This is a genomic window from Maribacter aquimarinus, from assembly GCF_047345505.1.
Lineage (GTDB): Bacteria > Bacteroidota > Bacteroidia > Flavobacteriales > Flavobacteriaceae > Maribacter.
This window is the reverse complement of the sequence record NZ_JBLFEO010000011.1, coordinates 57,672-114,823: the sequence shown is the minus strand read 5'-3', so window position 1 is coordinate 114,823 and position 57,152 is coordinate 57,672. Positions and strand designations below refer to the sequence as shown.

Genomic DNA, 57,152 nt, shown 5'->3' with positions numbered 1-57,152 from the left:
CATTCCCTATCTGCAAAAACTGCAGAAAGAAGGGGAAAGTGGCAGGAAGACCATTAATCAGATCACCCGTTGGCTCACCATTGGTATCTGTATTGTGCAAGCGCCTGCCTACCTCTATGGCCTGGGTGCCTTTGGGGTTCCGGACACCGCCTTCATTTTGGGAAAAGGGCTGGACTTTATGGTGCCCGCCGTAATCATTTTGGTCACGGGCTGTGTGTTTGCCATGTGGTTGGGAGAGAAGATTACCGATAAGGGCATTGGCAACGGTATATCCTTGCTCATCATGATCGGGATCATTGCCACCATGCCCCAATCCTTTGTACAGGAGTTCATCTCCAGGACCACCAACAACACCGGTGGTCTAATGTTCATGTTGATAGAGCTCATTCTGTGGTTTTTGGTCATCTTGGCCAGTGTGCTCTTGGTCATGGCCATGCGCCAGGTACCCGTGCAGTATGCCCGCAGAACGGCATCTGGCGGTTATGAAAAGAACGTGATGGGGTCAAGGCAGTACATTCCCTTAAAGCTCAATGCCTCTGGGGTAATGCCGATCATCTTTGCCCAGGCCATCATGTTCGTTCCCGGGCTAATTGGCCAGGGGCTCAATGACACTGCCGTGGGCCAGTGGATGGAAGTTCAGTTTGCCGATATATTCGGTTGGGCGTACAACATACTTTTCGGTTTGTTGATCATCATATTCACCTATTTCTACACGGCGATCACCGTCCCCACCAATAAAATGGCAGACGATTTGAAACGCAGTGGTGGTTTTATTCCCGGCATACGACCAGGAAAGGAAACGGGGGATTTCTTGGACAAGATCATGTCTCTCATTACCTTGCCCGGCTCCATATTCTTGGCGCTGTTGGCAGTACTGCCGGCAGTGGTGGTAAAACTGATGGACGTACAGGCGGGTTGGGCCCTGTTCTACGGTGGTACCTCCCTTTTGATCATGGTGGGCGTGGCCATTGATACCGTACAGCAGGTGAACGCCTATCTGCTAAACAGGCATTATGACGGGCTTATGAAAACGGGTAAGAACAGAAAAGTAGCATAAAGGAGGGGTTGATCCACGGTACGGTGCCGGCGCAGCGTCCAAGATCAGCCCAAAAGGAAAGTAAACAAGATGGCTAAACAAGCAGCAATAGAGCAAGACGGGTCCATTATCGAGGCCCTTTCCAACGCGATGTTCCGTGTGGAACTGGAGAACGGACATGTGGTAACGGCGCATATCTCTGGCAAGATGCGCATGCACTATATTAAATTGTTGCCGGGAGACAAGGTGAAGTTGGAAATGAGTCCCTATGACCTCAGCAAAGCAAGAATTACTTATAGATACTAAATTAAGATGAAAGTAAGAGCATCAATTAAAAAGAGAAGTGTCGACTGCAAGATTGTGCGCAGAAAGGGCAGATTGTACGTGATCAACAAGAAAAATCCTAGATTTAAACAAAGACAAGGGTAGTTATGGCGAGAATTGCAGGTATAGATATACCAAAACAGAAAAGGGGCGTGATCGCCCTGACCTATATTTTTGGAATCGGAAAGAGTAGGGCAAAGGAAATTTTGGGGACGGCCCAGGTAAGTGAGGACACAAAGGTTTCTGATTGGAACGATGATGAGATTGGTCGTATCAGGGATGCCGTGTCCGGTTATACCATAGAAGGAGAGCTCCGTTCCGAGACCCAATTGAACATTAAGCGATTAATGGACATTGGCTGTTATAGGGGAATTCGCCATAGATCTGGATTGCCATTGCGGGGACAGCGCACCAAGAACAACTCCAGGACAAGAAAAGGTAAGCGTAAAACAGTGGCCAACAAGAAGAAAGCCACTAAATAATTAGAATAGGAATGGCAAAGGCAAACACAAAAGTTACCAAGAAGCGCAAAGTGATCGTAGATGCGGTGGGCGAAGCCCATATCAGCGCTTCCTTTAACAATATCATCATTTCCCTTACCAATAAGAAGGGAGATGTCATCTCTTGGTCATCTGCCGGTAAGCTTGGTTTCAGGGGTTCTAAAAAGAACACCCCCTATGCGGCCCAGGTCGCTGCCGAAGACTGTGCCAAAGTGGCCCACGAAGCTGGTTTACGAAAGGTAAAGGTTTATGTAAAGGGCCCCGGAAACGGTAGGGAAAGTGCCATCAGGGCGCTTCACAATTCCGGAGTGGAGGTCACGGAGATCATAGATGTTACCCCAATGCCGCACAACGGCTGTAGGCCCCCAAAAAGGAGAAGGGTATAACCAACAATATTTATTAATTCACGGAAGGTGTCGTTACGATTATCGAAGGATAAGCCTTAATTCATAATCGCACTTTCAAACAAGAAGAAGATGGCAAGATATACAGGACCAAAATCAAAGATCGCAAGAAAATTCGGAGAAGCGATTTTCGGGGACGACAAGTCTTTTGAAAAGAAAAACTACCCTCCCGGGCAACACGGGAACAACAGGAGAAGGGGCAAGAAATCCGAATATTCCATCCAGTTGATGGAGAAACAAAAAGCCAAGTACACCTACGGGATATTGGAAAAGCAGTTCAGGAACCTCTTTGCCAGGGCCAAGAGAAAAGAGGGCGTGGCCGGTGAGGTGCTGCTCCAGCTTTGCGAGTCCAGGTTGGACAATGTGGTGTACAGAATGGGCATTGCCCCCACCAGGAGCGGGGCCCGGCAATTGGTGGGCCATAGGCACATTACCGTGAACGGGGAGTTGGTGAACATTCCTTCCTATTCCCTGAAGCCGGGAGATGTTGTCGGGGTTCGCGAAAAATCCAAGTCCCTGACGGCCATCCAAGACTCCTTGGCGGCAAACAGCGCTGTGTACGAATGGCTCACCTGGAACAATGACAAAAAGGAGGGCACGTTCGTATCCGTTCCGGAAAGACTTCAAATTCCAGAGAACATCAAAGAACAATTAATCGTCGAGTTATACTCTAAATAAACACAGCAATCCAGTTATGGCATTATTTAATTTTCAGAAGCCCGATAAAGTAATAATGATCGATTCCTCGGATTTCGAAGGTAAGTTCGAATTCCGTCCTTTGGAACCTGGTTATGGATTAACCGTTGGTAATGCATTGAGAAGGGTATTGTTGTCTTCGCTTGAAGGGCACGCCATTACCTCTGTTAGGATTGATAAGGTAGAGCACGAGTTTTCCATGATACCGGGCGTGGTCGAGGATGTTACCGAAATTATCCTCAACCTAAAGCAAGTGCGTTTTAAGAAGCAGATCGAGGATTCCGAAGCCGAACTGGTATCCATCTCGGTCAGCGGCAAAGAGCAGTTGACGGCCGGCGATTTCCAAAAGTTCATTTCCGGCTACCAAGTCTTGAACCCGGACCTGGTGATCTGCAACATGGACACCAAAGTGGCCTTTAACATGGAAGTGACCATTGACAAGGGCAGGGGCTACGTACCGGCAGATGAGAACAAGAAATCCGGCTCCCCTCTGGGAACCATCGCGGTAGATTCCATCTTTACGCCCATTAAGAACGTAAAATACAGCATTGAGAACTTTCGTGTGGAGCAGAAGACCGATTATGAGAAGTTGGTTTTTGAGATTTCCACGGACGGTTCCATTCACCCCAAGGACGCCCTCACGGAGGCCGCAAAGGTACTCATACACCATTTCATGCTCTTTTCGGACGAGCGCATCACCCTGGAGGCAGATGAGATCGCACAGACCGAGACCTATGATGAAGAGTCCCTGCACATGAGACAGTTGTTAAAGACAAAATTGGTGGATATGGATCTGTCCGTACGCGCCCTGAACTGTCTCAAGGCTGCCGAGGTGGATACCCTGGGCGATTTGGTTTCCTTCAACAAAAACGACCTGATGAAGTTCAGGAACTTTGGCAAGAAATCGCTCACCGAATTGGAGGAGCTGGTGATCAACAAAGGCCTTAGCTTTGGCATGGACCTTACAAAGTACAAATTGGATAAAGATTAATCTTATTTCTTACAGGAAGGGATACACCCTCAGTTGGAGAAATAGTTAGCACAATAAAATGAGACACGGTAAAAAAGTAAACCATTTGGGGCGTAAAGCGGCCCACAGAAAGGCCATGTTGGCCAATATGGCCTGCTCCCTCATAGAGCACAAGAGGATCAATACCACAGTGGCCAAGGCCAAGGCCTTGAAGCAATTTGTGGAGCCCTTGATCACCAAGTCAAAGGCAGAGAACAACCTTACAGCGGAAAAGGGCACCCACAACAGGCGCATCGTTTTCAAGAACCTGCGGGACAAATATGCCGTTACCGAGCTATTTGGCGTGGTCTCGGAAAAGGTGGGCGATAGGCCCGGCGGCTACACGCGCATCATTAAGTTGGGCAACCGTTTGGGAGATAACGCCGATATGGCCATGATAGAGCTTGTGGATTTCAACGAACTCTACAATGCCGGCAAGCCCAAGAAAAAATCCACCAGAAGAAGCAGAAGGGGCGGAGGCTCCGGAGCTGCCGCGGCAGCGGGAGCGGTGGCCGCAACCGCAGCCAGCGCAGTGGCACAAACCGACAGTGAGGCCAAAGCGGATGATTCTGAAGAGTAACATACCGGGTATGGACAACAAAACAAAAAAGGGTAGGCTTAACGGTCTATCCTTTTTTTTATAATATTGGCGAACCAAAACGTTTAGCAGCAGATGAAGTATCAATCAAGGAAAAAAGCCATCATTCTATTGGCAGATGGCACCGTTTTTCACGGAAAATCAGTTGGGGACAAGGAGGGCACGGCATTTGGCGAGGTCTGTTTCAACACGGGAATGACCGGCTACCAGGAAATATTCACAGATCCCTCTTACTTTGGGCAGCTCATGGTAACCACCAATGCCCACATTGGCAATTATGGCACCCAGGCCCAGGAGGTGGAGTCGGACTCCGTAAAGATAGCAGGGCTCATCTGCAAGAATTTCAGTTATGATTATTCCAGGGCCATAGCAGATAAGAGTTTGGAGGCCTTCCTGGAAGACCACGCGCTCTTCGCCATCTCTGATGTGGATACCCGCGCCCTGGTGAGCTACATTAGGGACCACGGTGCCATGAACGCCGTCATTTCCACGGATGTGGAAAATCTGGAAGACCTAAAGCGGCGTTTGGCCCAAGTGCCCAGTATGGAAGGGCTGGAACTCGCCTCAAAAGTATCGGTGCAAAATCCCTACTCCGTGGGGGAGGAAGGCGCCGCGATAAAGATCGCCGCACTGGACATTGGCATCAAAAAGAACATTCTAAGAAATTTGGAAAAGCGTGGGGCGCACATCAAGGTGTTTCCCTACAACGCCCATTTCAAGGATATGGAGGCCTGGAACCCTGATGCTTATTTCATTTCCAATGGCCCCGGGGACCCAGAGCCGCTCTTCGATGCCATCAATGCCGCCAAGGAGATGATAGCCAGTGGCAAGCCGGTGTTTGGCATTTGTTTGGGACATCAGGTCATTGCCTTGGCCAATGGGGTGGGCACCTACAAAATGCACCACGGGCACCGGGGCATAAACCATCCGGTGCTCAATCTGCTCACGGGCAAAGGGGAAATTACCTCCCAAAACCACGGGTTTGCGGTGAAAAGGGAAGAAGCCGAGAGCCACCCGGACCTGGAGGTGACCCACATACATTTGAACGACGGTACCTTGGCCGGTATGAAAATGAAGAACAGGGACGTGTTCTCGGTGCAGTACCACCCAGAGGCCAGTCCCGGACCCCATGATGCCGACTATCTTTTTGATGACTTCTTTAAGATGATCGAGAAAAACAAGGCGGGGGCGGTACCCGTTTAAACCAAGGTGAAACAAGAGTGAAATACAGCGGTTGGAGCCGCTCGTGGGGCCAAGGTTTTGTATCTTTGCCAACAATAGGAAACAACAATTTAAAGCAATAAATATGAGTATTATTTTAGGCGTTCACGCCAGACAGATTTTGGACTCAAGGGGCAACCCAACGGTAGAAGTGGATGTGATCACGGAAAATGGCGTAATGGGACGGGCGGCCGTTCCCTCCGGTGCATCCACCGGGGAACATGAGGCCGTGGAGCTGCGCGATGGCGGTCCCGCCTTGATGGGCAAGGGCGTTTCCAAGGCCGTGGAGAACGTGAACACCATCATTGCCGATGAAATTTTGGGCATGTCCGTTTTTGACCAAAACCTGTTGGACAAGACCATGATCGATCTGGATGGCACGCCCAACAAGTCCAAATTGGGGGCCAATGCCATTTTGGGCGTAAGTTTGGCCGCCGCAAAGGCCGCCGCCAATGAACTGGGCCAGCCACTTTACAAATACGTGGGGGGCGTAAGCGCCAATACCTTGCCCGTGCCCATGATGAACATCATCAACGGTGGATCCCACTCGGATGCGCCCATTGCCTTCCAGGAGTTCATGGTGATGCCGGTAAAGGCCAATAGCTTTACCCACGCCATGCAAATGGGCACGGAGATCTTCCACCATCTTAAAAAAGTGCTTCACGATCGCGGCCTGAGCACCGCAGTTGGCGATGAGGGCGGTTTTGCGCCCAATCTACCGGGCGGCACCGAAGATGCACTGGACACCATTGCCAAGGCGGTGGAGAAAGCGGGCTACAAGCTGGGCGATGACGTCATGATCGCACTGGACTGTGCCGCGGCGGAGTTCTACGAAAACGGCAAGTACGACTATACCAAATTTGAGGGGGACAAGGGCGTGGTGAGAACTTCGGCCGAACAAGCGCAGTACTTGGCCGATCTTTCGGCAAAATACCCCATCATCAGCATAGAGGACGGTATGGACGAAAATGATTGGGACGGTTGGAAAACATTGACCGAAAAAATAGGGGACAAGGTACAATTGGTAGGTGACGATCTTTTTGTGACCAATGTGGAACGGCTCTCCACCGGTATTGAAAAGGGCATTGCCAATTCCATATTGATCAAGGTGAACCAAATAGGTACCCTCACGGAAACCATAGATGCCGTGAACATGGCCAAAAATGCCGGATACACCTCCGTCATGTCGCACCGATCCGGGGAAACGGAGGACAACACCATAGCAGACCTGGCCGTGGCGTTGAACACCGGACAGATAAAGACGGGCTCTGCCTCACGATCGGACCGTATGGCCAAGTACAACCAGTTGCTCCGGATCGAGGAAGAACTGGGCGATGTGGCCTACTATCCAAAGGAAAAAGCGTTCAAGGTTCATTTTTGACCAAGCCAAAAGCCTTTCGGACCACGGAAGGCTTTTTTTTTGGTTGCCGATGAAAAGATGGTTATCTTATTCCTTACTTATTTTTAAAGCTCGCCATAATGAACAACTTTCTATTTGTTGCCGCTGAGAACGATGCCATACCCAATTGTAAGGCCGGGGGCATGGGCGATGTGGTACGGGATGTGCCACGCGAAATCTCCAATCGAGGCGACCGCGCCCATGTGGTGGTGCCCTCCTATGGCAGGTTGCACCAAAACGGCACGTTCAAGAGGCAACTAACCTTTCCGCTTCGCGGTACCACCTATGTGGCAGAGCTCTATGAGGTTCCCGGAAAGAAGGAAGACAAGAACATTGTGCACTACGTGGTTCACCATCCGGAGATTGAGGCGGGGGGCATTGCCCACATTTACCATGACGATCCGGAAGAGCCCTTTTTTACAGACGCCATAAAATATTTCATTTTTTGTGCCGCCGTTGCCGAGGCCATCAAAATGGGCGCCTTTGGCACCTTGAGCATTGTGCACATGCACGACTGGCACGCCAGTACGGTACTTTTTCTCAAGACCTATCACCCCAGATATAAGGAGCTCAACAAAATACGGCACGTGTACAGCATCCATAACTTGGCCATTCAGGGCATCCGGCCTTTTTATGACAACCATGCCTCCCTGCACAACTGGTTCCCGGAGGTGCCCTTGGACCACGGGGCCCTGAAGGACCCACGGTACCAAGATTGCGTGAACCTTATGGCCGTGGGCATTCGCCTGGCCGATGCCGTGCATACCGTGTCCCCATCCTATAAGGAAGATGTCTTGAAGCCAAGCCGGCCGCCGGAATTCATTGGTGGGGAAGGATTGGAGAAAGACTTGCAGAAGGCAGATGATGAAGGCCGTCTGTTCGGTATTTTAAATGCTTCCAATTATGGGAACACCAGAAAGGCGGAGAAAGGCCTTTTGTATCGCAATACGGTGAAGGCCATCTTTCAATGGCTGCAGGACGAATCCAAAAAATACAAAGCCGATTTCTTGGCCCACACCGGAGAAAAAATCATGCAGTACGTGGGCAACAGGCCCCAGTTCATTGTTTCCAGCGTGGCGCGATTGACCGAACAGAAGTTCTACTTTTTAAGGAGATCCCCCGAGGTTTTCGCCACCATTCTCCAAAAATTGGAAGAGGTCAATGGAATCTTCATGCTCTTGGGCACGGGAGACCCCGGTTATGAAGACCATTTCAGGGAGATGAGCCATAAGTACCGGAACTTTATCTTTACCAATGGGCAATCTGAAGATTTGATCGATTCCATCTACCTGGAAACGGACCTCTACTTCATGCCCAGTCTCTTTGAGCCCTGTGGCATAAGCCAAATGTTGGCCATGCGCAATGGCAACCCTTGCCTGGTGCACCATACGGGTGGGCTCAAGGATACCGTGGAGCACCTCAAGACCGGTTTTGTCTTTGATGGCGACACCTATGATGAAAAGATGGGGAACATGGTGGCCGCCCTGGACCTGGCCTTGGATATCTGGCAGAACAACAAGGCGCAATGGAACACCATAAAGGCCAATGCAAAAAAGGCGAGGTTCACTTGGGAAAAATCGGTCAACGCCTATTATAAATCGTTGTACCTGCTCAAGTAGGCCGGGACTGAACAAGGTGGTGGCAGGCCCCTTGTTAATTAATGTTTAAAGCCTTGGACAATATTGTTAAAGCAATGCGTTTTTGTTAATTTTAGGCCCACATTAATCACGTAAAATACTTAGATGACAGATAAAGCTACTTTAGAATACGGCGGACATAAATATGAGTTCCCGGTGATCAAGGGAACAGAGAACGAGCTGGCCATTGACATCAAATCCCTGAGGACTGCCACGGCGGGCATGATCACCATAGATCCGGGCTTTAAGAACACGGGATCTTGTGAAAGTGCCATTACCTTTTTGGACGGTGAAAAGGGAATTCTGAGATATCGGGGCTATTCCATTGAGGAACTGGCCGAAAAGGCCGATTTTCTGGAAGTGGCCTACCTGCTCATCTTTGGCGAGCTGCCCAACAAAGAGGAACTGGAAAAATTCCATGACGACATCAGGGAGGAGTCCCAAGTGGATGAGGAGATGAAGAAGATCTTGGACGGATTTCCAAAATCGGCACATCCCATGGGCGTTATCTCATCCCTTACCAGTGCCTTGATCGCCTTTAACCCGTCAACGGTGGATGTGAGCTCCGACAATGCCATGTACCACGCCATTGTGAGGATTTTGGCCAAATTCCCCGTACTGGTGGCCTGGACCCTGAGAAAGAAAAAAGGATTACCGCTGGATTATGGTGACGATACCCTGGGCTATGTGGAGAACATCCACAAAATGATGTTCAAACGCCCCAACCAGGAATACAAAAGGAACAAGGTGATCATAGATGCGCTGGACAAGCTGCTCATTCTGCACGCCGATCATGAACAAAACTGCTCCACCTCCACGGTGAGGATCGTGGGCTCTTCCCATGCGGGCCTGTTCGCGTCCCTCTCCGCGGGGATCTCTGCCCTATGGGGCCCCTTGCACGGCGGCGCCAACCAAGCCGTTCTGGAAATGTTGGAGGCCATTGAGGCCGATGGGGGAGACACCAAAAAGTACATGGCCAAGGCCAAGGATAAGAACGATCCGTTCAGGCTGATGGGATTTGGGCATAGGGTGTACAAGAATTTTGATCCACGGGCCAAGATCATAAAAAAGGCGGCAGATGAAGTCTTGGGCGATCTGGGCATCGAGGATCCTATTTTGGACATTGCCAAGGGCCTTGAAAAGGAGGCTTTGGAAGATCCCTACTTTGTGGATAGAAAACTCTATCCCAACGTGGACTTCTATTCCGGTATCATCTACCGGGCATTGGGCATACCCACTGAAATGTTCACCGTTATGTTCGCCTTGGGGCGTCTTCCGGGCTGGATCGCGCAGTGGAGGGAGATGCGTTTAAAGGGAGAGCCCATAGGAAGGCCAAGACAAGTGTACATCGGTGAGAACTTGAGACCCTTTGTTCCCCTGGACAAGCGGTAGATTGCTACCCATCAAAAAAAAAACAAAAGCCCTCTTTTCTAGGAAAGGGGGCTTTTTTTCTGAACATCAAAAGTATATTTTTTTCAAAACCCATTCCATGCTGCAATTGAACATTACGGACGAGATTTCGCCCTTGAAAGCGGTGGTATTGGGAACGGCCCAGAGTCCGGGGCCCGTTCCCACCCCGGAACAAGCCTATGACCCCAAGTCCCTGGAACATATCCTGGCGGGCACCTATCCCAAAGAAGCGGACATGGTGGCAGAGATGGAAGCATTTGCCCAAGTCTTTGCCAAGTACGGCGTACAGGTGTTCCGGCCAGAGGTGCTCCAAGATTGCAACCAGATTTTCTCAAGGGACATTGCCTTTGTCATAGAAGACAAACTGATCGTGGCCAATATCCTGCCCGATAGGGAAAAGGAGGTGCAGGCCATTTTGCATGTCCTGGACAGAATTGCCGAGGACAAAATCTTGAGGCCGCCCCAGGCCGTGCACGTGGAGGGCGGTGATGTCATGCCCTGGAACGACCATATATTTGTGGGCACCTACACCGCCCCGGATTACAAGGATTACATTACCGCCAGGACCAACAAAGAGGCGGTGGACTACCTTAGGCAGCAATTCCCAAAAAAGATCGTGAAGTCGTTTGAGCTTAGAAAGTCCAACACCAACGCCAAAGCCAATGCCCTGCACCTGGACTGCTGTTTCCAGCCCTTGGGCAAGGGGAAGGCCATTTTGCACCGGAACGGGTTCTTGGTGGAAGAGGAGTACCAATGGCTGGTGGATTTCTTTGGTAGAGCGCATATCTTTGAGATCAGCGCGGACGAGATGTACCAAATGTACAGCAACGTTTTTTCCATATCGCCCAATGTGGTGGTTTCCGAAAAGGGCTTTACGCGGCTCAACACCTGGCTCAGAAAGCAGGGTTTTACCGTGGAAGAGGTGCCCTATGCCGAAATTGCGAAACAGGAGGGGCTTTTGCGCTGCAGTACCCTGCCCCTGATACGGGAATAATACAAACAAGCCAATATGCAGATAACCAATACCATTTTAATGATACGGCCGGTGGCCTTCCGGATGAACGAGCAGACCGCCGTGAACAATTATTTTCAGGAAGATATGGATCTGGCCAATGCCACCATTAACCAACGGGCGCAAGCGGAGTTCGATGCCTTTGTCAAGGTGCTCCGTGACCACGGGGTCTCCGTGATCGTGGTGGACGATGTTAGGCAAGATACCCCGGACTCCATTTTTCCCAACAACTGGATCTCTTTCCACGAGAGCGGCACGGCCGTGATCTACCCCATGTTTGCCGCGAACAGGCGCTTGGAGCGGAGAAAGGACATTTTTGATATTTTGGAGGGGCAGGGGTTCAGGATAGATTCGGTCATGGACTATACGGCCGCGGAAGATGACGGTCTGTTTTTGGAGGGTACCGGCAGCATCCTCAAGGACCGTGTGAACCAAAAGGCATACTGCGCCCTATCTGAGCGGGCCAGTGAAGCCCTCTTCATTGAGTTCTGTGAGGATTTTGACTGTTTTCCCGTCATCTTCACCGCCAACCAGACCGTGGACGGGAAACGGCTGCCCATTTACCATACCAACGTGATGATGGCCATGGCAGAGGATTTTGCGGTGATCTGCCTGGATACCATAGACGACAAAAAGGAACGCAAGAACGTGGTGGACCATCTTACACGGGACGGCAAGGAGATCATTGCCATCACCGAGGCCCAGATGCACCACTTTGCGGGCAACATGCTACAGGTCATAGGGGCCAATGAAAAGCGGTATATGGTCATGAGCAGCGCGGCCTATCACAGTTTGCGTCCGGATCAGCTCAGCGCCATCCAGGCCCATTGCGATATCCTGCACAGTTCCCTTGAAACCATCGAGACCTGCGGTGGGGGCAGTGCCCGGTGCATGATGGCCGAGGTCTTTTTGCCCAAGGCCTAGACCCCAAGGGTTCCCTACGGGGTCAGCCTTTCTTTTTTTCTTGGGCCTGCCGCGGCCCTTCCCGGCCCACGATGTTGCGGATCATTCCGCCAAAGATAAAATAGTGCAGGGGAACAATGCTGTACCAGTAAAGGCGCCCCTTGAGACCTCTGGGCCTAAAGGTGGCCGTTTGGTGCAGCACATTGTTGTCATCTATGCGGAACTCCAGCCATGCCTCCCCGGGCAGTTTCATCTCGGCAAAGAGCAAGAGGCGCTTTCCCTTTTTGTCGGCCAGCAAAACCCTCCAAAAATCAAGGGCATCCCCGGGAAAAATCTTGTCCGGGTGCGTTCTTCCGCGCCTCAGGCCCACGCCGCCTATGAGTTTGTCCAAAAATCCCCGGAGCTTCCAGAGCCAGTTGCCGTAGTACCAGCCCGTCTCCCCGCCAATTTGCCAAATACGTTTCAATACCCTGTCCGGATCGCTTACGGGCATGGTCTGTTGGTCGCGCAATACCCCATACTTGGGCACTTGTATGTATTTTCCCAGGTTTTTCCTGAAACGGCCGCTCACCATGCTGTCTTTCCAACTGCTCATCACCAAGTTTTGCTCTATTTTCTTAAAGGCCATGTCAATGGCCTCGGCATAGGTGTGGGTTTCAATGTCCAATAGCTCCGCCAGCCTGTTGTCCTTGGCAACGACTTCAATTTTCATGCTGTCCACCAGGTTAAGGGCCAGTTTGTAGGAGGTAGAGGTCACAAAGTAGAGCCAATAGGAAGAAAGTTTTGGGGTCATGACGGGTACTGTAACGATCCAGTTCTTAAAACCACGTGCGGCCGCATACTGGTGCAACATCTCTTTGTAGGTGAGCACACTGGGCCCGGCAATGTCAAAAGAGTCGTTATAGGTGTCCTCCCGTCCCAAGGTCTTGGTCAAAAATGCAATGACGTCCCTAATGGCAATGGGCTGGGTTTTGGTGAGCACCCATTTGGGCGTGATCATAAAGGGCAGCTTCTCACAGAGATCCCGGATGATCTCAAAAGAAGAACTGCCGGAACCCACAATGATGCCCGCCTTGAGCACGGTGAGCGCAAAGGGCCCCTGGGCAAGGATTTCTTCCACGTTCTTCCGGGACCAGAGGTGCTTGGAGAGGTTCTCCTCATTGACAATGCCACTGAGGTAAATGACCTGCTTCACCCCGGTGTCCGTCATGTAACGGTTAAAGTTTTTTGCCGTGGTGGCCTCCATTTCGTCAAAATCCGTGGTGGAAGACGTCATGGAGTGGATCAGGAAATAGGCGGCGTCCAGATCCCTGGGCAGGATGTTTGGCCGTACCTCCTTTAAAAAGTCAATTTCCACCACCTCAATTCTGTCCCTAATGTCCACATCCACGGACAGGCGGCCCGCATCACGAACGGCACAGACCACATCGTGTCCCAGATCCAACAATTGGGGCAATAAACGCATGCCAATGTAACCATTGGCGCCAGTGAGCAATATTTTCATTCCTTGGGGAGCTTGAACATTTTAAAGGCAATGTAGAAGGGGTACAGGCAAAGCGTTACGGCGTAAATGGGAAGAAGGTACTGCAGTGCGTTGCCAATCTGGTAAAGGCTTTGCAGTGCCGTCTGAAAGGTCAAAAAAAACAAGAGCAGTACGGTTCCCAAGCTTATCACCACCATCATCCGCCTGGCCATGGCGTAAAGTTTGGGAGCGTTGGCATCGGTGACCTTCACGGGATAATTGTAGTGCCATGGTTTCATTTGGGTGCTCAGTTTAAGAAGGAAATAATAAAGCACCGCATTCAGCACCGGCAGCACCCATAGATTGGCTTTATGGCCAAAATTCGTTGGTTTGCCCTCCATATTGAAATGGGTGGGGACGGTTTCCGGTGCGGTGGCATAAAGAACGCCCGCAAGGACAAAATGGAAAAGAACCAACCACCATCCCAGTTTAACCAGGGCTTGGTCCATTGGGTTTTCCTCAATATCAATTTTGGGCTGTTTTCTGAACATCGGTAAAAAAAATCGGATGGTGCACAAGGTTGTGCCTACCTCCAAAAAAAGGGCTAAAGATCTTCAATGGCCGTTGGTGCATTGTCTGCCTTGTGATCCAACAATTTTTTGAAAAATTTTTGCACCGCTTTGGTATCCGCCTGCACCTTGATGAAATGGTTGTCCCGGTAAATGGAATAAATGGCCAGATCGCCCTTGTAAATGGTGAGTTTGTAGTAGGGAATGACCAGGGCAAAGGTTTCCAACAAGGACCTAAAGCGCACAATGATGCCCTTGGGCCGCATTTCCACATTGCAGCTGTTGCGGTTGTTGTCCAGCTGCAAAAGGTTCCGGATCTCTAGGCTGGTCTCGGTGATAATGAGCTTGGGCGAGCCAATGCCGTTCAACGCCCAGCGTTCCTTGATGGTAAAGGGCTTGCCCACGGCCTCGTCAATTTTCTGGGTAATTTTCTTATCGGTATAGGATACGTTCAATAGCATGTGTTTTTTTTTAAGGTTTTGATGCGCCTTTGTGGGCATCGGAAGAAAAGATCATGCGCCCTTGACCCGCGGAGGCTTTTTCAGGCACTATGCCCGTTGGGTTTGGAGGTAGCACTTCCCTTTTTTATCTAAAGTTAACCAAAACCGAACGGATAATGGCATTATGGAAGGGCAAAGCCCAAAAAATGGTTAATTTTGCCCGCTTAAAAGCCTGTTGGGATGAATGTACAAGAAATTATAGCAGACCAAGTAAAAGCTGCCGTGCGGGAAGGCTTTGGGGCCCAGTTGCCATCCGTGGAGTTTCAGCCCACCCGAAAGGATTTTGAGGGGGACATCACCGTGGTGGTCTTTCCCATGCTGCGCCATATCAAGGGCAACCCGGTACAGATCGGGGAGGCCATAGGCACCCATCTGCAGGACAAAGTGGCGGCCGTGGCCCGGTACAACGTGGTCAAGGGTTTTTTGAACCTGGTGGTCACGGATGCCTATTATCTGGACTTTTTCAATGGCATCAAGGACCTGGAGCATTATGGAAGTTTTCCCAAGGGGAAGGAGGCCGTGATGGTGGAGTACTCCTCGCCCAACACCAACAAACCGCTGCATCTGGGGCACATACGCAACAATTTGTTGGGCCATTCCGTGGCCAGCATCCTGGAAGCGGCGGGAAAAAAGGTGTACAAGACCCAGATCATCAATGACCGTGGCATACATATCTGTAAGAGCATGCTGGCATGGCTTCGCTTTGGCAATGGGGAGACCCCTGAAAGTACCGGCCTAAAAGGAGACAAGCTGGTGGGCAACTACTATGTGGCCTTTGATAAGGCCTATAAGGAAGAAGTGGCGCAAATGGTGGCCCAGGGCACCGATCCAAAAACGGCCGAGAAAGAGGCGCCGCTGTTGCTGGAAGCCCAACAGATGCTCCAGAAATGGGAGGCGGGAGACCCCGATACCGTTGCGCTTTGGAAGACCATGAACGGCTGGGTCTATGATGGCTTTGACATCACCTATAAAAATCTGGGGGTAGATTTTGATACCCTGTACTACGAGAGCGAGACCTATCTCCTGGGCAAGGAGTTTGTAAGGGAGGGCTTGGAAAAAGGCGTTTTCCATACCAAGGAAGATGGTTCTGTATGGTGCGACCTCACGGACGAGGGACTGGACGAAAAAATTGTTCTCCGTTCCGATGGCACAGCGGTGTACATGACCCAAGACATTGGCACGGCCATACAGCGGGTCAAGGACCATCCGGACATTGGCGGCATGGTCTATACCGTGGGCAATGAGCAGGACTATCACTTTAAGGTCCTCTTCCTCATCTTGAAAAAATTGGGCTTCGCCTGGGCCGATCGGCTCTTTCACCTGAGCTATGGGATGGTGGACCTGCCCAGCGGAAAGATGAAAAGTAGGGAGGGCACCGTGGTGGATGCCGATGACCTTATGGAGAGCATGACCCGTACGGCCGCGGAAATCTCGGAGGAGTTGGGAAAATTGGAAGAGTACTCCGAAAAAGAAAAACAGGACCTGTACAAGATCATTGGCCTTGGCGCCCTAAAGTACTATATCCTTAAGGTGGACCCGAAGAAGCGCATCTTGTTCAACCCGGAAGAGTCGGTGGATTTCCAGGGCAATACCGGGCCCTTTATCCAGTACACCTACGCCAGGATACAGTCCATCCTGCGCAAGGCCAACAAACAGGGAATGGACCGGCACCCCGAGGTTGGGAACCAGATGGCGCTTCACCCAAAAGAAAAGGAACTCATAAAACAACTGCAGCTGTTTCCGGAAACCGTACAATTGGCCGCGGAAAACTACAGTCCGGCACTCATTGCCAATTACACCTATGACCTGGTCAAGGAGTTCAATTCCTTTTACCAGCAAGTGTCCATTCTGGGCGAGGCCGAGGCCGATAAAAAATTGCTTCGCATACAACTGGCCCATAGCGTGGGGCAGGTCATTGCCAGGGCCTTTGGCCTCTTGGGCATTCAGGTGCCGGAACGGATGTAGGGCCGGTGACCGGCCCATGCCACCGGGCAGGGCCTCAACGTACGGGCAGAACAAAAAAAGACCGCCGTACAGCGGTCTTTTCTGGGAAAGTGTCAATGGTCTTGTAGCTACATCTGCACTTTTTTGGTAGAGGCCACGGCCGCGGCATAGACCACCAGGCCAAACCCTATTTTGTTGATCGCGTCCCCAATGTTGTAGATCACATCCATATTGAGGCCCCAGTTGGCGATCCCATCGTACCAGCCCTCGGTGCCGGCCATATAGCCCAAAGGATAAATGGCCCACCCCACCAGTACAAACCAGCATAGTGTTTTGTGGGCACTCAGAACGGCGCCACCAGCTTTTTCCGCCAATTTTTTGGCGCTGCCAAACCATATTTCGTACACAATGTAGAAATAGGCAATGCCGGAAACAAGGCCCCAGAAAGCGGGCCCGCTGCCCGTGGTGTAAATGGCCTCTCCGAAATACCCGGTGACCAACATGACCACGGAGGCCAAGATCAATTTCCACATCAGGGATTTTTGGGCGCCGGCCACCTTGAGGATAAGGTAGAACTCCACACACATCAAGGGAACGGTAAGCACCCAGTCCACGTACCTGAAAAATGTGGGAGATTCCCCAACCGTGGCCCAATAATCCCGCATGTACCAATAGTGTACCGCGGCAATAAAGGTAATGATGCCCGATACCAAGATCGAGGTCTTCCATTTTCTATCGAAGTCGTTCATCGATAGAAAGAAAAAGGCCGAAGCCGCCATCATGGCCATACACCCCACAAAAAAGGTGAAGCCAACATAATCATTCGTAGCCATTTTGGATACGAGCGGAAGGGTACTCATTAAAGTTTCCATAAGTCAATTGTTTTTTGTTTAAGTAAATTTACGTATCATTAAACAATTAACGTTTATTAATTTTGTTAAAAAATTAAACAAAATGAAGAAAAGTGCTATTGAGAGTGTCAGTTTGGGTGCATTTGTCCTCGTTTTTACCTTTTTCTCCCTTTGGTTGTCCGTTTTTATGGACCAGAAAGTGGAAACGGCCCTGGCCTTTGTGCTCATTCTTAGCTTTGGGGTGCTGCACGGTGCCAATGACATTAAGCTCATACAGGCGGCCAAGGAGCGCGAGGGACGGCATTTGGATTTTAAGACGGTACTGGTTTATTACTCGATCTTTATTTTTGCAAGCGCCGCCGTATTTGTCTTCCTGCCCAGTTTTGCCCTATTGATGTTTGTGCTCTTCAGTGGCTATCATTTTGGGGAACAGCATTGGGTGGACAAGGCAGTTGGGCACCAAAAATGGGCAAAGATCTTTTATTTGGTCTATGGGCTGCTCATCTTGTTCCTGCTCTTCAATGCCCACGCCGCTCAAGTGGCAGATGTTGTTCAGAGCATCTGTGGCCATTGGCTGCCGCAGGTGTTTTTTAAAAATGGTCTCTATCTTTTCGGTGCGCTTTCCCTTGGCCTGGGAGCCTTCCTCTTCATAAAAAAGGCATTGCTTTTTCACGTGCCCAAACAACTGTTCTTTGTTCTGGTGCTGTTTGTGCTTTTTGAGACGGCTTCCTTGTTGTGGGGCTTTGCCATTTACTTTGTTTTTTGGCATTCCCTGCCCTCCATGGTGGATCAGATTACTTTCCTGTACGGAGGGGTGCGTGCGGCCACCATAAGGAAGTATGTCTGGTCTTCCCTGCCCTACTGGTTGGCCTCCGTGATCGGTATGGGCGTTGTGCTGTATGTCTTTCGGGAGAATCTGGTGGAGGCGCTTGCTTTCTTCTTTGCATTTCTGGCCGCCATTACCTTTCCGCATGTGCTGGTCATTGGCGGGCTCAACAAGAAAAGGAAGGAACAGCCTTAGAACTTAAGCCGGAAAGTGGCATTGGGTGTAAGGCCCAGGGCACGGCGCTCAATGGTTTCCAGTTCATTGCTGTCGTTTAGGCGGTGGTAAATGTTTAGAATGTTCGTCCTATGGGTAAGATTTAAGACCGATGCGCCCACCGTGGCCCGCAGTTTGCCGTTTATGTTGAAACTGTAGCGGGCGGAGGCATCCACCCTGAGGTACTCGGGCAACCTGCTGCCGTTGGGGGTTGCATAGTTTAGGGTGTTGGGTACCACATCCCGGTTTACGGGAGCGTTGGCGTCCACCAGGGTATAAGGTCTGCCGGAACGGTAATTTATCCCAAGGCCCAGGCTAAAATCGTTGTAGTGGTAATTTCCCGCCAGGGTAAGGCTGTGCCGGATCTCCAGATTGTTGGGAAAGACCATGGGGGTCAAGGTATTGAAGCGGTATTGGTTGTCATTGTAGGTGTAGCTGAACCAGGCACTGTAGTTGGTGTTCTTTACATTGGCCAAAAACTCCAGGCCCCAAATATCATAGGCCCCGGTTTCATTGTTGAATTGGTCTTGATTCTGAAAGCCCTGCGTCCTGATGTTGATGCCCTGCACTTCTTTGTAAAATGCGGTAAGCCCCAAATACAGGGTGTTTTTGTCATAGTTTATGCCCAAGGAGCCCTGTTGGCTCTGGGTAATGGGCAGGTTCTCCCCGTCGGAGAGGATCCAACGTCGTCTCTCAATGCCCAGAAAATTCTGTTCCAGATCAATGATCTGGTTGGTGGCCTGGCTCTTGAACTCGCCCAGGGCCTCCATCCTCAAATGGGGTAGCACTTCATAGCTCAGGTTTGCCCGGGGTTCCACCAAGGTTTTCCTAAAGCTGTCCAGGTTCTCGTAATGGTTCATGCGCGCTCCAAGGCGCGCAAAGAACTTCTGGTCTTTGGACCGGTGCTCGGCCTCGGAATAAAGGGCGTGGATGCGCACCACGCCACGAACGGTACTTTCAAAAAAGGGTTGGTCCAGATTGGTGGTGTTTGTAATGCCCGTTTCGGTGAACTGATAGCCGTTGTGCCAGGAAAAGTTCGGTGCCGGTCGGTATTCGGTGTCCAGGCGCGCGCTGGTCTCTAGAACATCGTTCTTTTGCAGCAGGGTCTGCCTTCCGTTGGTGCGCGTTAGGGCATCCAGCCCATAGCGGGTGTAATAGGTGCTCGCCCGGCTGCGGAAGACATCGCTCCATTCACTGTCCCAGCTACCGCCAAAGGAGAGGTTGTTCTGGTCCAAAAGGCTTTGGTTGGCGCTTGCGGGGCCACTGTTTCCCTCCTGGTAATCCAAATTATTGGACATACGGACAAGGCTGCCCCTCAGTTGGTGTTTTGGGCTGATGTCGTACAGCAGCTTCGCGGTGAAATCGTAGAAATGGAAGTCACTGTCTGCGGCCACATCGCTATCTTGGAAAGCCCTTTCGGAAAAGGAGGTGTAGGTGGGCGTTTGGAGCACATCGGTATGGGATCGCCGGGCCGAAAATTGCAGGGCCACATCCTTTCCGAGCGGCACTTGGGCAAAGGCGTCCCCACTAATGAGGTTAAAGCCCGCCCCACCGCGGAGCGTGTTGCCCAGCTCGTTGCTGGTGCGCATGTCCAGGGTACCGCTCACCCCGTCCGAAAACCGGGCGCTGCTTCCGTTGTTGATCAGGGTCACCCGATCGGTCAAATAAGGGTTAAAGGCAGATATGAGCCCAAAAAAATGTCCCGACTGGTACATCTTTATGCCGTCCCAAAGCAAGAGGTTCTGGTCATTTGTGCCGCCCCGTATGTTGATGTCGGATACGGTTTCGTCCACGCTCTTAATGCCGGGAAGGGCCTGTACGGTCTGCAGCACATCCGGTTCCACCAGTCCGGGCAGAAGGTCAAACGCATCGGTTTCGAGCACAATGCTGGCATCGGTGAGCTTGCTAAGGCCCGTGGTCAGGAAATGGTGCAGCACCACCTCCTCCAGTTCTTGATAGGCCATGGCCATCGCCAGGGCGGGGCAGGGTTCGGCCAATAGGGACGATGCCGGGACAAAGAGGGGCTTAAAGCCCAAGTGGTTTATTTGCAGCATGGCCCTGCCGGGCACCTCTTCCAGTAGGAGTTTGCCCGTGGCATCGGTAACCCCTTGGATCTTGGTGCCCAGCACCTGTACGCTGGCCCCCGGGATGGTGTTCTGTTCAAAATTGTCCAATACCCTTAAGCAAAGGCTTAGGCTTTCCCTGGTGGTTACGCTGTAGTACCGGTCATTGAGGGGCTGAAACCGTAGGATGCTGCTGGCCGAGATTTCCTTGAGTATCACCTCCAGCACATTGGCCTCGCTCTGCGGAACCTGTATATTGCCCAGGGCTTCGTCCGCATAGGAAAACTTCACGTTAAAACGTTCTTCCAACAAGTTCAGATAGGTGGTTGCCGCCACTTTTGGCCGGGCCTCCCCTTGGGCGCCAAGGCCTTGGGCAAGCAGTAACATTGCCCCAATCAGGAACTGGATGTAGGTCTTGGGTCTAGGGGGTGCTTGGAGCATTTAAACGCACTTTGTTCCCTTCTAAGGTAAAACTAATTTTTAGGGGAACGGTAATGCTTTTCAGTGCCAGTTCCATATCCGTATGGGTAAAGGTGCCCGTAAACCGTTGCGAGGTATCCAAGGTCCCGGCATCCACGTGTACCTTGTACTGCCGCTCAAACTCCTGTAGCACATAGGTTAGGGGCATGCTGTCAAAACTGCTCTCGCTGTTTACCCATGCGGGTGCCCCGTTCTGGCTCACCTGCATCATTTTTTTGTCGCCCTTCAAATACCTGATGCCTTGGCCGGCTTCCAAGGTGGTGTCATTGCCATTCACGGAGACCGCCACACGACCCTCGTAACAGCTTACTTCAAAGTAATCCTTTCGTTGGGCCACATTGAACTGGGTGCCCAAGACCCTTACTTGGCCCTGTGCCGTGTTCACGGTAAAGGTTTCTCCCTTGGCCACCTTAAAAAAGGCTTCGCCGGAGAGGGTAACCCGCCTGGCCGTTTCCCAGTCCTTGGCATAGCTCAGTTCCGAGGCGGCGTTCAAGAGCACTTCAGAGGCATCTGGCAGTACCACTTCGGTCTGCTCTGCCAAGGAAGTGTTTATGCTGTGGTCCAGGCTGTTGAGGTACACATAGGCCCCGCCCATCAAAACGGCAATGGCCGCCGCTATTTTTAGGAAATTTCTAAAGGGGTGCAGGGAGAAGACCTTGGGCGTTTTCCCCTTTTGCCCTGCCTGCAACTGGGACCATGCCTTTTCCGCATCAAATTCGGGGGCCTGGTAGCGCTGGGAGGTTTGGGCAATTTTTTGGTATGTGGCAAACGCTTCGGATTGCTCAAACTCCCGTTTTTCCGCATCCGTCAGTTCCCCACTGAGCCATTTTGCCAAGTAATTCTCTTGCATTGTCCTTTACTTTATACAACTATAACAACCATCTTGTCCAAAACCCTACTTTTTTCCCGCAAGCTTTTTCCTGGGCATACTGTGGGCGTATTTGCCCGTGATCATTGGGCCGCCGCGCCAGAACATTGGGTTTCTTGCACTGGTGCCCCCGCTTTTTTCAGGGCGGCGAAACCCCCGGCCACATCCACTAGGTTGTGTATGCCCCTACTTTTTAGGATGGATGCGGCAATGACCGATCGGTAGCCTCCGGCGCAGTGCACAAAAAAAGTGTCCTGGTCCGGCAACCTGCCCAAGTGCGCATTGAGGTCTGTGAGCGGGGCGTGCAGCGCACCTTTTAGGTGGCCGCTCTTGTACTCTCCGGGTTTCCTAACGTCCAACACCGGTGCGGCATCCTTTTTAAGGGCCCTCACCACTTCCGTGGCGGGCATGGACAGCAATTGATCGGTTTTCTTTCGGGCGGACCGCCAAGCTTCCAGGCCGCCCTTGAGGTAGCCCAAGGTACCGTCAAAGCCCACACGGGAGAGCCTGGTAATGGCCTCTTCGGCCTGACCCTCTGGCACCACCAGCAGCAGGGGTTGCAGGGTGTCTGCCACCAAGGCGCCCACCCAAGGCGCAAAATCGCCATTGAGTCCAATGAAGATGGAACGCGGAATGTGGCCCGCGATAAAATCTTTCTGGTGCCTTACGTCCAACACCAAGGCTTCGGTCCCGTTGGCCATTGCCTCAAAGGCGTCCGGATCCAGGGCTCGGGTGCCGCGCTGCAGTACCTTGTCTATGTCCTCGTAGCCTTCCTTGTTCATTTTCACGTTCAAGGGAAAATATTTTGGGGGAGGTTGCAGCCCGTCCGTCACTTCCTGTACAAAGGTTTCCCGGTCCATATTGGCCCGTAGGGCATAATTCACCCTTTTTTGGTTGCCCAGGGTATCCACGGTTTCCTTCATCATGTTCTTTCCGCAGGCCGATCCCGCGCCGTGGGCCGGATATACTATAACGTCATCGGACAGGGGCATGATCTTGTTGCGCAGGCTGTCGTACAGGGTGCCGGCCAGTTCTTCCTGGGTAAGGTCCGCTGCCTTTTGCGCCAGGTCTGGCCGGCCCACATCGCCCAAAAAGAGGGTGTCCCCAGAGAAAATGGCGTGGTCCTTTCCGTTTTTGTCCTTGAGCAAATAGGTGGTGCTCTCCATGGTATGGCCCGGGGTGTGCAGTACTTTTAGGCGGCATTGTCCCAAGGGGAACTCCTGGCCATCTTCCGCGATGATGGCGTCAAAGGATGGGTCTGCCAGCGGTCCGTAGATGATCGGTGCCCCAGTGGCCTTGGAAAGGGTGATGTGGCCACTGACAAAATCGGCATGAAAGTGGGTCTCAAAGATATATTTTATGGTGGCTTTGGCATTCTTGGCCCGTTGCAGATAGGGGCCTATTTCCCGCAAGGGGTCAATGATGGCCACTTCGCCATCGCATTCTATGTAGTAGGCACCCTGGGCCAGGCAGCCGGTGTAAATCTGTTCTATCTTCATGGGCTCAATTTCTTCTAAATTAGGTAAAAATTTTCAATGGCCCATCCCCTTTAAGGATGGCGGGTTCTCGTTTGCCCCCACTTTTCTTCCGGTGCACAAGGGAGCGATCGGGCGGCCTCAGTTCTTTTTTTTGCTTTCATGGGCCACTTTGCTGCCCGCTTCGGAAACGTTCTTGGGGTCGTCAAAATAGGCAACGGCCTCATGGGTCTTCACAAAAAGGTGGTCGCGGTCCAGGGCTTGGCCAATGTCGCTGTTAAAGATGATGTCGCGTGCGGGGCCAATGGCACCGGCAATGTAAAAGCCAATGCCGCGCCGCTGTAGTTCCCCAATGATCTGTATGAGGGTTTCCGTTCCGGTGGCATCAATATAATTGATGGGCTCGGCGTTTAAAATGACCCCTTTTAGTTCGGCTCCTTTTTTTTGTACTTCCCGTAACAGGCCCTTTTTAAAGTAAGTGGCGTTGCCAAAGTACAGCTGGGCATCAAAACGGACAATGAGCAGATCTTTTCGTATGAGCACATCTTCCCCGAAACGTTCCACATTTTTGTAGTAATCCGTGTGCGCCACCTGGCCCAAGACGGCAAAATGGGGCCTTGAGGTCCTGTACACCAAAAGGAGCAGGGCAATGAGCGTTCCCAACAGGATACCCTCTGCAATGCCCACAAAGAGGGTCATGAGAAAGGTAATGACCAGCACCCAGAACTCGTCCCGGGCGCCTTCCCACAGGGAACGTGCGTAGGGCACGTTTATAAGGCCAAAGACGGAGACCATGATAATGCTGGCCAGGATGGCCTTGGGCAGGTAGGCAAAGACCGGGGTCAGGAACAATAGGGTGAACAGTACCAAGAGCACCGAGAAGATACTGCCCAAGTTGGTCTTGGTGCCCGCTTCATGGTTTATGGCCGATCGGGAAAAGCTTGCGGTTACCGGAAAGGCCTGCAAAAACGAGCCCACAATGTTGGCGCTTCCCAGCCCGATGAACTCCTGGTTGGGTCTTATGGTATCTTCGCCCGCCTTGTCCTGCAGGGCCTTACCTATGGAAATGGCTTCCAGATAGCCCACCAGGGCCAGGGCCAGGGCCATGGGCAACAAGAGCGCCAGGCTCTCCCAATCCCATTGGGGCATGGAGAGCCTGGGTAGGCCCTGGGCAATGTTGCCCACCAATTTTAATCCGTATTGCTCCAAGTTAAAAAAATAGGTGCCGGCAATGCCCAGTACCACGATCAATAGAATGGCCGGAAAATTTTTGCGCCACAACTTAAAGGCCACCAAAATGCCAATGCCCATAGCGCCCACGAGCAAATCGGCCGGGTTGGTCCGGGAAATGCCCTCCACGGCGTGCAGCACCAGCTCGTGGAATGTGCTGCTGCCCGGTAGGGACACGCCCAGAAGGTGTTTTAACTGACTCAGTATAATGATCAGGGCGGCGGCAGAGGTGAACCCACTGATCACCGGTCTGGACAAAAAATGTACCAAGAAGCCCATTTGCAGCACGCCAAGCACCAGCTGTATGGCACCCACCATGAGGGTGAGCAGGGCCAATAGGGCCAGGTAGTGCTCCATGCCCACAATGGTCAGGGTGCCCAGGCCGGCCGCGACCAAAAGGGAATCCATGGCCACTGGCCCCACGGCTATTTTCCGGGAGGTGCCCAAGAGCGCATAGGTAAGCACGGGGAAGAGGGATGCGTACAGCCCGTACACCGGGGGTAGGCCCGCGATCATGGCGTAGGCCATTCCTTGGGGCACCAGTACAATGCCCACGGTAAGGCCGCCAACGAGGTCCTTGGGCAGGTAGTCCCTTTTGTAGGTCGATGCCCATTCCAGAAAAGGTAAAAATCGGCGCACGTGCAAAGGTATCAATATTGTGGCAAAGACTTCAGGGCTTCGTTTTTGAAGTGGCCCTGGAATACTTGGTGGGGCGCCCAACCCTGCCCCACGGCCAGCCTGTCTCCGTTAGGACATCGGAACCAAGGGGAGGGCATCCTTCAAAACATCCATCCATCAAAAAAAAATAATCAATGTGCCGTAAGAAGCACGGAGTAGTGCCGCCGGTCTTTTCCCAGGGTTTGGAACCCTTGGTGAAGCTTTGCCTGGGGCACGGCATACGGATAAAAGGTAATGGGTTCCATACAGACCATGTTGGGCACCTCCGTCCACAGCATAAAATGCGGGAATCCCGTTGTTCTCACCTCAAGGGTTCTGGTGTCTTCCAAGAGGATGCTGTTTTGGTCCAAGATGGGCATGGCCCTGCTGCCCACGGCCATTACCTGGGCCAGGGTGAGCTGTTGGTTGTTGGTGCGGATGGTTGCCGAATCCGAGTGCACCTTAAAGGCCGGATGGTAGCCCAGCATAAAGGGCATCCCTTCCTCGCCCTGGATTTCAAATGAGATGGATAGGCCCTGATCCTTTAGGAGAAAGCGTTTTGTGAAGCTAAAGTCATAAGGCCATTGGAGTTGGGCTTCGGTAGATTTCCCGGGATACTTGGCGTTGGCCACAGGGGTGTTGGCGGCATATTCTTTTACAAACGCGGCGCAAAGGTCATTTTCCTCCACTTTTTGGTAGGGCATTTCAAGGAGCAGCCCGTGCTGGTCCTGCACTGCATGGCCCCTTGGCGTGGCCACCCTGAAATTGGCGGTATCGGTGGGGCCAATGATGGGAAACATCTCGGTGTCCGAACTGCGCCATCCCGGACTTCCCTTTTGGTGGATGAATTCGTGGCCGTCCACGGCGTATCCCACCAGTTCGCCCCCGTCAATCCGTACCGTTTGATCCTTGTGTTTCAGTATTGTCATCTTGCAAGTTTTGTTGCGCTATTATGGTAAACGTTGGTTTCCCCTGTTGCGATCACTCGAACCTAATGGCCTTTACCGGACTTACCTTGGTAATGATGTGCGAGGGGATCACCAGCATGAGCAGGCACAGCAGCAGAACGCCCAGGTTCAAGAGCAGAATGGTCGTGGCGGTGATGTGCACCGGAATGTGCTCAATGTAGTACTCCTCCGGGTTGGGGAACTTGAACAGTTTAAAGCGTTGTTGCAAGAACAGCATGCCCAGGCCAATGGCATTGCCCCATAGGAGCCCCTTGCCGATCAGGTAGGCGGCATTGTAAAGAAACACCTTCCTTATGGTCCAGTCGTTGGCGCCCAAGGCCTTGAGGACGCCGATCATGGGGGTGCGCTCCAGGATGAGCACCAAAAGGGCCGTGATCATGTTAATGCCCCCCACAATGATCATGATGCCAATGATCAGGGCTATGTTAAAATCGAACAGGCCGATCCATTCAAAAATCTTGTAGTATTTGTCCTTTAGGGTGCGGGTATCCAAATTGGCCAAGGTCTTTCCGTAGATTTCGGCGCTCTTTTCGTCTATGGCATCAAAGTCGGTCAGGAAAACCTCAAAGTTTCCCACTTCGTCCTCCTTCCATTGGTTCATGCGCTGTATGTGCCTTATGTCCGTAAAGATGTAAAGGGCATCTATTTCCTCAAAACCGCTGTCATAAATGCCGGTAACGGTAAAGTTGCGTTGGTTGGGCAAGCGTTCTGTGTCATTGTCCGTGAGGAAAAAGGTAAAAAAGCGATCGCCCACCTTCAATTGCAGTTTGTTGGCCAGTATGTTGGAGATGAGCACCTCGGTGTTCAGGTTTTCCGAATAGTCCGGCAGGGAGCCGGCCACGAGAAATTCTTCCATCACCTCCCACTTAAAGTCGGCCCCCACGCCCTTGGCAATGATGCCCTCAAAAGTGGTCTCGGTACGGATGATGCCCCCCTTGGTGGCCACGGCCTGCACGTGTTCCACCCCGGAAACATCCTTGAACTCCGGATAGAAATCCTGATTTTTGGATACCGGCACCACGGAGACCTGGGAGTTGTTGTTGTCGTAATTGTATATCTGTACGTGACCGTTAAAGGCGGTGACCTTTTCACGGATCTTTTCTTTGAGGCCCACTCCCGTGGCCAGGGCAATGAGCATCATGATCACGCCCAGGGCTATGGCCGTAATGGCGATTTTTATTATCGGCGCGGAAATGCTAATTTTAGGCTCCTTTCCGGTGATGAGCCGCTTGGCTATAAAAAACGCTAGATTCAAATGACACTTATTTTATCCTGTTTCAAAAGTACAGTATTATTATGGTTTTTTGCTTTGGTGGCCTGCGGAAACCAAGGCAGGGAACCTGGGCCCAAATCCGTTGCGCCAGCGGAGCACCTAAGTGCTCCGGACACCCCGGTGACCACGGCCGCCAACCGCACGGACCGTTACTTTCCCTTGCTGCGGGGCAAGCGGGTGGCCGTGGTGGCCAACCAGACCAGTGTTCTGTTTACCGCGTCCCAACCGGTACATTTGGTAGATACCCTGATGGCTTCGGGCATTGAGGTGACAAAGGTGTTTGCACCCGAGCACGGTTTCAGGGGGCAAGCGGATGCGGGTGAAAAAGTAACGGACGGCATGGACGATAAAACGGGATTGCCCATTGTCTCCCTCTACGGAAAAAACCGAAAGCCCTCCCCAAAGCATTTGGAGGATGTGGATGTGCTGCTTTTTGACATACAGGACGTGGGCGTGCGTTTCTACACCTACATTGCCACCCTGCAGCTGGTGATGGAGGCCGCGGCGGATGCCGGATTGCCCGTGATCGTGCTGGACCGTCCCAATCCCAACGCACATTATGTGGACGGCCCCACCATGGAGGCCGCCCATACCGGTTTTTTGGGACTCACCCAGATTCCCTTGGTCTATGGCATGACCATTGGTGAATATGCCCTGATGATCAATGGCGAGGGCTGGTTGGAAGGGGGTGAAAAGGCAGACCTCAACGTGGTTCCGTTGGACCATTGGGACCATGATACCATCTACAGCCTGCCCATAAGGCCCTCGCCAAACCTGCCCAATGATACCAGCATTCACCTATATCCCAGTTTGGGCCTTTTTGAGGGCACCAATGTCAATGCCGGTCGTGGAACGGAATTTCAGTTTCAGCGTTACGGGGCCTCTTTTCTGGACAGTACGCAATATGAGTTCACCTACGTGCCCCGTCCCAATTTTGGTTCCAAAACACCCAAGGAGGAAGGAAAAAAATGCTACGGCAAGGACTTGTCCAACATTCCCCGAATGAACGAGGTTTCGTTGAAATGGCTTATGGACGCCTACCAAAATACCGCGGACAAGTCCTCGTTTTTCCTCACCTCCGGATTTACCAAGCACGCCGGGACGGAGCTTTTGCAAAAGCAGATCGAGGCCGGACTGTCTGAAGCGGAAATAAAGGCCGGTTGGCAAGAAGATTTGGAACGATTTAAAAAGATCAGGGCCAAGTACCTGCTTTACACGCCCCTGTAGTGGATCTTGGGCCCCTGGGAACACAAGCCCAGTGGTTGCCGCCCGTAGCGGAAAAAAGGCCAACAGGGGCGTCCGCTTTCTTTTGGTGCCCTGGTTTGGATTTCAGGGCCAAGGGAATCGTGGGCACATTGTCCGTGCATAAGCCGTAAGCCCATTATACCAGTTCTCCTTTGAAAGGCAGCCATGGCAATTGAATTATTTCTTGGCCTGCGAAAAAGAAAAATCGGGCAGGGCCCGGCCACGGCTTATTTTTATGTTGAAGTAGGGCGTAAAAAGAAACCATTTATCGGTCCATTTTCAATTGGGAAATGGTATCAAAACTTTGGAACAAGGCGTGTTTTAAGGGACGTCCCCTTCCCATCCCGTGGGTTTTCGGTATTTGTGAAACGGCTGCCTCAGCAGGCCCCGGATACTGGAATTCTCTTTTTGGTCCGGAAAAGTATCCACCCCATACACTATTTTGTCCCTGTCAAAGGCCATGTACGTGCCAAACAACCGGTCCCAAATAGAGAAGATGTTGCCGTAGTTACTGTCCGTGTAGGGTAATTTGTAGTGGTGGTGCACTTTGTGCATGTCTGGGGACACAAGGAGCCAACTAATGGCCCGGTCCACCTTGGGAGGGAGCTGTATGTTGGCGTGATTGAACTGGGAGAGCACCACGGAAAGGCTCTGGTACAGCATGATGATGCCCACGGGTGCCCCCACGATCAAGACCCCCAACAACGTAAAGCCGTAGCGCACCAGGCTTTCCAGGGGATGGTGCCGGTTGGCGGTGGTGGTGTCCACATTATGGTCCGAGTGGTGCACCAAGTGCACCATCCAAAGTGGTTTTACCTTGTGCTCTACCCAATGTGCCGTGTACGCCCCAATGAGGTCCAGCAGCATAAGGCCCAAAAGCACATAGAGCCATAGGGGCATGGCCGGAAGCCAGTTGATGATGCCAAAATCATGGGCAATGGTCCAATCCGAGGTTTTTAGCAACAAAAAGGCCAGGGGGAAATTGACAATGATGGTGGTCAGGGTAAAAAAGAGATTGGGCAACGCGTGTCGCCATTTTTTGTAGGGAGTGCTAAAGAGCGGCATGATGCCTTCCAGGATCCAGAAAAAAGTAATGCCCCCCACCAAGATGAGCGAGCGGTGACTGGCGGGAATGGTCTCAAAATAGGCAATGATGCTTTCCATTGGTTAAAGATACCGATTTTTTGGAGTTTTGAAGTTGGTGTGAAACCGTAGGTGCTTTTTTATAGGTTCAACGGAATGCTGGTGGGAACACTGCCACAAATTGAAGGTTGATAACGGCTTTGGGCTTTGGGCTTATTTGGTGCAAGAGAGAAGAGACAAGGGAAAAGATGCAAGAACCAGTACTTAGGACTAGGGGCTTAGGAAGGAAAGCCTTAGGATGAACCCATTCAATTCGTCCTAAATCAGGAAAATGGCCTCTCGGTACGCACTATGAGTACTCAATACTCCTTACCATCCTTTTGCGGCCAATTGTGCCTTTAAGTTTTCCACAATGTTGAAGGCGGCCGGGCAAATGGCCACGTTTTTTTGGGTGAGGTGCCCTATTTGCTGAAACTTTTTACGATCGGTATGGGGAAATTCCCGGCAGGCCTTGGGGCGCACCCCATAGATGCCACAGTGGTTGTCCGCGCCCAAAAAGGGGCAGGGCAATTGTTGCAGGACAAGGTCATTGTCCTCATCCGTTCGCAGATAGGTTTCCACAAACTTTTGGGGCTTTGACCGGAGATGTTTGGCAATGCGCACCACATCGGTCTGGGTGAAGAGCGGCCCGGTGGTCTTGCAGCAATTGGCGCACTGCAGGCATTCTGTTCGCTGAAACTCCTCCCGGTGGAGTTCCTGCATTTGGTAATCCAAATTTTTGGGCGTTTTCTTGCGCAGTTTGGAAAAGAACTTCTTGTTTTCCTTTTGCTTTTCCCTTGCCCGTTGGGGCAGTTTTAGCACTATTTCTTCCATGCCCGCTAAACTTTTGGTGCAAAAGTAGGCAAGGGAACAGGAAATTGGAGACTTTTGTACCCAAATTGAAAAAACAAGGCGGCATTGGATATTTTGGGCAAGGCACTTTTGGACCACTACCACGGCAGGGCAACGGAAGATATCCGTACCCTATCCACTCTGGAACATGATGATGTGCTGCCCTTGTCCCATCTCTTCAGGTCCTTTGACGGGATGCCCATTTTGGAACAGCGGGCCCTGGGCTTGTGCAGGGGCACCGTATTGGACGTTGGCTGTGGGGCCGGGAGCCATAGCCTTTGGCTTCAGGAACAGGGGTTAAGGGTCACGGCCTTGGACCGATCTGCCGGAGCCATTGCCGTATGCCAACTTCGGGGGGTGCAAAGAACGGCGCACCAAACCTTCTTGGAGCATTCCGCTGCGCGGTACGATACCTTGTTGCTGCTCATGAACGGCCTGGGAATTGTGGGCCAACTTTCCCAGCTGGACGCCTATCTGGCCAAGATGAAGACCTTGTTGAAGCCTGGCGGACAGATACTGCTGGATTCCAGTGACCTAGCCTACCTCTATGAAACTGATGCCGATGGCGGACTTTGGGTGCCCGGAGATCGGGACTACTACGGCGAGCTGGGCTTTACCATGGCCTACCAAGGGGAAGTTTCGGAGACTTTTGATTGGTTATATCTGGATTTCAACACATTGGAGCGTGCCGCGGCACATCATGACCTTAACTGTGAAAAGGTGCAGGAGGGCGAGCATTACGACTATTTGGCCAGATTATGGTGCCGGTAACAAAATTCCCACTAACTTGTCTTTCCAAAAAAGAAATGATGAAAAAAAAATGGAGCCTTTTGCTCTTTGTCCTTGTGGCACTGGCCATGTCCTGTACGGACAGGGAAACGGAAGAGGGGCCGGTGGACAAAACGGCCAACCTCAGGGGCACTGGAGATTCCGCAAATGACATCCTCTCCAACACCCGGTACGACAAACTGGAAGTTGAGATTGCCTATGTCACCAATTTTAGGCCCACCAACCAGGCCATGCGCGAATTCCGGGAGTTTTTGCAGCAGCATACCTTCAAGGAAGACATTCAAATGAAGTTTACGGAACTGCCCTCTCCAGACGAAGAGGAGCTTACCATTGAGCGCGTTGCCGAGTTGGAAAGCCAGAACCGAACGGCCTATACCCGGGGCAGTACCTTGGCCGTCTATATTTATTTTGCCGATGCCCCCGCCGAGGGCGATGAAATGGACGAGGGCCTGGTAACCTTGGGTGCCGTGTACCGCAACACCTCCATGATCATCCACGCGGAAACCATACGTCGCTTGGCGGCCACCACCAGCCTCATCAGTAGGGGAGACGTGGAAGGCGCCACCCTGAACCACGAATTTGGCCATCTGTTCGGTTTGGTGAACTTGGGAAGCCCCCCGGTGAATCCCGAGCACGAAGATACCGAAGCCCCCAACCACTGCAATGTTGCCGGTTGTTTAATGCGCGCCGAACTGCAGTTTGGGGTCAGCACGGGCAAAACCAAGGCCGTGCATGACCTACGGGCCTATACCGCGGGTTTTGAGCCCGGCTGTGTGATCAGCGGCAACAACGTGTTGCAGCTGTTGGGTTCCAAAACCGGCAAAGGGGCCATTGCCCCCGGCTTGGGAGAGGAGTGCCTTTTGGATCTTGAGGCCAATGGGGGGCGCTGAGAAACCGGTAAAACCAAGGTGATCATATCACTGGGTGCCAATGCTGCGGTGTCCCGCCGAGTGGCCACAAATTCAAGAATAACCGGACAAAGGGTTGAAAATGGAATATCTATTTACTTCCAAAAGACTTGGATTTCGGAATTGGACAGAAAATGATCTGGCGGCATTTGCGAAACTGAATGCGGATGTGGAAGTGATGGCGCATTTTCCCAAAACCTTGACGGAAAGGGAATCAGCGGAATTGATGGAGCGTTTTCAAAAACACTTTAAAAAGAACGGCTACACCTATTTCGCAACGGAAAACAGGGAAAATGGGGAATTGATCGGATTTATTGGTTTGGCATTTCAAGAATACATATCTGAATTTACACCTGCCATTGACATAGGTTGGCGATTGAAAAAGGATGCCTGGGGAAAAGGATATGCCACCGAAGGGGCAAGAAAATGCCTTGAGTTTGCCTTTAACACCTTGCATTTGGAAAGCATCATCGCCACCTGTACGGAGAAAAATTCCAAATCGGAAAACGTGATGAAAAAAATAGGGATGGAAAAAATGGGAGCATTTAAGCATCCAAAACTCAGGGAATATCCTGAACACGAAAAGTGTATTTGTTATGCCATAAACAATGTGGTGTGGCAACATTGCCCATAACCACAGGCCACTTCCCCATCATTGGAAAAAACGGGCAGACCTTCCATTTACCGTTCATTGGCTGCGCCAGGTGCCATAGTGCGCTGTTGATCGGACACCGCCCCGGTGGTAGGTGTTACGGAATGTTCAGGTACTTATGGGTTTGCAGGGACACTTTCCATTTGGGGTGCCGCATCACGTAATCCACGATCATTGGGGTCACTTTTTCCCGTACGCTCCATTCCGGTTGTAGGTAGAGGATACAGTGCGCATTGGTCTTTGCGGCCTGCTCCTCGGCAAAGATGAGGTCATGTTTGTTGTACACGATCACTTTGAGTTCATGGGCCTGCTCGTACACCGGTCCAAAGGGGAGCTTGTTTTTTTTTGGCGATAGGCAGATCCAGTCCCACTCCCCGGTAAGTTCATAGGCGCCCGAGGTTTCAATATGGGTTTTTAAGTTCCTTTTTTTCAGTGCCCTGGTCAAGGGTGCCATATCCCACATCAGGGGCTCGCCCCCGGTGACCACGATGGTGTCCGAGTGCTTGGCCGCTTGCTCCACAATACGTTCAATGTCCGTGGGCGGATGGGTGTCCGCGTTCCAGCTCTCCTTTACATCGCACCAATGGCAGCCCACATCACAACCGCCCACCCTAATGAAGTAAGCCGCCGTGCCCTTGTGGTAACCCTCGCCCTGAATGGTGTAGAATTCCTCCATCAGCGGCAGGTACAGTCCTTGGTCCACCAAGGCCATGGTCTCCTTTTTTTCCATCGTGCAAAGATAGGCATAACCCTTCCCCTGAAAAAAGGAAGCGCCCCAATTTATGGGACGGCTGGCCTTGGCCGCTTTGGGATGGCGCCACTGTGACGGCGTTTTTGCACCGCAGGGGCCAAAAAAGGGAGGGCCCTGCCCTTTTGTATTGGGTAAAAATCAGCTATTTTTAACAAAAATTTTAAGTATGCCCAGTAAAGAAGCGTTTTTTGATCATATAGCACAAGGTTACGCCACAAAAGGGGATTATATTGCCATGGGTGCCGCCATGTTTCAGGGGGAGGCAGTGACCAATGCCCTTGTAAAGGTCCCGCTCAAGACCTTGAACCGCCACGGTCTCATTGCGGGTGCCACGGGAACCGGAAAGACCAAGACCTTGCAGGTGTTGGCCGAAAATCTTTCAGAAAAAGGGATCCCCGTGCTCCTAATGGACCTTAAGGGCGATCTGAGCGGTATTGCCAAACCCAGTCCGGGCCATGCTAAAATAGAGGAGCGCCACGCCAAGATCGGCTTCCCGTTCCAGGCCAAGGGCTTCCCGGTGGAGATCTTGTCGCTTTCCGAACAGGACGGGGTAAAACTAAGGGCCACGGTATCCGAATTTGGCCCCACTTTGCTATCGCGCATCCTAGACCTCACCGAGACCCAAGAGGGCATTATGGCCGTGGTGTTCAAGTACTGTGACGACAACAAAATGCCCTTGTTGGACCTCAAGGACCTGAAAAAGGTACTGCAATACGCCACGGGAACCGGTAAAGCGGAGTTTTCCAAGGATTACGGCAGGATTTCCTCGAGCAGTACGGGCTCCATTCTGCGCAAGATCATTGAGTTGGAACAACAGGGCGCCGAACGGTTCTTTGGTGAGAAATCCTTTGATGTAAAAGACCTGACCCGTATTGATGCAGATGGGCGTGGTTTCATCAATATTATCCGGCTCACGGACATACAGGACCGCCCCAAGCTCTTTTCCACGTTCATGCTGAGCCTCCTGGCCGAAATCTACGCCACCTTTCCCGAGCAGGGAGACAGCGATCGGCCCGAGCTCATTCTTTTCATTGATGAGGCCCACCTCATTTTCAAGGAAGCTTCCAAGGCCCTCCTGGACCAAATTGAGAGCATTGTAAAACTGATCCGCTCCAAGGGCATTGGACTGTACTTTGTAACGCAGAATCCCACGGATGTGCCCAATGAGGTACTGGCCCAATTGGGTCTTAAGGTACAGCACGCCCTTCGCGCTTTTACGGCACGGGACAGAAAGGCCATAAAGCTCACCGCCGAAAACTACCCGGAATCCGAATTCTATGATACCAAGGAGGTGCTCACGTCCTTGGGCATTGGGGAAGCCTTGATATCGGCCCTGGATGAAAAGGGGAGGCCCACCCCGCTGGCGGCCACCCTCTTGCGTGCCCCCATGAGCCGCATGGACGTTCTAGACGATGCTGAACTGAAAGCCCTTATCAAGGGGTCGGAACTTGTGGGCAAGTACAATGAAGTTCTGGATCGGGAAAGTGCCTACGAGATCTTGGGCGAAAAAATTGAAAAGGCCGAAACCCTGGCCCAAGAAGAAAAGGCAAGCCCCAGGCGCCGATCCACGGCGCGCAGGAGCACGCGCATGAACCCGGTGGTAAAAGTGCTTACCAGTGCCACGTTCATCAGGGGTGTCCTTGGGGTCTTGAAAAAAGTGATACGTTAACCCCAGATGATGCATTGAAAAAGGCCATCACGGCAGCACATCAGCGCCAGATGATTCGCTGTTCGGACCTTCGCCCCATCATTACGGAAACGGCCAATGTCCCAGTGGCAAGCAGCTTGGTTTTGTTGCAGGTGGATGGCCCAATCCCAAAGTCTGGCACGTCATTGGGGTTAAAAGACCAGGGGGAAATAGAGGTTTTTGTCCATCAAAAATGCCCTCTATTTCTTTTAAAGAAGTCATAATAACGTAATTTTGTAAGTAAAGGGTGAAAGGTTGATGGAACACCAAGAGGGAAACCCATCGACCCCAAAAATCGAAATCGCATTGATGAAAGGAACAACACAGATAGTGCTGGCGCTCTCCGCACTTTTTTTACTGAACTGCTCCCCGGAGAAGGACAGCAAGTTCACCATTGCCAACGGCAAGGTGGGGCAATTGGACAAAAACAGCCTGGCCAGGGACCTTGAGCTCATTTTTGCCGAGGATTCCGTGGTGATGGATACCGTGGAGCTCAGTTTTGGAAGTGGGGCCAGCAAGATCAACATTTATGAAAAAGGGGGAGCTCCCTTATTGACCATTACCCCGAGCACGGACAGTATTCCAAAGATACAGAATGTCATGGTTCAGGACCCGCGCTTTAAAACGGACAAGGGCATTGGCACCCAGAGCACCTTCAAGGACATCCAGGCGGCCTATGACATCAAAAAAATCATTACCTCCCTGAACAATGTGGTGATCTTGGTGCACGGCAGTGATGCCTATTTTACCATTGATAAAAAGGAGCTGCCGGAAAATCTCAGATACGATACCAGTAAGAAAATTGAGGCCGTACAGATTCCGGACAACGCCAAGATCAAGTATTTTATGGTGGGCTGGGAGTGATGAGGCAGGTGTAAAAAGAATGTCCTTGAAAGAAAAATACAGCCTACAGCGAAACCCTTTCCTTGTTCCCACGGAAGATGGCAAGTACATTGCCGAACACTTTGGCCTGGCCACCGATGGGAGCGCCGGGATGAGCGTGGCACACATGATCGCCCCACCGGGGTGGAGCGAACCCTACCAGACCCCTGATTTTGATGAGTACACCTTGGTGGTCAAGGGGCAAAAGCAGGTTGAGGTGAACGGGGAGACCCTTGTGCTCAAGGCCGGGGAGTCCATTAAGGTGCGGCGCCACGTGCGGGTAAGATATTCCAATCCGTTTACGGAACCTTGCGAATATGTGGCCATCTGCACCCCGGCCTTTACCTTGGGCACGGCCCATAGGGAGGCCTAGCCGCGGCCCCGGGGGCTCTTTTTTTCTTCTGGGGCTTTCCCGTACTTTTGCCGCTGTTTTGTGCCCATTTCCCAAGAATCGTTTGTATGCAGACACTAGTGTCCAAACTTGTGACCAAGTTATATGGCTTTTTCTTTAACATCATGGTGTTTTTTTCACCAGAAAGAACCGCCCAAACGGCGTTTCAGGTGTTTTCCAAGGTACGCAAGGGTAGGGTAAGGCCCGATCAGCGCCCCTTTTTGGACACCGCCAAGAAAACGATGCTAGAGGTCGCGGGGCATGGACTACAGGTCTATGAATGGCCGGGCGCCAAAGAGACCGTGCTTTTGGTGCACGGCTGGGAGAGCAATGCGTGGCGTTGGCACAGGCTCATTGGGAAACTGCGGGACGCCCATTACCATATCATTGCCTTTGATGCACCTGCCCACGGCAACAGCAACGGTACCCATTTGCACATTCCCGGCTATGCCACGGCCATACAGGCCCTTATTGAAAGGTACCGGCCCCAATACCTCGTGGGCCACTCGATGGGGGGCATGGCCATTCTGTACAATGAACACCTCCGCCCCAACGAAGTTGTGACCGCCATCGTGGCCATAGGTGCCCCAGCGGAATTCAAGGAGACCATGGCCCATTACCAAAAACTGTTGGGTTTTAACCACAAAGTGCTGAACGCCCTGGACACCTACGTGCAACAACGCTTTGGGATGGCCATAAGGGAATGCTCTTCCGTGGACTTTGTTTCCGCAAATACGAAAAAAGGACTGTTGGTCCACGACCGATGGGATCCCATTACCCCCTACCACGGTTCGGTAAAGGTCCATGAAGCTTGGGAGGGCAGTGAATTGATGAGCACCGAGGGATTGGGACATTCCATGCACCAGGACGAGGTGAACGATCGCATTGTTGATTTTTTGAATCGGGTGGGAAGCTGAGGTGGTGGGTAAATAAGTCTTTTTTTATACCTTTATCGCAGTTGAATGATTTAGAGGTCAGTAGATAAATACTTATCCATCAAACAAGGTAATTATTTGATTATAATATGGTTAATAATTTTTACTATTGTCAGTTCGAGCGCAGTCGAGAACCATTTGCCAGCCAAGGAAGACTTCGACTGCGCTCAGCCTGACATTTAGGCTAACAACTCGATTTAAAATAGGTAACTATCTACTGACCTCTAAAATGATTAAATAATGACACAGCTTACCCCTTTCCACATCGCCATTCCGGTGCATAACCTATTGGAGTGCCGTACCTTTTATCGGGAAGTGTTGAATTGCAAAGAGGGCCGGAGCAGCGACCTTTGGGTCGATTTCAATCTGTTTGGCCACCAGTTGGTGATCCACTACAAGCCAAAGGCCGAAAACAGCGAGCTGCACCACAACCCGGTGGATGGCCATGACGTGCCCGTGCCCCACTATGGGGTGGTGCTCCCTTGGGACACCTTTGCCACTTTTGCAGAAGCGCTGCGAAACAAAGGGGTAAAGTTTGTCATTGAGCCCTATGTTCGGTTCAAGGGTCAGCCGGGAGAACAGGCCACGATGTTTTTTTTGGATCCGGCCGGCAACGCACTGGAGTTCAAGGCCTTTAAGGACCTGGGGCAGTTGTTTGCCACGTAGGGCGTTATTGGGACCAAGCGGTGGGCACCCGGTCCCATCGGTGTTTCTTGAGCAGGTTCAACAAGGGTTGGGAAAGCCCCTTTCCATCACTGGTGGCGGTATTGGCCAAGACATTGGCCGGTTTTCGCATTCCGGGAATGACGGTGCCCACATCATCGTTGCTGAGGATGAAACGAAGGGCCATTTCGGCCATGGTCATCCCCTGGGGTACCACAGGTCGGAGCGCATCTGCACGTGCCGCACTGTTTTTTAGGTTTTCGGGCACAAAATAGCTGCTGCGCCAATCGTCCTTTGGAAAGGTGGTGTTGGCGGTAATGTTGCCCGTTAAGGTGCCCTCGTCAAAGGGAACACGGGCAATGACCCCTAGGTCCAGGGCTTTGCACAAGGGAAAGAGCGCGTCTTCAGGGGCTTGGTCAAAGATGTTGTAAATGACCTGCACGGCATCCAAAAGGCCCGTTTTCAGGGCTTCCATTCCATTGGCGGGTTCCCATCTGTTCACACTGACGCCCATGGCCCCAATCTTTCCGGCCAACTTCAAGTCCTCTACGGCGCGCTGCCATTCCTCGCGCTGGCTCCAGCCGTCGTCCCAGGTATGGAACTGGAGCAGGTCCACCTGTTCTTGTCCCAGGTTTTTTAAGGTTTTGTGGGTGTATTCCATAATGTGCTCCACGGGATAGGAGTCTTCCAGCCGATATTCGGGCCTTGCCGGCCATTGAAAATTTTTTGGTGGGATCTTGCTTGCGGTGTATATTTTGGTGGATGGATGGCGTTTAAGGAGCGCACCCAAGAGCCGTTCGCTGTGGCCCTCTCCATAGCCCCAGGCGGTGTCAAAGAAGTTCACGCCGCGGCTCACCGCCAGGTCCAGGGACTCGGCAGACTGTTTGTCGTCCGAGGCGGTCCATCCGGCCATGCCCCACATTCCGTAGCCCACTTCGCCCACTTGCCAATTTGTTCTGCCAAATCTTCTATATTCCATATTGTGTATGTTCTTCAGTGCCTTAAACCCAATTGATGCCTTACACCCAGATGAAGCAATGGAAATTCCCCGCCTGAAAGGAACGGGCAGGTAGTACGGCTGCAAATCCTTGCAAAACCGATGGCTGGGCAGACCTTCATCCAATCCACATCGCGATGGCGATGCCCCGATGCCAAAAGTCTTGATGTTGTTCGGGGCTTGCACCCCAATGGCGAAAGGTCCAATGCGTCATCTCGGTTAAAGATACCATATCAACCCAAAAAAACCATCTTTTTATTGGGGTTTCGCCCACGGGGAAGGGCTTTTTATGATGCGGGGCAAGTGGGGGCTTCAACCAATGACCATCCCCTTTCTCCTTACCCAGAAAAAGGCGAACACCATATTGGGCACCCAGCACAACCAAGCAGCGATTTGGTAGGCCAGCAGGTGGGCGCCCAGGCCCAAGGTGAGCAGGGGCAGCCAAACCCTTAGGGTCACGGCGGCAAAGCAGGCGGCATAGCTATAGACCATATAAGCTTGGTGCCGGGCCAGGTCCCGATTTTTTATGGCGGCATAGGCGCCCATGGTAAAATAGAGCCAAACCACGGCCAAGCCAAGAAACCCCAATGAGGCGGGGAGGCCTCCCGTGGCAAAAAAGGCCAGATAGGCCCCGCCGAGCCCACTGAGTAGGGCCGCCACAACGTATGTGCGGCCTATGAGACGGTGCCTTTTTAGATTGGCATTTCTGAACCTACGGCTCAGTTGCACCCAACCGATCATCAGGGCAAGGCCCCCAAAAAAGATATGGGTGTAGAACCCAATGCGCCACGGCAGACTGGCCAGTATGGCCGGACTTTTGGACATCTTCAAGGCCACATCGCCCTCCGAGAAAGCATACACCAAGGGATATAGCCCCACGGCTACCGCCAGAAAGCCAAAAACAAACCAAGCCACCTTATTGGAATTGTTCATAATGTCCACACTTTGGCATACGTTGTATGCTCCCCAGGGCCGTATTGGCCCCTGATGGGTTTTAAATGTTGATGTCGGACCCCACAGCCCTGGGTGCCCCCGCCCGCCATCCGCGGCTTTTTTCCCCGGCACCTGGGGTGCCACTGGGAAATGGATGCCTTGGGTGGTGGCGATGGGAGCATGTTCTGCCAACTCCTGTTCCCCCAAAACGGCAAACGCTGTACTGCCCACCATTGCCGGCCCGGACGGTCCCATCCATACTAATGGACCTAAAAGGTACGTTATAATTCAGCACCATCAAACCCAAGTTGGCCAAAGGGAGTCCATTTGGTGTGGTTTTGGCGCAAGGAACCAACTAAAAAAGGAGTCTGATGAAATGAGCCAAGACCATGCTGGATACCAACCAAAATGTTGATTGGCAACTTACACCCGCCTGAAAGGGAACGGGCGGGTCTGACCTTAAAAAATAAATAAATAGCAACAGATGAAAAAGTTATTCGCCTTGATTTCCATTTTTGTGCTCATTGTTGCCGCGGGTTGTGATTATGACGACAGCGATGACCTGGATATCCTCATACCCAATGACACCACCCAGACCGGGGCAGTTCTGGAGAAAGCACCGGAGTAGTGGGGACGAGACAAGAATCAAGAGACAGGAGACAAGAGGTAAGAAACAATAGAAAAGAGACGAAGGACGCAAGGCCAAAAGCCTAAGGTCACACCAATTCAATTCGACCTACACCATAAAAACGGCCTCTCAGTACTCAGTACTCAGTACTTAATACTTTATACTCACTACCGCCCTCCACCCACTACCTGCCATGCTTTAACGGATGGCGGCGTCGCGATGGGCTTTGTTTCTTGGTTTCAACTCGGGGCTGGCTCCTCGCCTTGACGGTGTGTCTAGAGAGAAGAATCAAGAGGTAAGAAACAATAGAAAAGAGACGAAGGACGCAAGGCCAAAAGCCTAAGGTCACACCAATTCAATTCGACCTAAATCAGACAAGCGCCTCTCAGTACTCAGTACTCAGTACTTAATACTTTATACTCACTACCCTCCACTACAAACTACGACTACGGTGGCGTTCCCTTGCCAATAGGGTGTTTTTTAGCAGCATGGCAATGGTCATGGGGCCCACTCCTCCGGGCACTGGGGTAATGAAGGAGGCTTTTTTGCTCACTTGCTCAAAGTCCACGTCGCCGGTAATGTAGTACCCCTTTTTCTTGGTGTCGTCTGCCACCCGGGTAATGCCCACATCGATGACCACGGCATCGTCCTTGACCATTTCGGCCTTAAGGAAATGGGGCACGCCCAAAGCGGATATGATGATGTCCGCTTGGGAAATGATCTGGGTAATGTTCTTGGTATGGCTGTGGGTCAGGGTCACGGTGCTATTGCCGGGCCAGCCCTTTCTGCCCATGAGGATGCTCATGGGGCGGCCCACAATGTGGCTGCGGCCAATGACCACGGTGTGCTTGCCCTTGGTCTCCACCTGATAGCGTTCCAGCAGTTCCAGGATGCCAAAGGGGGTGGCGGGAATGAAGGTGCTCATGTCCAGGGCCATTTTGCCAAAATTGGTGGGATGGAACCCGTCCACGTCCTTGTCCGGGTGCACCGCCATGATCACCTTTTGGGTGTCTATCTGTTTGGGCAGGGGTAGTTGCACAATGAAGCCATCTATGTCATCGTCCTCGTTGAGTTCCTTTATTTTTTTCAGCAGTTCCAGTTCTGAGGTGGTACTGGGCATCCTTACCAAGGTACTGTCAAAACCCACCCGTTCGCAGGCGCGCACCTTACTGCCCACGTAGGTGAGGCTGGCCCCGTCATTGCCCACAATGATGGCGGCAAGATGGGGCACTTTTTCGCCCCGTGCCTTCATTTGGGCCACGGCCGCGGCGATTTCGTCTTTAATGTCGTTGGAAACTTTCTTGCCGTCCAGTAATTCCATTTTTGGTTTTTTGGGTTATGATGGGTATAGTTGGTGTGTTCTTTGTTTGGCGGTCAAGACGGCCCTGTCTTTGGTGTTCCTTTTCGCGGTGGGTGTCCAAGGGTCATTTCATGTTCTGCATCATCTGCATCATTTTCTTGCCGCCACCGCCCTGCATCATCTTCATCATCTTGCCCATTTGGTCAAATTGCTTCAGCAACTGGTTCAGCTCCTTGACTTCCCTGCCACTGCCCTTGGCGATCCGTTTCTTCCTGCTGGCGTTCAGTTTGCCGGGATTGGCGCGCTCGTCCGGGGTCATGGAGTGGATCATCGCCTCTATGTGCTTAAAGGCATCATCGTCTATGTCCATCCCCTTCAGAGCCTTTCCCGCACCGGGGATCATGCCCATCAGGTCCTTGATGTTCCCCATTTTCTTTATTTGCTGTATCTGGCTCAGGAAATCATCAAACCCAAATTTGTTCTTGGCAATTTTCTTTTGAATTTTCCGTGCCTCCTCCTCATCAAACTGCTCCTGTGCGCGCTCCACGAGCGATATTACGTCGCCCATGCCCAAGATGCGCTCTGCCATCCGTTCCGGATAGAAGATGTCAATGGCCTCCATCTTCTCTCCGGTACCAATGAACTTAATGGGCTTGTTCACAACCGATTTAATGGAAATGGCCGCACCCCCGCGGGTATCGCCATCCAATTTGGTGAGGATCACCCCATCAAAATTAAGGATGTCATTAAAGGCCTTGGCGGTGTTCACGGCATCCTGGCCGGTCATGGAATCTACCACAAAGAGGGTTTCCTGGGGCGATATGGCCTTGTGTATCTCGGATATCTCTGCCATCATCTTTTCGTCCACGGCCAGGCGGCCGGCGGTATCTATGATCACCACGTTGTTCCCGTTGGCCTTGGCCTGGGCAATGCCCGCCTTGGCAATGGCCACGGGGTCTTGGTTGTCCCGATCGGAATATACGGGCACATTGATCTGATCGCCCACCACGTGCAGCTGGTCTATGGCCGCGGGCCTGTACACGTCACAGGCCACCAGTAAGGGGTTCTTGGTTTTTTTCTTTTTAAGGAAATTGGCCAATTTGCCGGAGAAGGTGGTCTTACCGGAACCTTGGAGGCCGGACATCAAGATCACGGACGGATTTCCGGAGAGGTTAATGCCCTCGGATTCGCCCCCCATGAGCTGTGTGAGTTCGTCCTTGACGATCTTTACCATCAATTGGCCGGGCTGCAGGGTGGTGAGCACGTTCTGGCCCAGCGCCTTTTCCTTGACCCGGTTGGTAAATTCCTTGGCGATCTTAAAATTGACATCGGCGTCGAGCAGGGCACGGCGCACTTCCTTGGTGGTCTCTGCCACGTTGATCTCCGTGATCTGGCCGTGCCCTTTGAGCACGTGCAGCGCCTTGTCCAGTTTATCGCTTAAATTGTCGAACATCTCATCAAATTTTTAAGGAACCACAAATTTAAGAATATCCTTGGGACAAGGGCAGGGTGCGGCCCAAAATTTGGAAATGGAAAAAGCACCTATTCTCATAGATGCTTTTTCTTCCTGTGGGGCAAAAAAGGGGTGTTTACAAAACACCCGCATACAAGGGCTCCATCATCACCGCCAACGAGGCCCAACTCTTAACTGTTGGCGGTGCCTGTTTGGATGTCCTTATTTCTTTTTAAGGGTCAGGACGGTCTTGATCATTCCGTTCCCATCCACGTATTTCAGTTCGATCGTATCTTCTCCGGCCCCTAGAAAGGTCCATTCCTCCGTAAGTTCTTGCAGGGGAATGATATCCCCAAAGTTCAGGTACACCATGGCCTCCTTGCGGTCGTCCCTAAAAGCGTTCCAAAGACCTTTGGCAAAGGGGTCGTTGCCTTCCTTTAAGGTCATTTCGCCAAATGCATCAAAGGTAAAGCCATAGCCCGAGAAGGTGGTGGTCTCGTTCTCCCCTTCATCAATGTAGGAGGCCACTTCCCATTCCCCCTCCAGCATCAGGGCATTGATGTTGGTTATTTCCTCGTCCGGCTCGCAGACGCGAATAATTTCCAGTTCGTGACCAAATTCGTCCTTTTTAAAAACCATCTTTCCGTTATCGGCATGTTTAAGGGGCCACTCAAGCGTTAGGCCCGGTTCCTCTTCCAAGACCATGTTCAGGAACAATCGCTTGTTTGCCTTTTCCGTGACTTCCCAGGTACCGGTGGTTGCGTTTTGTCCCATACCAAGTTGTAGGGCGCCCTCCGGGCCAAAGGTCAGGGTGTTGGCAAAGACACGGTCCAGTGCCTCGTTCTGTAGGGTAAGGCCATCAATGACCCAGGGACATTTCTGGAGTTCATTGGCCAGTATGGCGGGCAATGATGGGGTGCCACCATTGTCCGATCCGTCATGGTCCACACCACAAAAGGTTTCCAGCACCACGCGGTTGCTTTCCCCATTAAAGAGTTTTATCCTGTCTTCATTCATTTCGTAGAGTCTCCAGCTCAGGGTAAAATCCTCCAGGCCTTCAATGGTCATGGTCAAAAGGGCACCTTCCTGGTTCACCGTTGTTTGGTAAGAACCGGTAAATTGGGTGTCTCCATTGGTCACTGTCACGGTTCCTTCCGCTTTAAACTGAATGGTATAGTTCCTGTACTCCGCAAACCGGTCCTGATCGTTGCGTGTAAACCTTTTAACGCTCCATCGGCATTCGGCCAGGTACCCATCCAGTTCATCGGCATCAAAATCATCGTCATTGTAATCGTTGTCGTCATCCTCGTCACAGGCATCCCTGGCACTGTCTATGGCGCGGGCCAGTTCCATATTGTTGTTCACGGTAATTTCCGTGCCGTCGTACTTCTTTAGCGCAATGGGAAAATCAAAGCTCACCAGGTCGTCATCGTCCAGGTTGGCAAAAAAGCGTCGCAACTGCTTGTCGCTCTCCACAGTGGTGTTGCCGGTCTTCTCCAGGGCCACATCAAAAGTAAAAAGGGTAACGGGGTACACAAAGTCTATGCACTCTATGTCCTCGTCCTCACCACCTTCCAGACATTCCTCTGCCAGTTCTTGCAGGGCGTCCAGGCTGCCAATGGAGATTTCGGAGTAATCCCCGGCGGTCAGGGTAATGGGAAAAAAGATCTCCAGGAGATCGTTGTCACTGTCCAGCTCGTCCAGAATGGCCTCCACCAGTTCCAGGCTCTCCTTTCCGGTAATGGTGATCTCCAGGCCGTTCACCTTAATGGTGTAGGGAAATTTAATGTCAAAGCAACTGGTGCCGTCCACAATATTGTCAAAAGAACCATCTTTGGTGGTGGCCTGTTGCACTAGGAGTGCGGTGTTGGAGTTGGCCAAGATGGCCTCCGGTTCATCGCCGGTACTGATTTCCTCAATTTCGTTCTGGCAAGCGCCCAGGCCCATGAGGAGCATAAGAAAACCAAGGTAAAGGGTGTTGGAAAAAAAAGATTTCATAACTGTTGAATTTGGGTTTGTACACCAATGAAACAACCTGCTTAAAAAATACCCTACCCCAATTTTAATTTTTTTTAAAATACCTTTGGCCAAAACCCATCGCCCCATGGCGCAAGAGCCCAACAACGTATGTGAGGAATCTGTTTACAGTGCCGTTTTCAAGGCACATGCCAAGACGGTGCACCACTATATCTTCTACAAGTTCGGCAATGAGGAAAAGGCCCATGATGCCGTGCAGGAAGCCTTTGCCAAGTTATGGGAGAACTGTGCCAAGGTGGCGCCCGCCAAGGCCAAGTCTTACCTCTATACCGTGGCCAATAACCTGTACCTCAATGTGATAAAGGCAGAAAAGGTGCGGTTAAAATATGCCGATCAACATCTGGCCAACAGCCATGAAACGCCCGAATTCCTGTTGGAGGAACAACAGTTCAGGGAAAAACTGGACCGTGCCCTGAACAGCCTGCCGGAAAACCAGCGCACCACCTTTCTGCTGAACCGCATAGACGGAAAAAAGTACGCAGAGATCGCCGAAATGGAGGGCGTGGGCATCAAGGCCATAGAAAAGCGCATGCACCTGGCCCTGAAACAACTACGGGAACAAATAGACGGCATATAGGCCAAGGAGCGGGCCACGGGCGGTAAAATGGTATGGGCGTGCCCCGGTGGGTCGGGCTATTCGCTGCAAGTCCTCGTTCGTGCCTCACTGCGGGCTTTCCGCTGCTATCCCTCACGCAAGGAACCCCAGCCCCCTTGGTGCCCCCACACGTTTGGTCATGTCCGCTTTGCCTTACGGCCCCTTTCGTGCCATAGGGTACGGTGGGTGCAGGGCACCGCTCTTTTGCCCTGTTTGGGGCGTCCCGGACCGGTATGGCGGCCTTTACCTTATGGAGGCCCGGTTTGGACAAAGATGGGCCGGGCGTCCCGTGCAACTGACATTTATCATGTTTTATCTACCCTTGGCCGGTTAGATTTGCGGTGTGGAACATGACCCGGCCCGTGAAGGACAAGGCCCTATGGTTCCATCGAAACAGATTCATGTTAAAAAACGAATAGTTATGGTTAGTTTACTTCCCTTGGTCAACTGGAACAATGGCATTATCATGATCGCCGTATTCGCCTTGGTGTGCATTATTTTGGTCAGTGTGCTCATTAGCCTAATGAACAGCGGCAAGAAGAAGGAAGACTCTTAGGGCCTTTCCTTGGGCGCGCCCGCAGAGGGAAAAGGAGGGCTTTGCCCACAGGGCGGGCCCGGCCAAAAATATCCGTTGGAACATCCACTTTGCGACCCAAAGAGACGTGTTTGTAGGTCTAAAAGCCCAATCTGTAAAAAGATTTATGGGCCGGTCTGCGGTGCACCGTCCGTAACGGTCAAGGCACCATCCGTTCCCAACGCGTTAAGCGCCTTTGTCCAAGTGGGCCGTTTGCGCCAACCCGCAAGGTAATGGGTATTTGCCCCTAGTGAAAAGGCATAAGGGCATGCCCAATTTCTTTTTGGTACCCATACGGGCCTGGGGCCCTGGTATTTTTTCAAGGCACCGGGAAGGGGCCTTCCTTGCTTTGGGCGGTTCCCTCCTTGCCGCAAAAGAGGGCTTTACGGTGTTTGGCACAACGCCCGGGTATGGGCCCCATTACGCGGGTACATTCTAAATTTAGGGTGCCCATGGGGCTTAGGTCAGGGGAAAAACATATATTTAAGACCCAAACGGGCCCATTTTTGGCGGGGGCCAGGGCGGCTGCCCCTGTTCGTGCCAACTGCCGGTCACCGGTTCCGGAGCCCATTCTTTGGGTGCCATTTGCCCCAAAAAAGGCACACTGGGCTACCGTTGGTCGATTTGTTAAAAAAAACTTAAAAAGTATGGGGCTGTTCCCGCGCTTATTTATTAACTTTATAAAATAGTCCGTAAGCTATGCTAAAGAATTTTGTACGCCGCATCGGATTAATGAACGTTTTATTGCTTTTGGTTGTCCTTTCCATCATTGTCATTGCAGAAGTGCGATTTTTGCAGGGCGAGAAATTGGAGGCCATATTCATAGGCTTATGGGCACCCACCATCCTAGGGTTCATGAATTACCTGAAATACCGTAAATAGTGGAATTTGTGTTAGTTTACTCAATTATTGTCGCGCTGGTTTTTATGGCGTGGTTTTACTTCATCGTGAAGATGTACCATAAAATGAAAGATTAGGCCTTCCCTTCTTCTTGGTCCGGTCTTTATGCTTTTCCCCTGTTCCTTTTTGTACCCCGTTCGCTGGCTTTTGCCGCTTTTTTGTGTCGTTTTTCAAAGTCCCTGCCGGTACGTGCTGTGCCGAGCGGTTTTTGGCACCAGGTTTAGCCCAACGAAAACGGCGCCGCTTCCAGGGGCACGGCGCGGTTTGGATATTTCCTCAGGTAGCCCTCGGCCAAGCGCTGTGCCTCCAGGGTGTTCTTCTGTTCAACGAGAAAAGGTTCCAGGTCGGCCAGGCGTGCCACGGTCTGCGCTTTGGGCACATAGCCATAGCCGCGGTACCGGAAGGCCTGGATCAGCACAAAGCCCTCTTCCTCTGGGTGCCTTCCCGAGGTGCGCAGCACATAATCCCCCTCCTTTTCGGCCAGGTTTTCAATGGCCGTGCGCACGCGCTGGTTGTAGGCCTCCCGGTGGGCGGTGTCCCTGCAGATGCCCACGCATTGGGCAATCTTGTAATGGCTGCAATGGGCCACGCCTTCCTGCAGGTGGCAGTACTTGGGGCACAGCCCAAAGGTTTCGCACAAACGTTCCATAAACGCCCGGCATTCCGTTGGGCTGTACAGGGTGGCCAGCGCATTGGGCGCCATCTTAAGTTTGTTGTAGGCCAGGTGCAGTACCCCGTTCCTGTCTTCGTAGCTAAAGATGCCGTAGGGCTGTACCGTACGTTTTTGGGCCCGGTTGTACTTGGGGAAATGGTGTTTGATCTCCGCACTTTCCAACAAGAGGGCAATGATCTCGCTCCCTGTTTCACAAAAGTCCAGAAAAGCGGTATCCGCACAGAGTTGCTGTTCCTTTTGCTTTTTGTCATAGAAATGTCCCAGCACCCTTTTTTTTATGTTTATGGCCTTGCCCACATAAATGATCTTTCCCTTGGCATCCTTAAAGTAATAAATGCCGGTGCGCTGCGGTAGTTTCTCAAATTCCGATCGGGGCAGGGCCGGGGGTAGGGTGGCCTCTTGGGAGCGGGCGTTCAGGAATTTTTTAAAAACGGCATCGGCATTGGGGCAATGCAAGAGCTTTTGGAAGAGCAGCACCGTGGCCTTGGCATCCCCGCGGGCACGGTGCCGATCGGACAGGGGTATGCCCACGGCGGCACAAAGCTTCCCCAAGCTATAGGAATGGTAGCCCGGCAACAGTTTTCTGGAGAGGCGTACGGTGCACAGTTTTTTTTTTGGAAAAATCAATGCCCAATAGCTTCAGTTGCCTTTTTATGATATTGTAGTCAAAGTTCACGTTGTGGGCCACAAATACGGCATCTTGGGTCAAGGCCATGATTTTTGGGGCAACGTCCCGCAGCTGTGGGGCCCGGCGCACCATGGCATCGTCTATTCCGGTAAGCCCGGTGATGAAGCCCGGAATAGGACACTGCGGATTCACCAGTGAGGTAAACTCGTCCACCACCCGCTGTCCATCGAACCTAAAGATGGAGATTTCCGTGATCCGGTGCCCCTCTTTGCCACCCCCGGTGGTCTCTATATCGACAATACTGTACATTTCCCTTTTCAAATCAAAAAAAACACCACTGCCCACTACAAACTTCTCATTACAAACTACCCACTACCCACTACCCACTAAAGACTGACCACTCCTCCCTTTTACCTTTACAATGACCGATTTGCTGATCGGCGTATGGCTCTTTTTTGCGTAATGGTTGTGGGGCACCAGTACGTTGGTCTCCGGAAAATAGGCCGCCAGGTTGCCCCTGGGAATGGCATAGGGAAGCACAAGGAACTGCTCTGCCCGGCGCTCCTTGCCATCGTAATGGCTGCTGAGGTCCACCACCTCGCGTTCGGCAAAACCGCGCTCCTTCATGTCCTCGGGGTGCATGAACAGTACCCTACGCTCGTTGTAAACGCCCCGGTACCGATCGTTGAGCCCGTAGATGGTGGTATTGAACTGATCGTGGGAGCGAATGGTCATCAGCAGAAAATCGTCCGGTTCCATCTGGTGTTCCGCCGGTGGGCAGAGGCTAAAGCGGGCCCTGCCGTTGGGCAGTTTTGAAAAGTCCAGCTGGCGTACATTGTTGGGCAGGTAGTAGCCCGTACCCTTGGATCGTTCCTCAAGGTCCCGGAAGCTGGCGATCACTTCGCCCAGTTTCTTGCGGATCAGGGCATAATCGTTCCCCAGGGAAGCCCAGGGTACCGGATGTCCCTCCCCAAAATACGCGCTGGCAACGCCTGCCACGATTTCCGGTTCGCTCTTTAAACCATGGGCCTTGGGCGGCAGTACCCCTTTGGTGCGGTGCACTTTGCCCATGCTGTTCTCCACGGTGAGAAAGCGCGCCTTTCCGTCCTTGATATCCTGTTCGGAGCGGCCCAGGGTGGGTAGGATCAGGGCGGTTTTTCCGGTGATGAGGTGGCTTCGGTTCAGTTTGGTGCTCACCTGCACGGTAAGCTCGCATTGGTTCATGGCCGCGGCGGCATAATGGGTGTCCGATACGGCCGAGACAAAATTGCCCCCCAGGGCCATGAACACCTTTACCGCACCGGAGTGCATGGCCTCCAGCCCGTGCACAGTGTCCAGCCCGGTTTCCGTGGGGGCATCAAAACCAAACACTTTCTTTATGGAGGCGTTCAATGTGGGCGATACGTAGTGCATGATGCCCACCGTGCGATCCCCTTGCACGTTGCTGTGCCCCCGCACCGGGCAGGTGCCGGCGCCTTCCTTGCCCAGGCTTCCCTTTAACAGCAGCAGGTTTACCAGTTCCTTGATGTTGTCCACGCCATTTTTGTGCTGGGTAAGGCCCATGGCCCAGCAAATGATGATTCTTTCGTTTTTGGCCAACAGCTCCACTGCCGCATCCACTTGGTCCGAGGCCACCCCGCAGGCCTTCAGCAGCGCGGCTTCGGAATAGGTTTCCAAGTCGGCCATCAGCGCCTCGTATCCTTCGGTATGGGTCTGGATGAATGCATGGTCAAAAACGGCCTCCCCGGCTTGGTCGCGTTGGGCCAACCGTTTTATCAACAGTTTCATCAGGGCCACATCGGCATTGATTTTTACGGGCAAAAAGAGGTCCGTGAGCACGGTGCCCTTGGTAATGCCCTTGAGCTGTTGTGGGTTTTTAAAGCGGACCAGGCCGGCTTCCTCCAAGGGGTTCACGGTAATGATCTTACCGCCGTTATCCTTGCATTTTTGGAGTGCCGAGAGCATTCTGGGGTGGTTGGTGCCGGGGTTCTGCCCCAGGATCATGATCACTTGGGCCTTGTTAAAATCCTCAAGGGTCACCGATCCCTTACCTATGCCCAAGGTTTCCGAGAGCCCCACGCCGCTGCTCTCGTGGCACATGTTGCTACAGTCCGGCATGTTGTTGGTGCCAAAGGCCCGCACAAAGAGCCCGTAGAGAAAGGCTGCCTCGTTGCTGGATCGTCCGGAGGTATAGAACATGGCCTGGTGGGGAGTGTCCAGTTGGCGCAAGTGCCCGGCAATGAGCTCAAAGGCTTCTTGCCAGGAGATGGGGCTGTAGTGCACCGCTCCCGGGCGCAGCACCATGGGCTCAACGAGCCTACCGCTTTTCCCTATCCGGTAGTCGCTCCATTGGGAGAGGGCCTCCACACTGTGTTGCGCAAAAAAGTGGCGGTCCAGCGTAAGGTGGGTGGCCTCCTCTGCCAAGGCCTTGGCCCCGTTTTCACAAAATTCCCCCAGTTTGGAGGGCTTTTCGGGATCGGGCCAGGCGCAACCGGGACAGTCAAAACCTTCGGTTTGGTTCATCTGTGCCAGGGCAGAAAAGGATCTTGCCACCCCCATTTCCTTGAAGGCGTGGGCCATGGCCGCTTTTATGCCTTCCACCCCGGCGGCGTGGGTGGCCGGGGCGGTGGTTCTGATGCCGGTAAATTTTATTTCCCCCGTGGCAGAGGTGTTGCGTTTCTGCGATGTGTCCATTGAGCGTATTTTTTTCCAAAGTTAGTCATCGTGGGCCGCACTTTTCGGGTCCAGGCCAAGATATTGGGCGGGGGCAAATAGCCCAAAAAAGGTTAAGGTGCTTCCTGTGCACGCCCCTGGCCTTTCGTGTTTTTCCGGGTGCACGTGCCCCTTTTTGGGCATGGTCACGGGGTTTGGGTTTCTTTCTGTCCCTGCCCGTGTTGTGTTCCATCCATTACAATGCGGGTGTTGTGGTCCCCTGGCGGAGGTTGAAACCAGCATGCCGTCCTTCCCTTTTCGGGTCTCGTCGTCTTCCACCGGGGCGTCCCTTGGGGTCATCGGGTATTGGCCAATTTGGGGTGTTCCTGTCCCCTGGCCCATCCTTTGATGGCATACCTTGGGCACCCTGTCTTTTTTTGCACATAAGGTCATCGGGCCAGTGCGTAAACCTCGGTTTTGCCCACTTCTTCTGTTATTTCCTCGTTCTGGAGGGCATCGATCCAGGGTCCATCACCAATTATCTCCATCGGCCATAAACCGCCTTTTTCCGTTCCCATTGGCAGGTCTTCACAGCCTCAAGGGCCATCCCTTGGCCAAGGTTCCCAAAACCCACATAATCTCCACTAAGGTATGAAATAAAGAAGGATCGTGTAAGGTGTGGGAGATGAAAGGGGAGGTTGGGGCCTGCCAAGACGAGGGAACTGCTGGGATGTGGTTTGTGGGGGAAGTACCGGTCCCGCTGGGGCATCAAAGGCCAGCTTTGTATGCCGTTGCACCGGAAACCGGAGCCCAAGCCTGGGGCGTCTTGTTTTGTGTTGCAGGCGTTCCGGGTGCTGTGGACCTTGTAAAAAAGACCAATGTCCCGCACCGGAAAGCACTCCGGTCTCCCCCGATCCCATCGTGCTCCCTTTTGGCGGGACATATTTTTTTGTTCAAAAGGCATGGAACCCACCAACAAAAACAGCTTTTGGCGTGCTGTCTGCCGGATGCATCCGGTTTTTGGTTGGGCGGTTCCCTATATTGTTATGGCACCACAAGGTCTTTTGCTCCCGGTGGCACACTGCCTAAAGATGGCCTAATGCGGGACACCCCTTTCATGGGGCGTTACCAAGCGCATTTGGCTTCATTTTCGGTTTTTTTTTTCTGCACTGTCTTCATAAAAAAGAGCGCTTAGTGCGCCAGCATCGTTCTTACCAGGGCAACTATGGTGCTTGCACAGCCAAAGGAGCTCCAGTTTGGTGAGGCCATACGATTCCAAAAAGAGCGTCACCCTTTTGGAGGCCAAGTGGGCCAAGTTGAAATGGTTGTCCATCGTGGGCATATGTTTGGTTCTGTATTGTTGCCATTTGCCAGATGGCAGGCCACGACCGGGGGCGTCTTGTTTCATTTTTCGCTAGGGTAAAGATAAGGGGCCCTGCTTCGCCCTGCCATACCCAATGAAGGGTATTTTCGCCAACCCGGTTTGTTTTGCCAAGGGATGACCTTGTTTTTTTCCAGAACGGGCAAGCAATGCCCTAGGCCCACAAAATGGGTCCATTACCGAATAATCCGGGCATTGGGCCAAAAGTGCGGGCTGGGTTCCAATATTGCCCTACCTTGTTCGGTCGTTGCCATTGGGAGTCCCAAGCTGCCGTGCGTAAGGCATTTCCCCTGGGATGCAGGAACACTGTGTGCACCTAAAGGAACTGAATGATGAAAGTAGGCATATTGATAAGTGATTTGGAGACCATGCCCCATTGGAAGCTAAGGGTGATGGACCTATTGCTGAACCACGACCAGGTGGCGCTGGTGGTGCTCACCAAGCCCATTAGCCCCAGTGTCCTGCAAGGCGCGCGATTCAACGGGGTGCTGGGTACGCCCGCTTCCAGGCTGCTCTTTACCCTGCAACAGGGTTTGGAGCGCAAGCTGTTCCCTTTTGCCCCCACTCTGGACCGTGCCCAATGTCTGCAGCGCTTGCAGCAGGCAGAGCAGCTTTTCCTGAGCCCTTATGAACAGGGCGGGAACCCCGTTTTTTCAGAAGAAGACGAGGCCCAATTGGCGTCCGCTGGGATAGGCCTTATCTTTCAGACCGATTTTAACGGGTTTCCGGGCACCGTGCCCAAGAGCGTGGCGCACGGTATTTGGTCCCTTGGCAGCCAAGACCAAACCCTCGGTCCCAATACGTCCTATGGGTTTCGGGAGGTGGCCATGCGCAAGGATGGGGTGGCCGTGAACCTTTACGCCTCTAGGCATGCGCTGGGGGAGCAGATTCTGTTGGATTCGGCCTTTTTTAACATCAGTTGGTCCTATGCCAGAACCAAAAAAATGGTGGAGGAGAGCAGTGTTTCCTTGATCGTGAAACATATCAATGGGCTGCTCAACGGGCGATCGGTCCATTCCAGTGCTTTGGCTGTCCCTGTGGATGGACCACTTGAAAAGGGGGGCTTGGGCACGGTATTGCCTTACTGCACCCGGTTCTCAGCAACCTTTTTGGAAAAGAGCTTTCAGAAAATTAAGCACAGGCTATTGGGAACGCGCTATGAGTGTTGGACCCTCTTTCTGGGCAGCGGGTCCTTTTTGGATGCCGATATTGCCAGAATAGCCCCAGTGCCCCTGCCGAAGAACGAGTTTTGGGCCGATCCCTTCCTGGTGGAACACGAGGAGGGCGACCATATTTTCTTTGAAAGTTTTGAGTACGACCGTAATTTGGGCAAGATCTGCTGTGCCCCACTGTTGGGCAATGAGGTGGGCCCCGTGCAAGATGTGCTGGTGACGGACTACCACTTGTCCTATCCCTTTGTCTTTAAGCATAAGGGCCAGTGGTACATGATGCCCGAATCCAGTGAGAACGAACGGCTTCAAATCTACAGGTGCATTAAATTTCCTTTGCAATGGGAACTCCACGCCACCGCTTTTGAGGGCGAACGCGTGGCCGATGCCACTTTTTATACCGATATGGACGGGGTGCAGTGGTTGTTTGTGAACAAATCCGATGAGCCCAGTGTAAGTTTTGCCAATGAGCTGCACATTTACAGGGTGGACGATTTTGACACCATGCAGCTCACGCCCCACCAGCAGAATCCCGTGCTCATGGATACACGTGCGGCCCGCGGCGCCGGTGCCCTTTTTGAGGAGAACGGCATGGTGTACCGCCCCTCCCAGCACACCGTGCAGGGCATCTACGGGAAGGCGCTGAACATTAATCGGATACACCACCTTAGCTTGGAAGCCTATAAGGAAGAGACCGTGAAGACCGTGCACCCCGACTTCAGGGACGATCTCATGGCCCTGCACCACCTCCACCAGACCAAGAAACGCTTTGTCTTTGATGCCTGCTACGCGGCGCACTAAAGAATTTTGGGGTTGTTTTTTTAAACGGGAAGATGATGGTAGCTTGGTAATGTCGGGTCCCCAATGGCCAGGGCCCACCACTTTTTTGGTGCCAAATTTCAGGGGTTGGGGCCGTGCCTGCCAAAGGTAACGACAAACGGGAAAGCCGATTTTTGACGGTGGGCCAGCCCTTCCCTTGAACCCTTCCAAAGGCATCCCTTTCCCTTTCCAATCCCAAAGATTTCCTTATCTTTTGAAAATACCTGTTAACGGGTATGGAAACGACCAGGGAAAAAAGCCAATTTCCCATCGAATTAAAACCACCTGATCATGAAATTGTCCAGCCACCTCTTTTTTGTTTTTTTTCTAGTGTTCCTCGCTTTTTCACTACCCTCCAGCGCTCAGAAACAGGGAGCGGTGCTGGGTGATGCCCCGACCTGGGTGGTGGAAAGGAAATCCGGTTTGGGTGCCTACACCTCCACCATCGATTTTAAGGATGAACGCAAGCAGCTGCTCATGGCCGGCCAAAGCTATGGCACCAATTACGGCATCTATGCGTCCATCAAGATGGGAAAGTCTTCCCTTGGGGCTCGATACCGCACCCTGGAGCGCATATCGTTTGAGGTGGTGAATTACAAGCCCATCTACTTCATTGGCATTGACAGCGTGGTGGTGGGCAGCGGACCATCAAAGGATGGGCTGGTCTTTAAAATATACACCCGTGCCATGAGCCAGCAGACCACTTTGGTCTTAGATCGGCAAGCATTGGCGCACATCCATTTTGAAAAGGGCAGCTACCTGCATTCCCAAAGACAGCTCAATCCCATGTTCCCCAGGTTGGGGAAAGATGGCCGGGCGGTGTTCCTGGAAGACGGCCGGGTGGCCTGTGATCCCGATAACGGCAAAGCGTTCGATTTTGAGTTCTTTTACAAGGATGGCAGGCACGTGGTGCGCAAACAAGATTACGATAGGGAAGGGGAAAGGGCACAGGGAGACGGCTACAAGGGAGAGATCGCCCTGTCTCTGCCGGGAAGGCGCTGTAGGCACAGTTTTAACAAAGTGGTGTTTTAAATGGCTAGGTCCTTGTTTTGCATATTTTTTCTCTGGGGTGCCCTGCTTTGGGCCAATACCCCTGCAATGGAGGCTTTTTTTGATGCCGCCAAGAACAAGGACTATGGCAAGGCCCAGTTGGTTGCGGAGGAAGTACGGGTTCCCGAGCTGCGCTCCCTCCTAATGGAACTGGCCAAAATGATGGCCCAGAGGAAGCCCGCACCGGACTTTCTGTTGGCGCAGGGCAATAAGGGGGATAGGAGAACGGAGTTTGCAAGGCATATGGTGGCCGGATATCACTTTTCGGAAGGGAACATCCCAGACCATTTGGAGGCCTTTAAGCGTTTTTCCGAGGCCCTGAAGATGGCCGAGGACATGAACAACGCCATTTTTTCCAAGGCTGCCCTCATCGGAATTTTAAATCTGTTTTCAAGGGAAATTTTCATTGGCGGCAAACAGTACAAGCCTTATTTGGAACGCTTTGCGGCCTTGGGCACGGACGCTGCGGACAAGGCCCTGCTCATTATGTATCAACTTGTCTTTCTCTCCAAGGGGGATGACGATCTGGACCGGGTGGATGCCCAGTATTACGCACAGTTTGAACGCTTGGACTCCATTTTTGAAAAATTGCCCAAGACCCATCCTTTTTTTCCCAGCTACTACTTTGAGAAGGGCATGTTCCACAAAATTGAGGGGGATAAGGAAAGAGCCCTTGGATTTTTTCTCAGGGCAGATAGCCTCTCGGCCCAAAAGGACAATAACGGCCCCTTCCGGGCCTCGGTGGCCTGGCAGTTGGCGGCCGTACATTACGAGCATGACGAGCTACCTCAGGCCTGGCGTTATCTCAACCTTTACAGAAAGGGCAAGTCCAACAACTTGTGGGATGCTTTTTACGATACCCGCTTGGCCTCTTTGATTTTTGAGAAGCAGGGACAGTATGACAGTGCCTACCACTACCTGCAGCAGTCCGTGGAGACGGAATACCTCTTGGGTTACA

At 52.3% G+C, this 57,152-nt stretch carries 54 protein-coding genes (2 of these 54 cut by a window edge); 32 read left to right on the top strand and 22 right to left on the bottom strand.

The genetic code is table 11. From position 1 onward, the window contains the following. From secY to ctlX, 14 genes are all read left to right on the top strand, one after another. Nucleotides 1–1,057 carry the 3' portion of a preprotein translocase subunit SecY gene (gene secY / locus ACKWCC_RS09975; protein ID WP_413995784.1) on the top strand. The gene continues 287 nt to the left of window position 1, outside the view, so the window shows 1,057 of its 1,344 coding nt (coding positions 288–1,344); the start codon falls outside the window, past its left edge; the stop codon is at nt 1,055–1,057. Nucleotides 1,058–1,126: 69 nt separating this feature from the next. Further along, nucleotides 1,127–1,342 (top strand): translation initiation factor IF-1, encoded by a 216-nt coding sequence (infA, locus tag ACKWCC_RS09970; RefSeq protein WP_013751343.1) that lies wholly within the window; start codon nt 1,127–1,129, stop codon nt 1,340–1,342. A gap of 6 nt (nt 1,343–1,348) precedes the next feature. Next, the gene (ykgO, locus tag ACKWCC_RS09965; RefSeq protein ID WP_083243899.1) at nt 1,349–1,465 is read left to right on the top strand and encodes a type B 50S ribosomal protein L36; all 117 of its coding nucleotides are present in this window, start codon (nt 1,349–1,351) and stop codon (nt 1,463–1,465) included. 2 nt (nt 1,466–1,467) lie between these two features. Continuing rightward, on the top strand, nt 1,468–1,842 hold the full coding sequence (gene rpsM, locus ACKWCC_RS09960) for a 30S ribosomal protein S13 (RefSeq protein WP_413995783.1): 375 nt from the start codon (nt 1,468–1,470) through the stop codon (nt 1,840–1,842). Nucleotides 1,843–1,853: 11 nt separating this feature from the next. Then, on the top strand, nt 1,854–2,246 hold the full coding sequence (gene rpsK / locus ACKWCC_RS09955; RefSeq protein WP_413995782.1) for a 30S ribosomal protein S11: 393 nt from the start codon (nt 1,854–1,856) through the stop codon (nt 2,244–2,246). Between the two features lie 90 nt (nt 2,247–2,336). After that, nucleotides 2,337–2,942 carry a 30S ribosomal protein S4 gene (gene rpsD, locus ACKWCC_RS09950; RefSeq protein WP_413995781.1) on the top strand — a complete coding sequence of 202 codons (606 nt, stop codon included), beginning with the start codon at nt 2,337–2,339 and terminating at the stop codon, nt 2,940–2,942. A 16-nt stretch (nt 2,943–2,958) separates the two neighbouring features. After that, on the top strand, nt 2,959–3,951 hold the full coding sequence (locus tag ACKWCC_RS09945) for a DNA-directed RNA polymerase subunit alpha (protein ID WP_413995780.1): 993 nt from the start codon (nt 2,959–2,961) through the stop codon (nt 3,949–3,951). Nucleotides 3,952–4,009: 58 nt separating this feature from the next. Then, the gene (rplQ, locus tag ACKWCC_RS09940) at nt 4,010–4,549 is read left to right on the top strand and encodes a 50S ribosomal protein L17 (protein ID WP_413995779.1); all 540 of its coding nucleotides are present in this window, start codon (nt 4,010–4,012) and stop codon (nt 4,547–4,549) included. A gap of 93 nt (nt 4,550–4,642) precedes the next feature. Next, nucleotides 4,643–5,770: a glutamine-hydrolyzing carbamoyl-phosphate synthase small subunit gene (gene carA / locus ACKWCC_RS09935; protein WP_413995778.1), complete on the top strand. Its 1,128-nt coding sequence runs from the start codon at nt 4,643–4,645 to the stop codon at nt 5,768–5,770. A 103-nt stretch (nt 5,771–5,873) separates the two neighbouring features. Continuing rightward, nucleotides 5,874–7,169, top strand: a complete 1,296-nt coding sequence (eno, locus tag ACKWCC_RS09930; RefSeq protein WP_413995777.1) for a phosphopyruvate hydratase — start codon at nt 5,874–5,876, stop codon at nt 7,167–7,169. A gap of 98 nt (nt 7,170–7,267) precedes the next feature. Beyond that, nucleotides 7,268–8,806 carry a glycogen synthase gene (locus ACKWCC_RS09925; protein WP_413995776.1) on the top strand — a complete coding sequence of 513 codons (1,539 nt, stop codon included), beginning with the start codon at nt 7,268–7,270 and terminating at the stop codon, nt 8,804–8,806. Between the two features lie 123 nt (nt 8,807–8,929). After that, on the top strand, nt 8,930–10,216 hold the full coding sequence (locus ACKWCC_RS09920; RefSeq protein WP_413995775.1) for a citrate synthase: 1,287 nt from the start codon (nt 8,930–8,932) through the stop codon (nt 10,214–10,216). A gap of 97 nt (nt 10,217–10,313) precedes the next feature. After that, entirely contained in the window at nt 10,314–11,228 is a 915-nt protein-coding gene (locus ACKWCC_RS09915) for a dimethylarginine dimethylaminohydrolase family protein (RefSeq protein WP_413995774.1), read from the top strand. A gap of 15 nt (nt 11,229–11,243) precedes the next feature. Next, on the top strand, nt 11,244–12,170 hold the full coding sequence (gene ctlX, locus ACKWCC_RS09910) for a citrulline utilization hydrolase CtlX (protein WP_413995773.1): 927 nt from the start codon (nt 11,244–11,246) through the stop codon (nt 12,168–12,170). Nucleotides 12,171–12,192: 22 nt separating this feature from the next. Here the strand turns inward: ctlX and ACKWCC_RS09905 are convergent, their stop codons facing one another. Genes ACKWCC_RS09905 through ACKWCC_RS09895 form a run of 3 tightly spaced genes read right to left on the bottom strand, consistent with a single transcriptional unit; the run spans nt 12,193 to nt 14,641 of the window. Then, nucleotides 12,193–13,653, bottom strand: coding sequence for an SDR family oxidoreductase (locus ACKWCC_RS09905; protein ID WP_413995772.1), 1,461 nt, complete (start codon nt 13,651–13,653; stop codon nt 12,193–12,195). Next, nucleotides 13,650–14,162, bottom strand: coding sequence for a DUF1648 domain-containing protein (locus ACKWCC_RS09900; protein ID WP_413995771.1), 513 nt, complete (start codon nt 14,160–14,162; stop codon nt 13,650–13,652). The genes ACKWCC_RS09905 and ACKWCC_RS09900 overlap by 4 nt, the downstream gene beginning before the upstream one ends. Nucleotides 14,163–14,215: 53 nt before the next feature. Beyond that, nucleotides 14,216–14,641, bottom strand: coding sequence for a hypothetical protein (locus ACKWCC_RS09895; RefSeq protein ID WP_413995770.1), 426 nt, complete (start codon nt 14,639–14,641; stop codon nt 14,216–14,218). A gap of 219 nt (nt 14,642–14,860) precedes the next feature. On the opposite strand from ACKWCC_RS09895, the gene argS reads away from it, so the two are divergent. Then, nucleotides 14,861–16,645, top strand: a complete 1,785-nt coding sequence (gene argS, locus ACKWCC_RS09890; protein ID WP_413995769.1) for an arginine--tRNA ligase — start codon at nt 14,861–14,863, stop codon at nt 16,643–16,645. 107 nt (nt 16,646–16,752) lie between these two features. On the opposite strand, the gene ACKWCC_RS09885 is transcribed toward argS, so the two are convergent. Then, the gene (locus tag ACKWCC_RS09885) at nt 16,753–17,496 is read right to left on the bottom strand and encodes a bacteriorhodopsin-like (protein ID WP_413995768.1); all 744 of its coding nucleotides are present in this window, start codon (nt 17,494–17,496) and stop codon (nt 16,753–16,755) included. Between the two features lie 82 nt (nt 17,497–17,578). Between ACKWCC_RS09885 and ACKWCC_RS09880 the strand changes: the two genes are divergently transcribed. Further along, nucleotides 17,579–18,496 (top strand): Brp/Blh family beta-carotene 15,15'-dioxygenase, encoded by a 918-nt coding sequence (locus ACKWCC_RS09880; protein ID WP_413995767.1) that lies wholly within the window; start codon nt 17,579–17,581, stop codon nt 18,494–18,496. Here the strand turns inward: ACKWCC_RS09880 and ACKWCC_RS09875 are convergent. The 6 genes from ACKWCC_RS09875 to ACKWCC_RS09850 form a co-directional block, all read right to left on the bottom strand. Next, a complete protein-coding gene (locus ACKWCC_RS09875) occupies nt 18,493–21,018 on the bottom strand; it encodes a TonB-dependent receptor (RefSeq protein ID WP_413995766.1) in 2,526 nt (841 codons plus the stop codon). The two genes, ACKWCC_RS09880 and ACKWCC_RS09875, sit on opposite strands and share 4 nt — an antisense overlap. Further along, on the bottom strand, nt 20,999–21,907 hold the full coding sequence (locus tag ACKWCC_RS09870; protein ID WP_413995765.1) for a FecR family protein: 909 nt from the start codon (nt 21,905–21,907) through the stop codon (nt 20,999–21,001). The genes ACKWCC_RS09875 and ACKWCC_RS09870 overlap by 20 nt, the downstream gene beginning before the upstream one ends. Nucleotides 21,908–22,008: 101 nt before the next feature. Beyond that, nucleotides 22,009–23,424 (bottom strand): MBL fold metallo-hydrolase, encoded by a 1,416-nt coding sequence (locus ACKWCC_RS09865; RefSeq protein WP_413995764.1) that lies wholly within the window; start codon nt 23,422–23,424, stop codon nt 22,009–22,011. A 117-nt stretch (nt 23,425–23,541) separates the two neighbouring features. Continuing rightward, nucleotides 23,542–25,269 (bottom strand): SulP family inorganic anion transporter, encoded by a 1,728-nt coding sequence (locus ACKWCC_RS09860; protein WP_413995763.1) that lies wholly within the window; start codon nt 25,267–25,269, stop codon nt 23,542–23,544. A gap of 170 nt (nt 25,270–25,439) precedes the next feature. Next, a complete protein-coding gene (locus ACKWCC_RS09855; protein WP_413995762.1) occupies nt 25,440–26,216 on the bottom strand; it encodes an aldose epimerase family protein in 777 nt (258 codons plus the stop codon). A 52-nt stretch (nt 26,217–26,268) separates the two neighbouring features. Next, nucleotides 26,269–27,510 carry an ABC transporter permease gene (locus ACKWCC_RS09850; RefSeq protein WP_413995761.1) on the bottom strand — a complete coding sequence of 414 codons (1,242 nt, stop codon included), beginning with the start codon at nt 27,508–27,510 and terminating at the stop codon, nt 26,269–26,271. Between ACKWCC_RS09850 and ACKWCC_RS09845 the strand changes: the two genes are divergently transcribed. Beyond that, on the top strand, nt 27,511–28,755 hold the full coding sequence (locus ACKWCC_RS09845) for an exo-beta-N-acetylmuramidase NamZ family protein (protein ID WP_413995760.1): 1,245 nt from the start codon (nt 27,511–27,513) through the stop codon (nt 28,753–28,755). It begins immediately after the preceding gene. 339 nt (nt 28,756–29,094) lie between these two features. Here ACKWCC_RS09845 and ACKWCC_RS09840 read toward each other — a convergent pair whose 3' ends face one another. Both ACKWCC_RS09840 and ACKWCC_RS09835 read right to left on the bottom strand, forming a co-directional pair. Beyond that, nucleotides 29,095–29,937 carry a sterol desaturase family protein gene (locus tag ACKWCC_RS09840; RefSeq protein WP_413995759.1) on the bottom strand — a complete coding sequence of 281 codons (843 nt, stop codon included), beginning with the start codon at nt 29,935–29,937 and terminating at the stop codon, nt 29,095–29,097. Nucleotides 29,938–30,225: 288 nt separating this feature from the next. After that, nucleotides 30,226–30,729 (bottom strand): YkgJ family cysteine cluster protein, encoded by a 504-nt coding sequence (locus tag ACKWCC_RS09835; protein ID WP_413995758.1) that lies wholly within the window; start codon nt 30,727–30,729, stop codon nt 30,226–30,228. Between the two features lie 84 nt (nt 30,730–30,813). Between ACKWCC_RS09835 and ACKWCC_RS09830 the strand changes: the two genes are divergently transcribed. The 3 genes from ACKWCC_RS09830 (at nt 30,814) to ACKWCC_RS09820 (ending at nt 33,078) form a co-directional block, all read left to right on the top strand. Continuing rightward, nucleotides 30,814–31,518 (top strand): class I SAM-dependent methyltransferase, encoded by a 705-nt coding sequence (locus ACKWCC_RS09830; protein ID WP_413995757.1) that lies wholly within the window; start codon nt 30,814–30,816, stop codon nt 31,516–31,518. A 38-nt stretch (nt 31,519–31,556) separates the two neighbouring features. Next, nucleotides 31,557–32,426, top strand: a complete 870-nt coding sequence (locus tag ACKWCC_RS09825; RefSeq protein ID WP_413995756.1) for a hypothetical protein — start codon at nt 31,557–31,559, stop codon at nt 32,424–32,426. A gap of 100 nt (nt 32,427–32,526) precedes the next feature. Next, nucleotides 32,527–33,078: a GNAT family N-acetyltransferase gene (locus ACKWCC_RS09820; protein WP_413995755.1), complete on the top strand. Its 552-nt coding sequence runs from the start codon at nt 32,527–32,529 to the stop codon at nt 33,076–33,078. Nucleotides 33,079–33,193: 115 nt separating this feature from the next. Here the strand turns inward: ACKWCC_RS09820 and ACKWCC_RS09815 are convergent, their stop codons facing one another. Beyond that, nucleotides 33,194–33,826, bottom strand: coding sequence for a 7-carboxy-7-deazaguanine synthase QueE (locus ACKWCC_RS09815; RefSeq protein ID WP_413995754.1), 633 nt, complete (start codon nt 33,824–33,826; stop codon nt 33,194–33,196). A 187-nt stretch (nt 33,827–34,013) separates the two neighbouring features. Here ACKWCC_RS09815 and ACKWCC_RS09810 point away from each other — a divergent pair, with 187 nt between their 5' ends. The 5 genes from ACKWCC_RS09810 (at nt 34,014) to ACKWCC_RS09790 (ending at nt 38,408) form a co-directional block, all read left to right on the top strand. Further along, nucleotides 34,014–35,516, top strand: a complete 1,503-nt coding sequence (locus ACKWCC_RS09810; protein WP_413995753.1) for a helicase HerA-like domain-containing protein — start codon at nt 34,014–34,016, stop codon at nt 35,514–35,516. A gap of 327 nt (nt 35,517–35,843) precedes the next feature. Further along, nucleotides 35,844–36,398, top strand: a complete 555-nt coding sequence (locus ACKWCC_RS09805) for a hypothetical protein (RefSeq protein WP_413995752.1) — start codon at nt 35,844–35,846, stop codon at nt 36,396–36,398. Between the two features lie 19 nt (nt 36,399–36,417). Continuing rightward, on the top strand, nt 36,418–36,789 hold the full coding sequence (locus ACKWCC_RS09800) for a cupin domain-containing protein (RefSeq protein ID WP_413995751.1): 372 nt from the start codon (nt 36,418–36,420) through the stop codon (nt 36,787–36,789). Between the two features lie 86 nt (nt 36,790–36,875). Continuing rightward, a complete protein-coding gene (locus ACKWCC_RS09795; RefSeq protein ID WP_413995750.1) occupies nt 36,876–37,724 on the top strand; it encodes an alpha/beta fold hydrolase in 849 nt (282 codons plus the stop codon). Between the two features lie 258 nt (nt 37,725–37,982). After that, complete coding sequence (locus tag ACKWCC_RS09790; protein WP_413995749.1) at nt 37,983–38,408, top strand: VOC family protein; 426 nt, start codon at nt 37,983–37,985, stop codon at nt 38,406–38,408. 4 nt (nt 38,409–38,412) lie between these two features. Here the strand turns inward: ACKWCC_RS09790 and ACKWCC_RS09785 are convergent, their stop codons facing one another. Further along, nucleotides 38,413–39,384, bottom strand: a complete 972-nt coding sequence (locus ACKWCC_RS09785) for an aldo/keto reductase (RefSeq protein ID WP_413995748.1) — start codon at nt 39,382–39,384, stop codon at nt 38,413–38,415. Nucleotides 39,385–39,714: 330 nt separating this feature from the next. After that, on the bottom strand, nt 39,715–40,335 hold the full coding sequence (locus tag ACKWCC_RS09780; RefSeq protein ID WP_413995747.1) for a DUF2306 domain-containing protein: 621 nt from the start codon (nt 40,333–40,335) through the stop codon (nt 39,715–39,717). 484 nt (nt 40,336–40,819) lie between these two features. On the opposite strand from ACKWCC_RS09780, the gene ACKWCC_RS09775 reads away from it, so the two are divergent. After that, complete coding sequence (locus ACKWCC_RS09775; protein ID WP_413995746.1) at nt 40,820–40,963, top strand: hypothetical protein; 144 nt, start codon at nt 40,820–40,822, stop codon at nt 40,961–40,963. A gap of 433 nt (nt 40,964–41,396) precedes the next feature. On the opposite strand, the gene ACKWCC_RS09770 is transcribed toward ACKWCC_RS09775, so the two are convergent. From ACKWCC_RS09770 to ACKWCC_RS09760, 3 genes are all read right to left on the bottom strand, one after another. Continuing rightward, the gene (locus ACKWCC_RS09770) at nt 41,397–42,284 is read right to left on the bottom strand and encodes a bifunctional 5,10-methylenetetrahydrofolate dehydrogenase/5,10-methenyltetrahydrofolate cyclohydrolase (RefSeq protein ID WP_413995745.1); all 888 of its coding nucleotides are present in this window, start codon (nt 42,282–42,284) and stop codon (nt 41,397–41,399) included. Nucleotides 42,285–42,387: 103 nt separating this feature from the next. Beyond that, complete coding sequence (gene ffh / locus ACKWCC_RS09765) at nt 42,388–43,716, bottom strand: signal recognition particle protein (RefSeq protein WP_413995744.1); 1,329 nt, start codon at nt 43,714–43,716, stop codon at nt 42,388–42,390. A gap of 222 nt (nt 43,717–43,938) precedes the next feature. After that, the gene (locus ACKWCC_RS09760) at nt 43,939–45,714 is read right to left on the bottom strand and encodes a hypothetical protein (protein ID WP_413995743.1); all 1,776 of its coding nucleotides are present in this window, start codon (nt 45,712–45,714) and stop codon (nt 43,939–43,941) included. Between the two features lie 106 nt (nt 45,715–45,820). On the opposite strand from ACKWCC_RS09760, the gene ACKWCC_RS09755 reads away from it, so the two are divergent. The 3 genes from ACKWCC_RS09755 to ACKWCC_RS09745 all read left to right on the top strand — a co-directional run bounded on the left by ACKWCC_RS09755 (nt 45,821) and on the right by ACKWCC_RS09745 (nt 47,804). Next, a complete protein-coding gene (locus ACKWCC_RS09755) occupies nt 45,821–46,330 on the top strand; it encodes an RNA polymerase sigma factor (protein WP_413995742.1) in 510 nt (169 codons plus the stop codon). A 439-nt stretch (nt 46,331–46,769) separates the two neighbouring features. After that, nucleotides 46,770–46,904, top strand: coding sequence for a hypothetical protein (locus ACKWCC_RS09750; protein WP_413995741.1), 135 nt, complete (start codon nt 46,770–46,772; stop codon nt 46,902–46,904). A gap of 717 nt (nt 46,905–47,621) precedes the next feature. Then, entirely contained in the window at nt 47,622–47,804 is a 183-nt protein-coding gene (locus tag ACKWCC_RS09745; protein WP_413995740.1) for a hypothetical protein, read from the top strand. 238 nt (nt 47,805–48,042) lie between these two features. Here ACKWCC_RS09745 and ACKWCC_RS09740 read toward each other — a convergent pair whose 3' ends face one another. From ACKWCC_RS09740 to ACKWCC_RS09725, 4 genes are all read right to left on the bottom strand, one after another. Continuing rightward, nucleotides 48,043–49,122, bottom strand: a complete 1,080-nt coding sequence (locus ACKWCC_RS09740) for a GIY-YIG nuclease family protein (RefSeq protein ID WP_413995739.1) — start codon at nt 49,120–49,122, stop codon at nt 48,043–48,045. Further along, nucleotides 49,049–49,432, bottom strand: a complete 384-nt coding sequence (locus tag ACKWCC_RS09735) for a 3'-5' exonuclease (RefSeq protein ID WP_413995738.1) — start codon at nt 49,430–49,432, stop codon at nt 49,049–49,051. The genes ACKWCC_RS09740 and ACKWCC_RS09735 overlap by 74 nt, the downstream gene beginning before the upstream one ends. A gap of 63 nt (nt 49,433–49,495) precedes the next feature. After that, nucleotides 49,496–51,817: an FdhF/YdeP family oxidoreductase gene (locus ACKWCC_RS09730; RefSeq protein WP_413995737.1), complete on the bottom strand. Its 2,322-nt coding sequence runs from the start codon at nt 51,815–51,817 to the stop codon at nt 49,496–49,498. A 1,102-nt stretch (nt 51,818–52,919) separates the two neighbouring features. Then, a complete protein-coding gene (locus tag ACKWCC_RS09725; protein WP_413995736.1) occupies nt 52,920–53,183 on the bottom strand; it encodes a hypothetical protein in 264 nt (87 codons plus the stop codon). 302 nt (nt 53,184–53,485) lie between these two features. Here ACKWCC_RS09725 and ACKWCC_RS09720 point away from each other — a divergent pair, with 302 nt between their 5' ends. The 3 genes from ACKWCC_RS09720 to ACKWCC_RS09710 all read left to right on the top strand — a co-directional run. After that, nucleotides 53,486–55,126 (top strand): glucosamine inositolphosphorylceramide transferase family protein, encoded by a 1,641-nt coding sequence (locus ACKWCC_RS09720; RefSeq protein ID WP_413995735.1) that lies wholly within the window; start codon nt 53,486–53,488, stop codon nt 55,124–55,126. A gap of 309 nt (nt 55,127–55,435) precedes the next feature. Continuing rightward, nucleotides 55,436–56,176 (top strand): hypothetical protein, encoded by a 741-nt coding sequence (locus ACKWCC_RS09715; RefSeq protein ID WP_413995734.1) that lies wholly within the window; start codon nt 55,436–55,438, stop codon nt 56,174–56,176. Nucleotides 56,177–56,188: 12 nt separating this feature from the next. Next, on the top strand, nt 56,189–57,152 hold the 5' portion of the coding sequence (locus ACKWCC_RS09710; protein ID WP_413995733.1) for an ATP-binding protein. It continues 878 nt past the right edge of the window; 964 of the gene's 1,842 nt are visible here — the first part of the coding sequence; its start codon is at nt 56,189–56,191; its stop codon lies beyond the right edge, outside the window.

Coding starts and splice junctions, on each gene's coding strand:
- infA (WP_013751343.1), top strand. CDS start 1,127: ATGGCTAAACAAGCAGCAATAGAGCAAGACGGGTCCATTATCGAGGCC.
- ykgO (WP_083243899.1), top strand. CDS start 1,349: ATGAAAGTAAGAGCATCAATTAAAAAGAGAAGTGTCGACTGCAAGATT.
- rpsM (WP_413995783.1), top strand. CDS start 1,468: ATGGCGAGAATTGCAGGTATAGATATACCAAAACAGAAAAGGGGCGTG.
- rpsK (WP_413995782.1), top strand. CDS start 1,854: ATGGCAAAGGCAAACACAAAAGTTACCAAGAAGCGCAAAGTGATCGTA.
- rpsD (WP_413995781.1), top strand. CDS start 2,337: ATGGCAAGATATACAGGACCAAAATCAAAGATCGCAAGAAAATTCGGA.
- ACKWCC_RS09945 (WP_413995780.1), top strand. CDS start 2,959: ATGGCATTATTTAATTTTCAGAAGCCCGATAAAGTAATAATGATCGAT.
- rplQ (WP_413995779.1), top strand. CDS start 4,010: ATGAGACACGGTAAAAAAGTAAACCATTTGGGGCGTAAAGCGGCCCAC.
- carA (WP_413995778.1), top strand. CDS start 4,643: ATGAAGTATCAATCAAGGAAAAAAGCCATCATTCTATTGGCAGATGGC.
- eno (WP_413995777.1), top strand. CDS start 5,874: ATGAGTATTATTTTAGGCGTTCACGCCAGACAGATTTTGGACTCAAGG.
- ACKWCC_RS09925 (WP_413995776.1), top strand. CDS start 7,268: ATGAACAACTTTCTATTTGTTGCCGCTGAGAACGATGCCATACCCAAT.
- ACKWCC_RS09920 (WP_413995775.1), top strand. CDS start 8,930: ATGACAGATAAAGCTACTTTAGAATACGGCGGACATAAATATGAGTTC.
- ACKWCC_RS09915 (WP_413995774.1), top strand. CDS start 10,314: ATGCTGCAATTGAACATTACGGACGAGATTTCGCCCTTGAAAGCGGTG.
- ctlX (WP_413995773.1), top strand. CDS start 11,244: ATGCAGATAACCAATACCATTTTAATGATACGGCCGGTGGCCTTCCGG.
- ACKWCC_RS09905 (WP_413995772.1), bottom strand. CDS start 13,653: ATGAAAATATTGCTCACTGGCGCCAATGGTTACATTGGCATGCGTTTA.
- ACKWCC_RS09900 (WP_413995771.1), bottom strand. CDS start 14,162: ATGTTCAGAAAACAGCCCAAAATTGATATTGAGGAAAACCCAATGGAC.
- ACKWCC_RS09895 (WP_413995770.1), bottom strand. CDS start 14,641: ATGCTATTGAACGTATCCTATACCGATAAGAAAATTACCCAGAAAATT.
- argS (WP_413995769.1), top strand. CDS start 14,861: ATGAATGTACAAGAAATTATAGCAGACCAAGTAAAAGCTGCCGTGCGG.
- ACKWCC_RS09885 (WP_413995768.1), bottom strand. CDS start 17,496: ATGGAAACTTTAATGAGTACCCTTCCGCTCGTATCCAAAATGGCTACG.
- ACKWCC_RS09880 (WP_413995767.1), top strand. CDS start 17,579: ATGAAGAAAAGTGCTATTGAGAGTGTCAGTTTGGGTGCATTTGTCCTC.
- ACKWCC_RS09875 (WP_413995766.1), bottom strand. CDS start 21,018: ATGCTCCAAGCACCCCCTAGACCCAAGACCTACATCCAGTTCCTGATT.
- ACKWCC_RS09870 (WP_413995765.1), bottom strand. CDS start 21,907: ATGCAAGAGAATTACTTGGCAAAATGGCTCAGTGGGGAACTGACGGAT.
- ACKWCC_RS09865 (WP_413995764.1), bottom strand. CDS start 23,424: ATGAAGATAGAACAGATTTACACCGGCTGCCTGGCCCAGGGTGCCTAC.
- ACKWCC_RS09855 (WP_413995762.1), bottom strand. CDS start 26,216: ATGACAATACTGAAACACAAGGATCAAACGGTACGGATTGACGGGGGC.
- ACKWCC_RS09845 (WP_413995760.1), top strand. CDS start 27,511: ATGACACTTATTTTATCCTGTTTCAAAAGTACAGTATTATTATGGTTT.
- ACKWCC_RS09840 (WP_413995759.1), bottom strand. CDS start 29,937: ATGGAAAGCATCATTGCCTATTTTGAGACCATTCCCGCCAGTCACCGC.
- ACKWCC_RS09835 (WP_413995758.1), bottom strand. CDS start 30,729: ATGGAAGAAATAGTGCTAAAACTGCCCCAACGGGCAAGGGAAAAGCAA.
- ACKWCC_RS09825 (WP_413995756.1), top strand. CDS start 31,557: ATGAAAAAAAAATGGAGCCTTTTGCTCTTTGTCCTTGTGGCACTGGCC.
- ACKWCC_RS09820 (WP_413995755.1), top strand. CDS start 32,527: ATGGAATATCTATTTACTTCCAAAAGACTTGGATTTCGGAATTGGACA.
- ACKWCC_RS09815 (WP_413995754.1), bottom strand. CDS start 33,826: ATGGAAAAAAAGGAGACCATGGCCTTGGTGGACCAAGGACTGTACCTG.
- ACKWCC_RS09810 (WP_413995753.1), top strand. CDS start 34,014: ATGCCCAGTAAAGAAGCGTTTTTTGATCATATAGCACAAGGTTACGCC.
- ACKWCC_RS09805 (WP_413995752.1), top strand. CDS start 35,844: ATGAAAGGAACAACACAGATAGTGCTGGCGCTCTCCGCACTTTTTTTA.
- ACKWCC_RS09800 (WP_413995751.1), top strand. CDS start 36,418: ATGTCCTTGAAAGAAAAATACAGCCTACAGCGAAACCCTTTCCTTGTT.
- ACKWCC_RS09795 (WP_413995750.1), top strand. CDS start 36,876: ATGCAGACACTAGTGTCCAAACTTGTGACCAAGTTATATGGCTTTTTC.
- ACKWCC_RS09790 (WP_413995749.1), top strand. CDS start 37,983: ATGACACAGCTTACCCCTTTCCACATCGCCATTCCGGTGCATAACCTA.
- ACKWCC_RS09785 (WP_413995748.1), bottom strand. CDS start 39,384: ATGGAATATAGAAGATTTGGCAGAACAAATTGGCAAGTGGGCGAAGTG.
- ACKWCC_RS09780 (WP_413995747.1), bottom strand. CDS start 40,335: ATGAACAATTCCAATAAGGTGGCTTGGTTTGTTTTTGGCTTTCTGGCG.
- ACKWCC_RS09775 (WP_413995746.1), top strand. CDS start 40,820: ATGAAAAAGTTATTCGCCTTGATTTCCATTTTTGTGCTCATTGTTGCC.
- ACKWCC_RS09770 (WP_413995745.1), bottom strand. CDS start 42,284: ATGGAATTACTGGACGGCAAGAAAGTTTCCAACGACATTAAAGACGAA.
- ffh (WP_413995744.1), bottom strand. CDS start 43,716: ATGTTCGACAATTTAAGCGATAAACTGGACAAGGCGCTGCACGTGCTC.
- ACKWCC_RS09760 (WP_413995743.1), bottom strand. CDS start 45,714: ATGAAATCTTTTTTTTCCAACACCCTTTACCTTGGTTTTCTTATGCTC.
- ACKWCC_RS09755 (WP_413995742.1), top strand. CDS start 45,821: ATGGCGCAAGAGCCCAACAACGTATGTGAGGAATCTGTTTACAGTGCC.
- ACKWCC_RS09750 (WP_413995741.1), top strand. CDS start 46,770: ATGGTTAGTTTACTTCCCTTGGTCAACTGGAACAATGGCATTATCATG.
- ACKWCC_RS09745 (WP_413995740.1), top strand. CDS start 47,622: ATGCTAAAGAATTTTGTACGCCGCATCGGATTAATGAACGTTTTATTG.
- ACKWCC_RS09735 (WP_413995738.1), bottom strand. CDS start 49,432: ATGTACAGTATTGTCGATATAGAGACCACCGGGGGTGGCAAAGAGGGG.
- ACKWCC_RS09730 (WP_413995737.1), bottom strand. CDS start 51,817: ATGGACACATCGCAGAAACGCAACACCTCTGCCACGGGGGAAATAAAA.
- ACKWCC_RS09725 (WP_413995736.1), bottom strand. CDS start 53,183: ATGAAACAAGACGCCCCCGGTCGTGGCCTGCCATCTGGCAAATGGCAA.
- ACKWCC_RS09720 (WP_413995735.1), top strand. CDS start 53,486: ATGATGAAAGTAGGCATATTGATAAGTGATTTGGAGACCATGCCCCAT.
- ACKWCC_RS09715 (WP_413995734.1), top strand. CDS start 55,436: ATGAAATTGTCCAGCCACCTCTTTTTTGTTTTTTTTCTAGTGTTCCTC.